General features: G+C 42.9%; 33 protein-coding genes (1 of these 33 running past the window's edge). 22 read left to right on the top strand and 11 right to left on the bottom strand.

Annotation, left to right across the window (positions count from 1 at the left end; translation table 11 throughout):
• On the top strand, nucleotides 1–36 hold the final stretch of the coding sequence (locus tag Q0R52_RS03580; protein WP_252792026.1) for a response regulator transcription factor. 657 nt of this gene lie to the left of the window's left edge; only the last 36 of its 693 coding nucleotides appear in the window; its start codon lies beyond the left edge, outside the window; its stop codon occupies nucleotides 34–36.
• A 69-nt stretch (nucleotides 37–105) separates the two neighbouring features.
• Here Q0R52_RS03580 and Q0R52_RS03585 read toward each other — a convergent pair whose 3' ends face one another.
• Nucleotides 106–579 carry a hypothetical protein gene (locus tag Q0R52_RS03585; RefSeq protein ID WP_295792237.1) on the bottom strand — a complete coding sequence of 158 codons (474 nt, stop codon included), beginning with the start codon at nucleotides 577–579 and terminating at the stop codon, nucleotides 106–108.
• 278 nt (nucleotides 580–857) lie between these two features.
• Here Q0R52_RS03585 and Q0R52_RS03590 point away from each other — a divergent pair, with 278 nt between their 5' ends.
• From Q0R52_RS03590 to Q0R52_RS03625, 8 genes are all read left to right on the top strand, one after another.
• Entirely contained in the window at nucleotides 858–1,778 is a 921-nt protein-coding gene (locus tag Q0R52_RS03590; RefSeq protein ID WP_295792240.1) for a hypothetical protein, read from the top strand.
• A gap of 9 nt (nucleotides 1,779–1,787) precedes the next feature.
• Nucleotides 1,788–2,681, top strand: coding sequence for a FimB/Mfa2 family fimbrial subunit (locus Q0R52_RS03595; protein ID WP_295792242.1), 894 nt, complete (start codon nucleotides 1,788–1,790; stop codon nucleotides 2,679–2,681).
• Nucleotides 2,682–2,941: 260 nt separating this feature from the next.
• Nucleotides 2,942–3,904, top strand: a complete 963-nt coding sequence (locus Q0R52_RS03600) for a FimB/Mfa2 family fimbrial subunit (RefSeq protein ID WP_295792246.1) — start codon at nucleotides 2,942–2,944, stop codon at nucleotides 3,902–3,904.
• 66 nt (nucleotides 3,905–3,970) lie between these two features.
• Nucleotides 3,971–4,969 (top strand): hypothetical protein, encoded by a 999-nt coding sequence (locus Q0R52_RS03605; RefSeq protein WP_295792250.1) that lies wholly within the window; start codon nucleotides 3,971–3,973, stop codon nucleotides 4,967–4,969.
• Nucleotides 4,970–5,040: 71 nt separating this feature from the next.
• Nucleotides 5,041–5,760 (top strand): RluA family pseudouridine synthase, encoded by a 720-nt coding sequence (locus Q0R52_RS03610; RefSeq protein ID WP_295792252.1) that lies wholly within the window; start codon nucleotides 5,041–5,043, stop codon nucleotides 5,758–5,760.
• Nucleotides 5,761–6,117: 357 nt separating this feature from the next.
• The gene (locus Q0R52_RS03615) at nucleotides 6,118–8,775 is read left to right on the top strand and encodes a hypothetical protein (RefSeq protein WP_295792254.1); all 2,658 of its coding nucleotides are present in this window, start codon (nucleotides 6,118–6,120) and stop codon (nucleotides 8,773–8,775) included.
• A 120-nt stretch (nucleotides 8,776–8,895) separates the two neighbouring features.
• A complete protein-coding gene (gene msrA / locus Q0R52_RS03620; protein ID WP_295792256.1) occupies nucleotides 8,896–9,387 on the top strand; it encodes a peptide-methionine (S)-S-oxide reductase MsrA in 492 nt (163 codons plus the stop codon).
• Nucleotides 9,388–9,482: 95 nt separating this feature from the next.
• On the top strand, nucleotides 9,483–11,036 hold the full coding sequence (locus Q0R52_RS03625; protein WP_295792258.1) for a M81 family metallopeptidase: 1,554 nt from the start codon (nucleotides 9,483–9,485) through the stop codon (nucleotides 11,034–11,036).
• A gap of 72 nt (nucleotides 11,037–11,108) precedes the next feature.
• Here the strand turns inward: Q0R52_RS03625 and Q0R52_RS03630 are convergent, their stop codons facing one another.
• A complete protein-coding gene (locus Q0R52_RS03630; protein ID WP_295792261.1) occupies nucleotides 11,109–11,474 on the bottom strand; it encodes a hypothetical protein in 366 nt (121 codons plus the stop codon).
• Nucleotides 11,475–11,763: 289 nt separating this feature from the next.
• Between Q0R52_RS03630 and Q0R52_RS03635 the strand changes: the two genes are divergently transcribed.
• Nucleotides 11,764–12,489 (top strand): hypothetical protein, encoded by a 726-nt coding sequence (locus Q0R52_RS03635; protein WP_295792263.1) that lies wholly within the window; start codon nucleotides 11,764–11,766, stop codon nucleotides 12,487–12,489.
• 21 nt (nucleotides 12,490–12,510) lie between these two features.
• The gene (locus Q0R52_RS03640) at nucleotides 12,511–13,233 is read left to right on the top strand and encodes a hypothetical protein (protein WP_295792265.1); all 723 of its coding nucleotides are present in this window, start codon (nucleotides 12,511–12,513) and stop codon (nucleotides 13,231–13,233) included.
• A 191-nt stretch (nucleotides 13,234–13,424) separates the two neighbouring features.
• Here the strand turns inward: Q0R52_RS03640 and Q0R52_RS03645 are convergent, their stop codons facing one another.
• Nucleotides 13,425–13,925: a lipocalin-like domain-containing protein gene (locus Q0R52_RS03645; RefSeq protein WP_295792268.1), complete on the bottom strand. Its 501-nt coding sequence runs from the start codon at nucleotides 13,923–13,925 to the stop codon at nucleotides 13,425–13,427.
• Between the two features lie 221 nt (nucleotides 13,926–14,146).
• Here Q0R52_RS03645 and Q0R52_RS03650 point away from each other — a divergent pair, with 221 nt between their 5' ends.
• Nucleotides 14,147–15,163 carry a histidine kinase gene (locus Q0R52_RS03650; RefSeq protein ID WP_295792270.1) on the top strand — a complete coding sequence of 339 codons (1,017 nt, stop codon included), beginning with the start codon at nucleotides 14,147–14,149 and terminating at the stop codon, nucleotides 15,161–15,163.
• Complete coding sequence (locus Q0R52_RS03655) at nucleotides 15,163–15,873, top strand: LytTR family DNA-binding domain-containing protein (protein WP_295792272.1); 711 nt, start codon at nucleotides 15,163–15,165, stop codon at nucleotides 15,871–15,873. The genes Q0R52_RS03650 and Q0R52_RS03655 overlap by 1 nt, the downstream gene beginning before the upstream one ends.
• A gap of 612 nt (nucleotides 15,874–16,485) precedes the next feature.
• Here the strand turns inward: Q0R52_RS03655 and Q0R52_RS03660 are convergent.
• Nucleotides 16,486–17,148 (bottom strand): hypothetical protein, encoded by a 663-nt coding sequence (locus tag Q0R52_RS03660; protein ID WP_295792274.1) that lies wholly within the window; start codon nucleotides 17,146–17,148, stop codon nucleotides 16,486–16,488.
• Nucleotides 17,149–17,280: 132 nt separating this feature from the next.
• On the opposite strand from Q0R52_RS03660, the gene Q0R52_RS03665 reads away from it, so the two are divergent.
• Nucleotides 17,281–22,551: a hypothetical protein gene (locus tag Q0R52_RS03665; RefSeq protein WP_295792276.1), complete on the top strand. Its 5,271-nt coding sequence runs from the start codon at nucleotides 17,281–17,283 to the stop codon at nucleotides 22,549–22,551.
• 219 nt (nucleotides 22,552–22,770) lie between these two features.
• Here the strand turns inward: Q0R52_RS03665 and Q0R52_RS03670 are convergent, their stop codons facing one another.
• From Q0R52_RS03670 to Q0R52_RS03680, 3 genes are all read right to left on the bottom strand, one after another.
• Nucleotides 22,771–24,159, bottom strand: a complete 1,389-nt coding sequence (locus tag Q0R52_RS03670) for a L,D-transpeptidase (RefSeq protein WP_295792278.1) — start codon at nucleotides 24,157–24,159, stop codon at nucleotides 22,771–22,773.
• 195 nt (nucleotides 24,160–24,354) lie between these two features.
• A complete protein-coding gene (locus tag Q0R52_RS03675; protein ID WP_295792279.1) occupies nucleotides 24,355–24,753 on the bottom strand; it encodes a cupin domain-containing protein in 399 nt (132 codons plus the stop codon).
• Nucleotides 24,754–24,770: 17 nt separating this feature from the next.
• The gene (locus tag Q0R52_RS03680; protein ID WP_295792281.1) at nucleotides 24,771–25,346 is read right to left on the bottom strand and encodes a chemotaxis protein CheB; all 576 of its coding nucleotides are present in this window, start codon (nucleotides 25,344–25,346) and stop codon (nucleotides 24,771–24,773) included.
• A 333-nt stretch (nucleotides 25,347–25,679) separates the two neighbouring features.
• Here Q0R52_RS03680 and Q0R52_RS03685 point away from each other — a divergent pair, with 333 nt between their 5' ends.
• Together Q0R52_RS03685 and arsA are read left to right on the top strand one after the other, a co-directional pair.
• A complete protein-coding gene (locus tag Q0R52_RS03685) occupies nucleotides 25,680–26,075 on the top strand; it encodes a hypothetical protein (RefSeq protein ID WP_295792283.1) in 396 nt (131 codons plus the stop codon).
• Nucleotides 26,076–26,136: 61 nt separating this feature from the next.
• Nucleotides 26,137–27,942: an arsenical pump-driving ATPase gene (gene arsA, locus Q0R52_RS03690; RefSeq protein ID WP_295792285.1), complete on the top strand. Its 1,806-nt coding sequence runs from the start codon at nucleotides 26,137–26,139 to the stop codon at nucleotides 27,940–27,942.
• A 92-nt stretch (nucleotides 27,943–28,034) separates the two neighbouring features.
• On the opposite strand, the gene Q0R52_RS03695 is transcribed toward arsA, so the two are convergent.
• The 4 genes from Q0R52_RS03695 to Q0R52_RS03710 all read right to left on the bottom strand — a co-directional run bounded on the left by Q0R52_RS03695 (nucleotide 28,035) and on the right by Q0R52_RS03710 (nucleotide 32,870).
• On the bottom strand, nucleotides 28,035–29,051 hold the full coding sequence (locus Q0R52_RS03695) for a family 43 glycosylhydrolase (protein ID WP_295792287.1): 1,017 nt from the start codon (nucleotides 29,049–29,051) through the stop codon (nucleotides 28,035–28,037).
• A 335-nt stretch (nucleotides 29,052–29,386) separates the two neighbouring features.
• Nucleotides 29,387–30,514 (bottom strand): AI-2E family transporter, encoded by a 1,128-nt coding sequence (locus Q0R52_RS03700; RefSeq protein ID WP_295792289.1) that lies wholly within the window; start codon nucleotides 30,512–30,514, stop codon nucleotides 29,387–29,389.
• 128 nt (nucleotides 30,515–30,642) lie between these two features.
• Nucleotides 30,643–31,935, bottom strand: coding sequence for a hypothetical protein (locus Q0R52_RS03705; protein ID WP_295792291.1), 1,293 nt, complete (start codon nucleotides 31,933–31,935; stop codon nucleotides 30,643–30,645).
• A 245-nt stretch (nucleotides 31,936–32,180) separates the two neighbouring features.
• Nucleotides 32,181–32,870, bottom strand: a complete 690-nt coding sequence (locus tag Q0R52_RS03710) for a DUF1080 domain-containing protein (protein ID WP_295792292.1) — start codon at nucleotides 32,868–32,870, stop codon at nucleotides 32,181–32,183.
• A 567-nt stretch (nucleotides 32,871–33,437) separates the two neighbouring features.
• Here Q0R52_RS03710 and Q0R52_RS03715 point away from each other — a divergent pair.
• The 6 genes from Q0R52_RS03715 (at nucleotide 33,438) to Q0R52_RS03740 (ending at nucleotide 51,057) form a co-directional block, all read left to right on the top strand.
• Nucleotides 33,438–33,950: a DUF4402 domain-containing protein gene (locus Q0R52_RS03715; RefSeq protein WP_295792294.1), complete on the top strand. Its 513-nt coding sequence runs from the start codon at nucleotides 33,438–33,440 to the stop codon at nucleotides 33,948–33,950.
• A gap of 112 nt (nucleotides 33,951–34,062) precedes the next feature.
• Nucleotides 34,063–34,911, top strand: coding sequence for a hypothetical protein (locus Q0R52_RS03720; RefSeq protein WP_295792296.1), 849 nt, complete (start codon nucleotides 34,063–34,065; stop codon nucleotides 34,909–34,911).
• Between the two features lie 53 nt (nucleotides 34,912–34,964).
• The gene (locus tag Q0R52_RS03725; RefSeq protein WP_295792298.1) at nucleotides 34,965–46,793 is read left to right on the top strand and encodes a hypothetical protein; all 11,829 of its coding nucleotides are present in this window, start codon (nucleotides 34,965–34,967) and stop codon (nucleotides 46,791–46,793) included.
• Nucleotides 46,790–47,335 (top strand): DUF4402 domain-containing protein, encoded by a 546-nt coding sequence (locus tag Q0R52_RS03730; RefSeq protein ID WP_295792301.1) that lies wholly within the window; start codon nucleotides 46,790–46,792, stop codon nucleotides 47,333–47,335. The genes Q0R52_RS03725 and Q0R52_RS03730 overlap by 4 nt, the downstream gene beginning before the upstream one ends.
• Nucleotides 47,336–47,368: 33 nt before the next feature.
• Nucleotides 47,369–50,464, top strand: a complete 3,096-nt coding sequence (locus Q0R52_RS03735; RefSeq protein WP_295792302.1) for a hypothetical protein — start codon at nucleotides 47,369–47,371, stop codon at nucleotides 50,462–50,464.
• Between the two features lie 80 nt (nucleotides 50,465–50,544).
• Complete coding sequence (locus Q0R52_RS03740; RefSeq protein WP_295792303.1) at nucleotides 50,545–51,057, top strand: DUF4402 domain-containing protein; 513 nt, start codon at nucleotides 50,545–50,547, stop codon at nucleotides 51,055–51,057.
• The last annotated feature ends 370 nt before the right edge of the window (nucleotides 51,058–51,427 follow it).

The following is a 51,427-nucleotide window of genomic DNA, read 5'->3' on the forward strand; positions in this document are numbered from 1 at the left end:
GTAAAAGGTGTTGGCTATAAGTTTGAAGCCAGGTAGCAAAAAAATCATAAAATAAAACGGGCCGTACAAATTGTACGGCCCGTTTTGTTAATTAATACGCGCTGCTTAGTGCGTTAATGCTGCTTTCTTTTTTGTAGCAGTTATTTTGGCTTTTGCAGCAACTTTTTTAGCAGCGGCAGTTTCAGTTTTTGCTTTCGCAGTAACTGCTTTAACTTTAGTGTCGGCCTGGGCCTTTACGTCGGCGACTGCTTTTTTAGCTTTTACAGTTTCGTCCTTTGCTTTGGCGGTTGCGGCTTTAACTTTGGTAGCAGCTTCTGCTTTTACCTTTGCCACAGTTGATTTGGCTTGGATAGTAACGTCGGCAGCTTTGTTGGCGACAGTACGTTTGGTTGCGGTGACTTTACGTGTTGCAGTTGCTTTTTTTGCAGTTACGGCTTTTTTAACGTCGTCAAATTTATCTTCGGCTGCATCTTTTATATCTTCGGCTTTTTCTTTGGTACCATCCCAAAACTCTTCAATTGTTTCTTTTACCCGTTCGAAAAATCCCTTTTCTTCAGGTCCGGTTGAATTTGTACTCATTTTTATTTTTATGGTTAGATGTGTTTAACCAGCATAAACAAATACTATTCCAACAAGGCTTAACTTGAGGCCCAGCTAATTTTTGCGGTATTACAGGTTGAATATTGTCTATTATTTTGGTCATTTATGGTGGCATTTATTCCTTTTTAATTGAAAAAAAATGTGGCAGTCTTTACTTTTGGTAACTTTTTTCCTGTCATATTTTTAAGAAAAATAGTCTGAAAAATTTCACTATTTAATTCAAAATAATAAATCTAACTTTAACGAAACTTAATTTTATGAAAAAAGCCATACTCCTGTTGTTGGTGGCCGTTGCGTTCTGCAGTTCGTGTAAAAAAGACCAGAAAAAAGGGCCTGCTACGCCACCTAAAACTTACAAGGTGAATTTTAATGTATCTGATTTTACGCAGATACTTGTAGGCCAGTCGACAAACACCCCGCATACCGATGGTTTAAAAACCAATACTACGCCGCCATTGTCATCGTATATTGATGTTTTGTATTATTATGTGATTAATTCAAACAACACGCTAGTACGATCGCTCGAGCAGCTATCAGATGCATCCAATTTTGGAACCATAGCTGACGAGTTGCCCGCTGGCAGTTATACAATTATTTTTGCCGCCGGGAAGACCGGACTAAACGCGGGCGCATTTGAGACTTTAGACCAGGCATACCTAAAAGGTTATGGCACCGGTACACCCGCACTTCCATGGAAGGATACTTTTTTCAAGAAATTTACAATAACCGTTACTGCGGCCGGTGTCAATCAAAGTGTAAGCCTCGACAGGATAGTTAGTCAATTGACCCTTAATATAGAGGATGCTATCCCCGCTAATGCACATAGTATTGAAATAACTGCCCGCACATATTTAGAATATTCCTTTCTTACCGCGGGGCCTTATCCAACACCGCCAACGGACAACTTCGTAAGTACTTTTATTATCCCAGCCTCGGCGATAGGGACGACGAATTATAAGGTGAGTTTAATAACATTAAATACCACTGACCCGTCGTCCGTAAAAATAGTTTGCAAAGACGCCAGCGGTAATATTTTAGCATCTACCATTGTAAACAATGTAATTATGCATCCCAATACACAAACCATATTAAGCGGGCAGCTATTTGCAACAAACAGTCAATTTAACCTGACTGCAAACGCAAAATGGGATCCTGCAACAATAAATATTTCCTTTTAAATTAAAGCAATGAGAAAAATATTATCAGTTTTAATTACAGCAAGCGTTGTATTAACAGCATGTAAAAAAGACCACCATATTAATGTTGTAACCGGGAACGATTTACAGAAAGTTACTTTTCAAGTTGGTTTTTCGCAGGTTACAGGAGGCTTTGAAACAAATTCACTAAAGGTAAACGCCGTCGATACGTCAATTACCAATAATATAGAAGTTTTGTACTATATGGTTTTTGACTCGAACGGAAAAAGCCTGCATACCGTTAAACAGGTAAATACAGATGCAGGCTTTGGATCTTATACCGACAATTTACATCCTGGTACCTATACGGTTGCTATCGCTGGCGGGAAAACCGGGTTAAGTACCACCGCGGCCGATTTAACAGCGCAGACGCTATCCTATGTCCCTTTTGCCGGTAAAGATTTATTTTTTAATAAAATAACACTGGTTGTTACAACTACCGCCTCAACGCAGACGGTTAACTTGCAGCGGGTAACTTCCAAATTGCAAACAATTATCAAAGATGCGATACCTTCAAATGTCGTTTCAATGCAGATGGTACTTCAATATCCAAATACAAAATTTGCCGTGGGTACCGCAACCGGGTACGATGTCAATGTACCGGCACCCCGTAAATACACCTTTGCTATACCTGCGGCAACCAGAGGAACGATAAATTATACGATGACAACAGATTTGTTTTTCTCGCAGGGTTCGGTATCGGTATTTCTTAAAGCTTTTGACAGCAATAATGTGATTGTTTCACAGAAAACCGTTGTTGCAACAACCGGGCAGAATAAAATAACTATTTTATCGGGTAACTTATTTGGCGGCTCTGGAGGCTCTGGCGGCGGCTTTGTAATAGGCGTGCCTGGATGGAATGCACCGGTAACTCAGACTTTTTAATTGATTTTGGAAATTCCGACAAAATAAGTGCAGTATAACGTGATATCCCAGTGGAACTATTTCTCAAACCACGGCCGTGTCCATAGGTTGGTAAGCATTGAAATTGAAGGCCTGATTAATAATCGGTACAAAGAACATTGAAAAGCGATATTGTAGGGTTTGCCAAGTTGTTTTGCGACACATACTTAGAATGTTTTAATTAATGTGTTGTTCTATAGTATTTAGTCCAATAATATTTATAACTAACGAAACTTATTTTTATGAAAAAAGCCATACTTCTCTTGTTGATGGCCCCGGTGATCTTTTTTTCGTGCAAAAAAGATCATAATAAAACTCCGGTTCGGGATACAAAAACATACAATGTGAATTTAAACATTGATGGGGCGACATCGGAGGTTACCAATTCATCGGGCGGAAAAATACACGTCAATGGTTTGCAGCCTGATTCGGTTCCGATAAGCAGCTATTTGAAAATGTTGTACTATCATATATTTGACAGCAATGGCACTGAAATTAACCATATTGTACAGGATTCAACAGCTGCGAATTTTGGCGTTATTTCAGATAATCTGCCTGCAGGTACGTATAGAGTAATCATTACTGCCGGTATGCGAAACCTGGTTGCAATTGTTAGAGATGATGGAGTTGTTGGAACAGCGGACGATAACTTAACCGCATTTCAAAAAACCAAAGCCTATTATGATCCAAAATTACCGGTGGGGACACAACCTCAACTTGGAATATGGGATGATACCTTTTCCAGTACTTTTCCGATAACGGTATCTGCAAGTGGTGTTAATCAACAGGTCCTCCTTAACAGAATCGTCGGGCAACTTGAAATAAAGTTACTCGATCAAATACCTGCAAATGCAGCTAAAATCTATATCGAAATAGAGAGCGACGAGTTTTTCTATAATCTTAACACAAATTTGCCAGAAGGGCCAACGAAAGAAACCATGCTGGATGTAATCCCCACAGCAGCAAAAGGGCACGCCAACTACAAAATTGACAGAATAATAGGCAATACGACTACGCCATTTAAAGTTACCATCTTCTGTTTAGACGCGGGCCTAAACCCGCTCGGGCTGGTGACTGTCGATAATGTAATTTGCCAAAAGAATAAAAGGACTGTTTTAAGCGGCAACTTGTTTAGCGGCAATAGTGGGATTACTATCACACTTGAACCCCTTAATCCTACCATAATCACAGTGCCTTTTTTTTAATTATGTAATTAGTTTGCCTCATAAACAATGAACAGGAGTAACAAAACGTGCTTTAAATATAAAAAAATGAACAAAGTTTCAGGTTGCCTATTGTTGTTATGCTTAACAACATTTATTGCATGCAAAAAAGACCATAAAACAAATCTACAACCAGTTTTACATAAAGTTGCTTTAAAGGTTGGGTTTTCGCAGCAGATAATAGACCTAAAGACAAGTGGCAAGAAATTAAACGGCCTGGCTACAAACGCCATCGATACCTCACTAACAAACCATCTTGATATTTTGTACTATTCAGTTTACGATGCAAGCGGGAATAACGTGCATGTGATTTCGCAGCCGAGTAGCGACGTTAGGTTTGGAAGCTACACCGATAATTTAGCAAGCGGTACTTATACCGTGGTTATAGCGGGCGGGGGGCAAGAGCTAGCGATACAGCATGGTAAAGGCACTCCTAATCTATCAACAGATAGATTATGTTATGGGCGAAGTTTCGCCATTCAATTTGATAAGGAAACTTTTTTTAAAAAAATCCAAATTACTGTTGCCAATACCGACACTTCGCAGGCTGTTGTTTTGGACAGGATTACGTCGCCATTGGTTGTTAAATTTAAAAATTCCATTCTGCCAAATGCCAAAGGATTTGTTTTAACAATTGAGGGGCTTCCATTTTATTTTAGCATAGCAACGGGAGCTCCCGTTACCCCTCTGGGGCCGACCCATTATCAACTCGATAATACGATACCGGCCAGCGCAATTGGTACAATTAATTACCAGTTTGGGGCATCTATATTATACAATGCACCTTTCAAGGTGGATTTGATTTGTTTATCAATTGTGCCGCCGGGTTATCCGAATCTGATTCCACCGTCGAGCCTTATTTTTAAAACAACTATTCCTAACGTAACAGGCCAGGCTAACACCGAAACACTGTTACTCGGCGGCTCAACTGGTACAGGCGGCAGTGGTGGTACCGGCGGTACTGGTGGTACAGGTGGCACAAGCGGAATTAAAGCAACCATTGATACGGCATGGAGTTCAACCCAAATTCCGATATCGTTTCCCTAACAGTTGCGTCTTTAGTCCAGCTTGTAAAATGAGGTTATTGATGTAGAAATATAACTGTATTTTTGCAGGCTATGAAAGTTCCAAAATTTGCCGACCTGATTTTATTTGAGGATGATGATATCATTGTGGTTAATAAGCCGCCTTTTATCAGTTCTTTAGATGAACGCGAGGGCGGAGAGGTTAATATGCTGCGCCTGGCCAAGCAATATTCGGAAGATGCGCAGATATGCCACAGGCTTGATAAAGAAACATCAGGCGCCTTGATAATAGCCAAAAACCCGGAGGCATACCGCACGGTATCCATGCAGTTTGAAAAAAGGCAGGTAAAAAAAGTTTACCACGCTATTATTGACGGTACGCATGTATTTGAAAAGCTTTTGATCGATCTACCGATCCTGAACGTAGGCAAAGGCAACGTTACTATCAGCAGGCAGGAAGGCAAACGCGCCGAAACCTGGTTTCAGTCGTTAAAATACTTTAAACATTATACCTTAGTTGAGTGCCGCCCTGTTACCGGCCGTATGCACCAGATACGTATACACCTGGCTACCCAGCGTGCCTCAATAGCCGGCGATGAGATGTACAAGGGGCTGCCCGTTTTTCTCTCCAAAATAAAACGCAAATATCATCTTGGTAAAGACCAGGAAGAGCAACCTATAATGAAACGGTTCGCACTACATGCTTATGAGGTTACCTTCAAACTGCTGGATGGAAAAGATATTACTATACATGCGCCTTATCCCAAAGATTTTGAAACGCTATTGAAGCTGCTCGAGAAATTTGATTTATAAGGGTTAGAGATTAGTGGTTAGAATTTGGAGATTAGCGGCTGGTTAAAAAGAGCTGCGACGCTTTGTAAACCAAAAGCAGACCAGACCAAGGGGGCAACTTTTTTCGCGACGAGACAGTAGTTTAATCAATCCTAAAAGTAGACAAGCTGATAATCAGAATGTTTCACAGCGTTCCGGGTGTTCCGCTTGCAAAAATGGAACGCCTTGCTGCCCGGAATTTGGAAATCAGACGAGTAGGCGGTGATGGTTTTGCATACCAGACTTTACTAATTTACGGTTGTTATTAGTCGATTATTTGTTGAAAGGCGAAACAATCACGATATTCACCTCCTTATAAACCACAAATTATAAATTCAGATGTTGAAACTATCCCTTACCCTGTTAATTTTTATGACTGTCTTCGGGACATTTAAATATTACGGGGCTGCTAACCAGCAGGTTGCTAAAAACCAAACCGCTGATTCTTCTGCAACTAACCATGCTGATTTTAAGAAACAGATAAAATGGCCCGAGGGCTTAACCGTCACACCATTTACGGGGCCTGATCTGACACCTAGTCCTGCCTGCATCGCTACTGCGCCAACAGGTGAAGTATTTGTTGGCGTTGATATGATAGGTTCTCTTGGTAAAGATCCGGGCAAAGGCCGTATCATCAGGCTTGTGGATAGCGACAACGACGGCAAGGTTGATAAGCATACCGACTTTGCTGATGTTGATGACCCGCGCGGCATCCTTGTGATGGGGGATAAGGTGTTTGTTTTGCATACCGTATTTACAGCCGGTAAAGCCAGCGGGATGAACCTGGAAGTTTTTGAAGATAAAAATAACGATGGCGTAGCCGACGGGCCGCCAAAACCACTTATTGAACACATAAGCAACGCCCATATGTTAGCTGAACGCGGCACCGACCATGCCACCAACGGAATACGAATGGGTATTGACGGCTGGATCTATATTGCCGTGGGCGATTTTGGTTTCCATGATGCCATTGACCGCAGCGGAAAAAAACTCACCATGCTTGGCGGCGGTATTGTGCGCGTACGCCCGGACGGGACCGAAATGGAGATTTTTACCCACGGTACCCGTAATATTTATGATGTGGCCATTGATCCTTATATGAATGTTTTTACAAGGGACAATACCAATGATGGCGGCGGCTGGAATATCCGTTTCTCACATCATATCCAGTCGGGCGAGTATGGCTACCCGGTATTGTTTCAGCATTTTACAGATGAGATCATCCCTGCGCTTGTTGACCTGGGCGGCGGGTCAGGTACAGGATCGCTGTTTATGGCCGAACCCGGCTGGCCCGAAAAATATAACAATGTACCCATGACTTCCGACTGGGGCCGCAACGAGCTTTTTATTGACCGCGTAACACCGGATGGCCCAACCTTCCAGGTAAAAGAAGAAGACTTTATCCAACTGCCCCAGATTACCGATTTGGACGTTGATGGTTCCGGCAGGCTTTACCTTTCGGCCTGGGATGGCGCAGGGTACTCCGGCAGCGACTCAAAAGGATACGTAGTGCGTGCTGTTCCTACCGGTTGGACCTATAAGGCATTTCCAGATCTGAAAGCAGCTTCGTTAGCTGACTTGGCCGGCCTGCTTCACTCGGAGAGCGCCGTGACCCGCTTAAACGCTTCGCAGGAACTCATAACCCGCTCCGCTGAAGAAGCAGCTAAAGCCGCGCTGGGAGTAGCGTCGGATGCAAGCTTGCCGCTATATGCAAGGGTGGCGGGTACTTATACTTACGCCCAGATAGCCCGCGAAAAGGGCATCCCGGCTTTAATCGAACTTTCAAAAAATAACGACTTGAGGGAATTCGCCCTAAAAGCCCTAACCGACCGGAGGGCTGATCTGCAAAATGTCCCCGTGGAACCATTTTTAGCCGGGCTTAATGACGCTTCGCCACGCGTGCAGGCAGCTGCAATCGTATCATTAAACAGGCTCGGGCGGATAGAAGTTGCAAAGGCTTTACTAAAAACACCGGTACCGGCAAGCTTTATCGCACCGGCAAAAAACGTTGAAGGGCCGCATGCTACGCCTAACCAGGCCATCGTTCTTCCGCACCTGGCGGTAAGGGCCCTGGTAAGCTTAAACGCAGTGGATGCTTGTGTAAATGCTATCGGCACGCGGAACTCAACACTTGCCTTATGGGCCTTAAGGTATATGTATGATAGCAAAGCTGTTGATGGCTTAATCGCCGCTTATCCGCTGGTAAAAAGCGCGAAAGAGAAAAAACAAATATTGGTAACATTATCCCGCCTTTACAAAAAAGAGGCGCCTTATGATGCTTCGTGGTGGTGGGGCACGCGCCCTGATTCGCACGGACCGGTTTATAAAGGCGTGACGTGGGAAGGATCGCCAAAAATTGAAAAATTCCTGAAAAAGGAATGGGTAAAATCTACCCCCAAAGGCAAGCAGTTTTATGCCGACCTGAATGCCCGCCATCAGATGGGTATTACAGTTTTCGGTGGCGCAGAAAAAGTTGCTGCGACGAAAGAAGCTAAGGTTGACCTGGAGAAGATCCGCAATAAAAAAGGACAGGTAGGAAAATCGTCGATAGAGGATGTAATGCTGGCCATTGAAAAAATTAAAGGCGACCCGGCTAACGGCAAGTTGCTTTTCACCCGACAGGGTTGTATCGCCTGTCACACGCTTACCCGCAGCGAAAAGCCGAAGGGGCCTTTTATGGGGCAGATCGGCTCCATTATGACCCGCCAGCAAATAGCCGAGTCGGTGCTTAAGCCAAGCGCTTCTATATCGCAGGGATTTGCTACGGTAGTAATATCAGCCAAAGGAAATAAGAGCTATACGGGCTTCATCACTGCAGAATCTGCCGATAAAATTGTGATGAGAGACATCGGCGGTAATGTTTACACCGTTAAATCGGCAGATGTGATCAGCCGCAAGGAACTTAAAACATCAATGATGCCGGTAGGAATGGCAAATGCGTTGTCATATGAGGAGTTTGCATCGTTGGTGACGTTTTTGTCGATGCAGAAAAAATAAGAGGGTATAGAAGGCCGTGAATTTTGAGGAGAAGGTAAATTGATATCAGCATTTGGTCAAATTATTTGCCTTATCGGGCATGACTCGGGATAATCAGCTATATTGGATAAAATTTATAAAATGAGTACAGAAAAAGCAATTTTAGCCGGGGGATGTTTTTGGGGAGTAGAAGAATTGTTCAGGCATTTGCCCGGTGTAATTTCAACAAAAGTTGGCTATACCGGCGGCGACGTAAAGAACGCGACATACCGTAACCACGGCACGCACGCTGAAGGTATAGAGATAGTTTTTGATCCTTCGCAGTTATCATACCGTTCGCTGCTTGAATATTTTTTCCAGATACACGACCCAACTACCCGAAACAGGCAAGGCAACGATATTGGTATGTCGTACCGGTCGGCAATATTTTACCTGGATGAGTCGCAGCGTGAGGCAGCCGATGCTTTGATAGCGGAGATGGAGGCCTCGGGCAAATGGCCGGGTAAAATTGTGACGGTAGTTGCCCCGGCCGGCGATTTTTGGGATGCCGAAGAAGAGCATCAAAACTATTTGCAAAAAAATCCTTACGGCTACACCTGCCACTATGAACGGCCTGAATGGACGCTTAGTTAAGTGATAGGTTAATTTCGGTTGAAATAATAAATGGGTGCCAGGTTAAGCTTTGGGTAAGAGATACAGTTTTGAAAGTTGCCGCTAATCCTTCAATTATGAAACAGTTTTCCTTTCTATTGATCTTATGCATGGTAGCGTCGCTGACCATAGCGCAAACTAACGCACCTATTAAACACCTGCCGCGTATCGCAATTGCAGGTATCGGCATTGAATCGAGCACTTTTTCGCCGGCGCTCACCGATGAGGCCGCATTCCATGCGAGATACGGTGATACTGTTTTTTTTATTTATCCTTTCTGGGCGCCTGATTCAGCAATTCGTAAGGCGGCGGTATGGGTTCCGACAATAGACGGCCACGCTTTGCCTGGCGGAGCGGTTACCCGGGCGGCTTATGAGTCGCTGGTTGGGAAAACGTTGGCTGCACTTCAAAAAAACGGGCCGTACGACGGCTTGTTTTACGATATCCACGGGGCAATGAGTGTGGTTGGTTTGGATGATCCGGAAGGAGATTTCTTAGTCCGCATAAGAAAAGTGGTAGGAAAGAAGACTATTATTTCAACAGCAATGGACCTGCACGGGAACGTATCATGGCGGCTGGCTGAAAACAGCGACCTGATTACCTGTTACCGCATGGCGCCGCATGAAGACGCGGTGCAAACCAAGCGCCGGGCTGTTACTAAGTTGATCGACCGGCTTGAAAGCGGTAAAGGGAAACCGGCCTACAAGGCTTATATAGCCGTCCCCATTCTGTTGCCTGGTGAAAAGACCAGCACCAGGATTGAGCCGGGGAAAAGCCTGTACGAAAAAGTATGGCCGGCCGCCAAACAGGAAGGCATTGTTGATGCAGCGATATGGATAGGTTATGCCTGGGCCGACGAGCCTCGGAACCACGCGGTAGTAATGGTTACCGGTGACGACAAAGCCAAAGTGACCGGCACAGCTGAGTACCTGGCTAAAAGTTTTTGGGATGCGCGAAATGAGTTTAAGTTTGTTGCGCCCACAGGCAATTTAAAGGAATGCCTGGACAAGGCGATTGCAAGCACAAAACGCCCTTTCTATATCAGCGATTCCGGCGATAACCCGACAGCCGGAGGCGCAGGAGACGTGACCTGGACATTAACACAAATATTGAAGCGACCGGAATTTAAAACAGACAAAGGGCCATCGCTCATATATGCCTCCATCCCAGGCCCTGAACTCATTAAAAAGGCGATAGCGGCGGGTGTTGGCGGTCATGTGGATGGCTATGCGGGTGCGAAAGTAGATGCAAGGCTTGCCCCGCCCGTGCATATCACCGGCACAGTCGAATCAGTTGTCAAGGGTGATCTGGATGCCGAGGTTGAAGCATCCATAAAAATGGGCAGTGTGCATATCATTGTAACACAAAAAAGAAAACCATATCACCATGAAAACGATTTTACCAAACTGGGCCTTAATCCACGGACGGCTGATATTGTTGTGGTGAAAATCGGTTATCTTGAACCTGAATTGTTTGCCATGCGTGCCGATTGGCTGCTCGCATTAACGCCGGGTGGGGTAGACCAGGATATAGAGCATTTACCCTATAAACGATTAACGCGGCCTATTTTTCCGTTGGATAGAAATATGAAAGAACCTGATTTGAAGGCTAAGTTGGTGCCTGTGCTGTGAGGTTATAGGAGGCTGCACGGTGCAAAAGCGTTCATGTTCCTGTTTTTGGGTTGATTAGTTTTTAGTGTGAACTTATGTAATTTGTGCTATTAGCGCCATATTCTTAGGCAATTTATTCTTGTCGGTATTCTTGTTTAATTTCCACCTTCGGCCGTCGGCATCACGGGTTATAATCAATTCGTAATTTTTGGGTTCTCTTTTTTTATTGACTGGGCTTTTTGCTATAACCCGTTTAACTGCGTTTGTTACTAAATCGTAAATTTCCAAGGTAGTTCGGTTTGATACATGATTATAAGTTCCGGGAGGCATATCATAAATTATATTGTCGCCACCTTTAACAACACGAAACATCCGCTCTTTCTCCATTTCCTCGTGTAAAAGATCATAATCACCGTCATCATGATTATTCAATTCAAGTCTTACTGTAAAAAAGGCCATTACGTGATATTTAGGTTGCCAATTGCTAACAAAATCTTATATAAAGTTAAAAAATTAAGTAACATTAACTTGAAAAAACTTTTGCTCTTGGCCGCTTATTAAATTGGAAATAATAATTGCTTTTTGCCTTTATATTTTTAGCGTTTAATAAGCTTTAATATATTCATTTTCAATTAATAGATACATTATTATTTGGGTGCTACTACGTGATGATATTCAGTAGAAATACGCAGTCATATTTACTAAAGGAATGCCATATTTGATTAGCAAAAATTAAACCTTTTCAAGTATGAAAAATTTAACCACAACATCCAAACCGGCTCGGCGGAATTTTCGCCGGGGCCTGCTATTTGTGTCGCTGTTTATTGCTATAAGTTGCGGCACGCCCACAACGCCCTGCGGCACCTTTCATTTCACAGGTACGGCACTGCCCGAAGGCGGAGGGGCCGCTATTAATATAGATTTTAATTTTGGACCCTCAACGTGCGCGTCTTCGTGCAATTGTAACACCATTGCCTACGTTCAGATTGTCAGGGTAATTGATCGCAGCACCGGCGCGTTTCTTGCTCCAAACTCTGATCAGCAGGCCAGGATTGTAACCGGCACACCTCAGCCTACGCTAAATGGCTGGTCGGTTGACAGGCTTGCCGGGCGCAACTGGGGTTATTATGGCCGTAATAATGACGGAACATTTGCGGGCACCTTAACACCAGGCAGCAATGCTTCCACTGCTACCTTGCGGGATCAGCCGGCAGGCTGGGGTCCCGACGACTGGCTGGATTTTGTGAGCGTTCCGGTTTGTATTGACAACAGTTCGCCCTGCGTGAGCAATTTGCTGGGCTATTGGTACTGGCTTATCATCATCGGTGCCGATGGACATAACGGCGATCCGTTTAACGAACCCGGTGTGGATTGGAACAAAGATGCCTTTGACGCATCGGTGCAAATGTGGAACCAAACTGCACCACCGCTGGGTAAAACAGTGTTTCCTACATTTACACGTATGTCTAATTAAGTACCTTTAAAACAACACATCATGAAATTACATATCCTGCGGGTTTTACCCATCATACTCATCTTCCCCTGTATGTTCTCCTGTTCGCAGAAGGCGAAGAAAAACGAAGAATCGAAACCGGTTGTCAGTCAGCGCGACGGTGTGCTGCTCGATGCTGATAAAAAACGCAATGCATGGGCGCAGCAATTGCAAGCCATGACCGTAAAACAGCTTACCGATCAACTGTCGAAAGAGTCGGTTAAGGGGCTGGAACCTTTTAACTCGATGGCTTATAAAGAACTAATTTCGCGTAAATCTGTAGCTATCGATACCATTCAAAATGCGGTTATAAAAAATGCGAACCGCTCATCACTATTGAATTTACTTGCCGTGCGCAAGCTTAGCCAGCCTGTGTATCAAAAACTGGATGCCCAGGTAAAAGCCTCTGTTTATGTAGACGCCCTGCGCAGCGCCAAAACATTCAATACTTTTGGTTTGCCGCATAGTAAGTGGGAAGAAGCCGCCCAGGCCATAATCGAAGCCGGCCCCGTTACCATACGCGGACTCGAAGCCCTGCTTACCGATAAGCGCCCCGCGCCCATGTGGGGATCGGAAGATTATATGGAATATAAGCTGTATAACTACCGCGTAAAGGATTATGCCTATGCGCTTATCAATGCTTCGCAAAAAGGCCAGTTGCAACTACCAAAAGACACCGCCGAAAGGGACAAATTGATTGATGCACTGGTGAAGGGTAAACGGTAATAAGCCCATCCCAACCAGCAGCGCACCTGCCGGTTAAAAAACAAAATATTTCACCTGCCTATGAACAGACAAGCCGCTCCGAAAGGGGTGGCTTGGCTTGTTAGCGTTCCATTTTTGCACGCGGAACACCCGGAACGCTGTGAAATATGCTGATTATCAATGCTTCCAATTTTGCCTTTGTCCGAACCCGGTTAAGGTATCCGGCTGAAAACAGATACCGGGGTAGTACCATCCGGGCGCGGCGGTACCCGCCAGGTGAGTTTATTTCCTTCAAGCTTGAAGCCGCTTACGCGGGTGGTCTCATCCCAATTAGGATATGAGGCGCGCTCAGTGTGAAAAGTGATGGTGCCTTTTGTTTCGTCGACGGTATAGGTGCCGAAATGACAACTGGCGCTCAGCACGGCATCCCGGTATTCGTCCGGTGTGCCTTTCGCCCGGTCGCCGGAAGCGAATTTTAGGCGTTCCGACCGGAATATCTCTATCATGTAATGCCCGTCGGCTGTAAAAATGGCGATGCCCCTGGGGTTAGCGCCATAGTCAGCAACCTGTTTGCCGTCTGACAGAATTTTGTCGGCCGCCGTGAGACGCCAGGAGCCCACAATCAAATTCGATTGGGAAAACACGGGGATTGATGCGAACATTAGCGCGAAAAGCAAAAAGCTCTTTTTTAAGACTGAAAATTGTTTTTTCATGATTTTGATTTTTGATGGTCAAAGGTGTTTTTTACCAACCGGCTGCAATAATCTTTTCGACAGGGGAGTGGCTATTCCCGATAGCACCGTCCTTTTTTTCGACACCGGTATTTTTCGCGGCTTTTTGGCCGGTTGCCTGAATTTTCAGGGCAATTGCAGAGAATTACGGCCCAACCACCGGAAATACAGCAAGAAGAACTAAAAGGTTGGTATTTTTGAATATGAAGATGTGGAGGCGCGCACCCAGTATTGTTCAACTTCAGCTGCTTACCTGGGTGGCCGTTTTATTGTTGATTTTTTTCTCGCTGCTACCAATGGACGGATTTGCAAAATCAGCAATATACACCGTGGTCAACACGGCCTCGTACGCAATTATCATTTATGGCAATATACGGCTACTATATCCTGCGTTTTATCAGAAAAGGAAATTTATCTGGTATGGCTTGCTGGTGGCGCTTTTTTTAGTGGTAACCGGGTTGCTGCGTGGGTATGCCACCATAACACTTTACCAGTATTTTTTACTAACCGAAAAAACGCCCATAACTTTTCTCAGGCTGCTTGGTTATGTGCCCGGCGGCATGCTGATCTACGTCCTCAGCCTGGTTTTTCGCATTGCCATCGCCTATTTCACTTTAAAACAGCAGACAGAGGAGATCCTTTTGCAAAAAAGCCAGGCCGAACTTAATTTACTCAAATCGCAGGTGCAGCCGCACTTTTTGTTTAACGCGCTCAACAGCATTTATTACCGGGTTTATAAAGTTGATCCGCTGTCGGCGGGGCTGATAGAGCACCTGTCGGATATTATGCGGTATTTTGTTGACGAGAGCCCGAAGGATGCCGTGCCGATAGCAACAGAAGTAGCATTTATTGAAAACTATATGGAGCTGGAAAGGATCCGCATCAGGCATGGCGTCACGGTTAATTTCGAGAAGGCCTATAACCCGGAACTCCGCATTCCGCCGATGTTACTCATGACCTTCGTGGAAAATATTTTCAAGCACGGCATCGATAAATCGCGCAAGCAAAACCAGGTAAGTATTTCGCTGGTGCAGCAAAATGATTATTTGCTTTTTAAAACCAGCAACCAAAAGGTCGATCCCGTGGCAGGCGATCAACCGGGCGGGTTTGGGATCATTAACTTAACCAAGCGACTCCGGATGCTGTACGGCGACAAATTTGAACTGACTATTGATAACGAAGGAGAATTATTCACCGCGTTTTTAAAAATCCCGCTTTAATGAATTTAAGCTGCATAATTATTGATGATGAGCCCGACGCTATCGACCTGCTGGAACTGCTGATAACGCAAAGTACAACCTGGGTGCTGAAAGCGAAATGTTATGACGCGCTGGAAGCGCTGGCGTTTTTAAAAACCAACCAGGTCGATTTTATTTTCCTGGATATCAATATGCCCAGGCTCACCGGGATGGAACTCGCAACGCTATTGCCGCCGCGCACCAAAATTGTTTTTACCACCGCCTATTCCGAATACGCTGTTGAAAGCTATGTTTTCCAGACCATTGATTATTTGCTGAAACCCATCACATTAAAGCGTTTTTTGGCCTCGGTGCAAAAAATTGAGCAGTATTTTTCAAAGCCCGAACCGGAACAGCTGCCAAATACTGAACCCGACCAGGAGTTTTTCTTCGTGAAATCGGGAAAGGTATTCAGGAAGATTGTTTTGAAGGACATCCTGTATTTTGAAGGCGAGAAAGATTATGTGCGACTGGTGACCGCCCACGAACAAATGCTGGTATACCGCCGGTTAAGGGATATTGAGGAGCAACTGAAGTTGCCGTTTATCAGGGTGCATAATTCGTATATTATAAATTACGGGCAACTCAGTAAGATAGAAGATAACCATATTTATATCGCCGATAAACGCATACCTGTTAGTGAAAAGTTCAGGGAGCGGTTTATGGAGGTGGTTAACAGGAATAAGTTTTGAGAATACCGCGCCCACCAAAAGGGGAGGGCACAACCGCGCAGGAACGGGACAGCAGGTTGCACACCGGCAAAGCGTTCCATTTTTGCACGCGGAACACCCCGAACGCTATGGAACATGCTGATTATCAATTGCTTTCATTTTAACTACTAATTAATATATTGATTATCAAGTAATTAAGTAATTATCGGGGAATTACCTCCACACTTTTAGTAGACCCATAGTGATGTAGGCCATTTAAAGGTAATACCCGCCAGCAGGTTACATGCAGCATGCGTTCCATTTTTGCACACGCGGAACACCCCGAACGCTATGGAACATGCTGATTATCAGTATTTTTTATTTTTAGTAAAATGTAAGTAGTTTATAATCAGGCCTTGTGTAATTTGAGTTTTTTGGACGTTTTTTGTAATTTATTTATAATCAGTGTGTTTCGCTTTTTTAGTTGATTGGGATTTTTGTCGCGTCCTGAAATAGTTTACACTTTTTACTGATTAATCCTGACTCAAGTTTACACTTCAGGTGCACTTGTTTACAGGATGATTAATTTTAAATATATTTCAATTTCCCATGTAACTTTACACAAGTCACACTGCTGCGGCTTAAATCCATGGATTAATCATAGTCAGATAAGCTTGGTTTTGAAGCGCCGCTCATGAGCTTTTGCTCTGAGTAAAATGGCGTTCCCAACTTCTTTTTAAAATATTTAATGGGAATCACATATAATTTTGCGAGCGAATCTAATGTTGAAATTAAGTCAATCTTTTTCATTGCTGAGGGGTTGTTTTTAAACATCAAATGATAGAATGAGGCCCAAAAAATTGCGATCTCATCCATAAAAACGGCCTGACTAGGCCCAACTATAGAGTTACATTGACTGCTTGGGAAAAGACTGCAGGCCAGATTGGGATTTACAGCAGCACATGCCGATAAAAACAATCGTCTAAACTTTAATTTACCCTTTAAAATATTTTTTAGTTCTTCATTACTAATATTATCAAGTGTAGTTGCAATCCCATGCTCATTGCCGTGGCAAGAAAGATGTAAAAAACGAAATTCGGATTCGACAAATTTATCAATGAAATAAACCAATTCGTCCTTGGTTCGCACATAAAAGTACTGGTTTTCTATTCCTGACATTTCCAAAATATCGGCTATTATTTTTCCTTCCCTTGGTCCGTTTTCATCATCAATATCAAGACTTTCAATTATATAGACTCCAGGCAAAGTAACCTTTGAAACTTCTAATTTTGTATTCGATGTTGTATTTTCTGCCATATTAGGTTTGAATTTAAATTAAAAAATGCATTAAGTTAGGTAGAGCAAAAGTTAAATGGTTATTTTGGAATAATACAACCTAAAATAATTATCAAAGGTATTACGAATATACCTTATCAATTAAGCTATAAAATGTCTGTAATTAAGAGAGAAGCTGGCGATAAGACTAAAGGATTTACACTCCAAAAACAACGTGCAATCGGTTTGTTTTTTAAGGCAATTAAGGATAACCCGAACGCCCATATTAATGTAGCAATTGAGTTTAAAGGTGATGTGTATCTGCAAAACGAGCAGGAGGGATACGTCGAAGAACAAAAAAATTATGATCCTAATACAAAATTCACGTTCAATTCTCCCCAGATATTAAATACTTTAGTTTACTTTTTAGATATCTGGTTAAACAAAGAGAAAAGTTCTAATATTAAATTCGGTTTTTATTCCACCAACGGTACCACTAAGGAGAGTCAGACAAGTACAACAAAGGCATTATTCATCGCCCTTCCTGATGCCCCAATTTTGGATCTTCTAGTAAAAAAAGATTATACAGATGCGAATCTCTTTGATACGATTCATAAATATTTGTTAAATGAGTACAAAGAACAATACAAAGTAAGTATTGACAATAAATTTAATATTATAGAAGTATCAACTTTTATAGGGCTTATTGACTGGAGTTTTAACCAGGTAAACGAAAAAGATTATGAGCCGGAGATTATTTTACAAATAAATCAATCGGAGTTTAAAAGCTATTTAAAATCCAATTTCCAAACTCAAATAGCATATGCATGTCTCATGCATGCGTTAGAAAAAAGACAGGATGCCGCCGACCCTTTAGAGAAATTGATAAATAAAGATTCCGTAGAAAATATTTTTTTAAAATTAAACCACGGTATACTTTATAATCCAGGTGTTAACAAGTACCTTACTATTGATTATAAAGAATTAAATAAAAACACCAAAGAATATTTAAATCGGTTTCTTGAAACTAAATATTTCGCGAATGTTAAGAATAAATCATTTCCTAAGCTTATTAATAGAAAAGTAGCTAAGCACGATCGTCAGGTAAAGATAGAAACAAAGAATCTCCAGCAAGCGAATCCGGATGTCGCTCAATATTTACCAGTTATTATCAGAGGACTCGGGGATTTCATAAATTCGGAAAGGCCGACGTTTCTTTTTGGGGAAATTGGTAGCGGTAAAAGTACTTTGCTTGCACATTATTTTTGGGCAGATGAAAGTAATATAATATTCATACCGACTACTTATTTAAAGGGAAAAATAACCGACGACATAAAAGGATTTAAGACATTAGTAAACCAATTTGCCAATGATGAACTAAGCCTCAATGTTAAATCTTTTGATATAGACCTCGTTATTTCGGGTAAAACCGAGTTTGTATTAATCGTCGATGGTCTTGATGAACTTGAAGCTGCAGAAACGAAAGCAGTTCTACAACATCTTTTAAAATTATCCGATTCATCAACTATTCGGGTAATTGCTTCTGCACGGCCGATAGAGGTTGAAAGTTTCGTGAATTTTAATCAGTGGAACTGTTTAACAACCCTCGACCTAACACAGACGGAGATTAAAGAAATACTGCAAAATGAAGCAATAGCAGCAGGATTAGATTTAACGGCTTCCGTTTTGGACATGAATGTGAGGTATAACATTTTAAAATCTAAATCGGATTTACTCTCAAACGCAAATACACCGTTACTTATTTGTCTAATTAGAGATCAACTAACGGATGATTTGAGTCTTAAAACTTTAGGGGACATTCTTTTCGACGTAATCAAAAAGCAGTTAACCTGGGGCGAAGATGATCAAAAAATTAGCTATCCAAGCTTTATTGATCAATTTCCCAATGCAATTCAACGTGAGCCATTGCTTGCATCTATCGCGTCGAAAATATACGATTCCTCAACAGGTCAGATAAATGATGATCAATTGTTTTTGGCAATTAATTCTGAAAATTTAATTCCAGCATCAATTTCAAATAGAACGAAGGTTGTTGCGGAAGGTATAAATTTCTTTAAAAATACCTTTTTACAAAAGTCAAGCAATGGGTACGCTTTTCAATCTCATCAATTGTTCCAGGTAGCAGTTGGATTAAGTATCTACACGGCTCACAGTCGATCCGAGCAATTTAATTTTAAAGGAAACTTTCTTGACGAGTGGCGTTCTATATCCTTTGCTGCTTCAATCGCTCGAAGGAAAGGTGATGAAATTTCCCTTACTGCACTATTAAAGCAGTTTATCGAGGAATCCTTAATTTCCCGTGAGAATACACCTGTTGTTGCAGTATTACTTGCTGAAGCAAAAGTTCAGGAATTAAATCAAGTATTTTTAGCAAAGATCGCCAAGTTAGGATTTCGCCCTCTTATGTTCTGGGGTAATTCAGACACTTTGGTAACCAATTCCTATGGTTATATTTTCGCAAGTTTAGGAGAAGACGGATTTAATTGGTTTTTTGATACCTATATAAGTCCGTTATATCCAGCAAGAAGTGGCATTGACGAGATGCCTGTAGCTATTCTGCGCAGCTATTTAACAATAAAGGGTTATAATATTTCCGCCTGTGAAAAGAACAGGCTGAGTTCAATAATTCCATATTATATCAAATCCATGTCTTATGCTTGTGCCACCTGGCTTCCTGTAGTAGCATTAGCTATTCCTGAAGAATTTGAACTCAGAAATAGGTGCATCCTTTTGGCCCAAACAATAGATAATGTCGCTGTATCTGAACGTGGAGTTTTTCTTTTAATAGAAGAATCAAATAAGCATTTGGATGTTGTGGTCGAAGCACTGGAGGTTCTTTGTCTTAATAAGAATTATTCCAAGCCCCATGCTATATCCCTTTTATTAAAAATTAATTCCGGTAATGTAAGTCAGCAAGTGCTTGATGAGGCTATCGGAAATATAGCGAAAGGTCAAGAAGATTTATTTCAAATATTAACAGAGAATTACGACACATATTACTTAAACGCGTATCTCCGATTTGCTGTACTCCATAGAACACCAAACAGTAGTTCAGCTGCATTGTTACTTTTCAAGTATTACGGTGAAAGGAGCCTTGCGTTCCTAGGCGAAGCCATTATTGTTAAAACGCATTGGTTTGACTATAAACATCTTGAAAGAGAAAAAATACTAGACGAATTGATTTTTAATCAGGCAGGAGGTGTTGAGTATTTATTGGAAAATATGCCAGAAGTCGAAGACAGATTTGGCCTACCTGAATTGTATATTAAATATTTTCTGAAAGCTATTTACTCCACCAGTACTCTTTATATCAATGAATTTAAAATGATGATAAGAGGTTTAGGCAGCTATGCTTTAACCAGATATCCTGAAATTCGTGAATTGTTTAATAAAGTACTTAAAAGGAAGGAATATTATGAATCTACTAAAGACTTGTTAAATCATTTAGACCTTATACTTAGATTTAATTCAGCATCAATATTGGCGGTTTCCTTTCCGGAATCTGAGACTAAAGCCATAGAAATTATTATTAGGTCAGCATATCACAGGTCGTCTGATACAAAGGAATTGCTAAGGCTATGCATGAAGTTGAACTACGGTAATTCAACGCTTGATTATCTTTACGGGCTACTTGATGACCTTCCTGAGGTTTCTCAAATATTTTGTTTAAAAATCCTGTATCATAATCAACGGTACAGACTAAATCAAGTTCAGATTGATAAGTTGATAGATGGCCTAATGGGAAAGGGCTCATTCCTTGACTTTAACGAATCGCTGATTGATGACGGAATTGAACGCTTAACACAAAATCCGGCATTTATTAATATAATGCGAGCCCGGTTAAATTCGTCTGATATCAAATTAATTGACGCCGCGTCATCAAATTTAATTTGGTATCATTATGAGAATCTAACAATTCAGGAAAAAGCATATTGCTGGCTTTTCTATATTCAGCATTTTGAAAGCTCGCTACTTGATTTTCATAGAAAGCATAAGCATCTAATCATTGAACAGGTATTTGTAAATGCAGTAAATGAGGCAGCTGATCAAAAACGGGAATTGATAAATGATAAAAAATTTATTTTTGAGCTGTATATAAGCTTATATGGCACAAATCCGAATTTTATAGAGTTTTTTGAAGCAATTTTAAGTAACAGGCCGCATTTTTCTACAGATAGGTTTGAAGACTTATTTGAGTTGTTCATAGAGATCGGAAGAGCAGATATGTCGGCAGGGCAAAAAATTGCTGAAGCGTTAACGGGGCTTATGGAATACCCAGCTTACGCTCAAGACAGAATTTACAACAGCTTATTACCGGAAATGGCTGTTTTATCTCATGAATTTGGTGGGATTGGAACTGAAAAATTAGAGGAAATAATTCAGCAATACAAAATTTCAAAGGATGAAATAGCAGCATCAATACTATACCGAATCGGTGATATTCCTTCAGGATATGTACCGGATAGAATGTATGTAAGTCATATATTAATATTTACGCCCCCCTCAAATTCATCGTCTTTCAGCTTCGTTAAAGATGATTATACCAAATTATTGGTCGATGCTGAAGACATTCCACAAATGTTCCTACAATTTATTGCTTGGACCTTAATCACCAATTCTTATTCAACAGAAGAACTGAAAAACATGGTTGTAATGGGAAATCTTGCGAAGTTTTTCGTAACAGATGTGCTATTTTGTAAGCATGAAAAGGTTGATTCAGCCCTTTTATTCGATGCAAATGATGTTGGTAGTTTTAAGCATAATGTAATTGCAAAGACAAAAATTCTGAAATCTATTATCTATAAGATAAAGACTGTTTTGTTTAATGAAGAGAGCGCAAAATCTGATTATATGCATGCGCTTATTCAGGGACTTTCGGGGAGTGATTATTCAGAAATGATTGATATTTACGCGGAATTAATTTCGCTTGGTTATCAATTTAAATATGAGGATACAAAAAAATTCTTCGAAGCACTGCTGGACATTCCTTATAGAGTTAATGTGAATTTCATGTACCAAATCTTCGAGTTATTTGTAAACGACCATAAACAGGATAAGCAAGTACTCAGTCAAACGTTAATGCCTGTTTTGAAGAGTGCAACTTCATCGTCTGATAAATCGAGTGATGGAAAGATGAGTTTACTAAAATGGACATTGTCCTTACTAATTCTTTATTGTGATCAAGAAACAACGCCTGAAGTAGAAAGAGGCTTTTTACTGGGTTTGACAACAATTTTTATCCAGGATAGCTATGACTACCTTGGTAATCAGGTAACAGTTAAATTTAAGGGCCGGGACGTACTAATTAATAGCGAAATTATTCTTAAACATATACCGCAATCACTAATAAAAGAAATTATTCAAAAAGGAATTCAAAGCAATCTTCCAGAAATTTCAGCGACTTGCCGCCTTTTTTCACTGTAGAATTCTTCGGATTAAATTTTGCCGATTTGGACAACAAGCCTTAGCCGTTAAATTACTCTCCTTCTCGCGCTATACAGCGACAGGCCACAAAGGTGGAGTGCCACTGTGCCAGGTTTAAGTATCCAACCTGCAAAGTTGTACCATGTCCGACTGGTTCGAGATAGAATTCCGCAGTTCCAAGCTTCGACGGCTAAAGCATTGAAGCCGGAATTATGGTATTCACTTGTGCGTATGTAATTTTGAATGGTGTTTCACCTCCTGCGGGTGCTTTTGATTTTTCTCTCCAGGTAATACGCCCGTGTCCAGGTTAATGGGTTCCGGGTAACCTTTTCCCTGCAAGGCGGCTATCGGAACATCCACTTGTTTGTCGCCTTTTACACGCGAAGTAACTTTCCCCTTTTTCGCTCTTGCAATTTTAGCGTCGGGTACCTGGTCCCTGGCAGCCGTCACACTATCCGTTGCTATAGCATTTCCCCTGGCGTCTTTGTTCATTTCCAGCAAGGCGCTGTCAAGGCCGGTCTTTTCCTGTTCGCTCAGCTTATCATAGCCGACGCCGGCATTCGCGAGGATCCGTTTAGCGGATTCAATGGTATTGGTGCCCCGCTCATAAACGTCGCGGTAAATGTGGAGGACACTATCGCCGGCCACAATTGTTTCATAACGCAGGTCGATTGGTACGCGCGTTGATAGCTTTATCGACCTGGTGTCGTTTTTATGTTGTTCAAACCCCTGCAAATCGGTTGCAGACAATGCTGCACCGCCCAACCGGGCAAGCGTGGTCGCAAAGTCGAGTACCTGGGAATTGGTGAGGCCCACGCAGCCATGGGAAGCGAAGTCGCCGATTTTGCTGAGTGGTTTGCCACCATGGATAAGGGAGGGCATGCCGATGGGTATCTTCACTCGACCCAGTGGGTTAAGCTCGTTGCTGGCCAGCACCCTCCGGCCAACATGAAATTTGCCTTTTACCCAGGGCTCGTCCGGCGGTGTCCAGGCCGGGTTAAATATAATGGTATCTGCCCGGCGCATACCGGTAGGCAGCGGGAATTCCGGGTAACCAATACCGACCCGGTAAGTCTTTACCAGTTTTCCGCCCTCGAAAATATCCATCCGGAAAGCAGGGGCGTTCACAACAATACGCGTATCGCCGGGTACAGCGTTTGGTTTGGTAGGCGCCAGGCCTTCAACGCCTTTGCTGTAGCTGTCGTTCACCAGTTGCAGCAATTGTTGCGCCTTGTCCTTACCGATAATCTTTTCAATTTGCACCTCGTAAGCCCGGGTAGCCGTGCGGGCCGATGCGGTGTCGGCAGTGCCGTCTTCGTTCAGATCGCGCAGTGAAGTATGTGCCGCAGCCCTGAGCCGGCCAATCTGCCCGGGCGTTAAGCCTATTTTCGTTTTCAACGAAGATGCAAAGCCGGGCTCATAAAACAGCGCGTCGAGTACCGGGAGGGTAAGCGCAGCCTGCTGTGGTGTGGCCACATCTGTAGTTTTTGTACCAGCTTTTTGCAGTTTTTTTTGAGGTTCCTTTTTTTGCTGGTTGTTACAGCCGGCAAATAAGCCAAGGCAAATAAATGCTGTTATGGTTAGCGCATGCAGCGAATGTTTTTTCATTAATTTGGGGATCATGCCTGTTCAACACCGGACCTGGCGAAATTGTTTAACTACGATTGGCGATTGTGCCCCGTAAGTTTTGGCAGCGCGGGGCGCTATATTCATAAACACACCCCTGCTGTCGCAAGCGATTTTTCCGCTACCGCAAGGCTCAAGCCTTCCTTAACAAACGCCTAATTGATAGGGGATTCCCAATCATTCAGTTGTTTTGCCATCAAATTTTTCGTCAATAGTTTCTGCATCATTTTTGGTTTTGCGTATGATACCATCTTCATGATTAGGGGGTGAATAGATTGTATATAGCTTTAAGTCTTCCTTTTCTGATGTATTTATAACATTATGTTTTGCGCCGGCAGGAACTGTAACCGCATCCCCAGCCTTAACCTCATATTCATTGCCATCAATAATGCATTTACCCGTTCCGCTTTCAAAACGAAAGAATTGATCATTTTTTTCATGAGTTTCCATGCCAATTTCTTCTTTTGGCAAAAGGCTCATTAATACGATCTGGCTATATTTGGCAGTATACAAAACTTTGCGAAAATTGCTGTTTTCCAAAGTTTCCTTTTCTATATTAGTTTTAAATCCGTGCATAATATTAATTTAAGTTATTATTTATCGTTAAACGCTTTTACACTTTTAATTACTTGCTCAGGCATCTTTTTGGGGGCCAGGATAAAATCTGCGTACCCTGAGTCGATCACACCTTCCGGCATACTTTCCTCTTTCGCACTTGAAGGTTCTTGTGCTATTATTACCCCGCCGTTTTTCGAAATGGCTACTATACCTTTCGTTCCATCTTTTCCCAGGCCGGATAAAATAATAGCGATGATATTAAAGCTGTGATTGTGTGCCAACGAATTGAAAAAGATGTCAATAGCCCGGTTCACTTTAATGTCCAGGTCCCTTGGCTTCAATACAAGCCTTTCGCCTTCTATCGTCATTACTTTATTCTCCGGCATCACGTAAACTTTATCCGGCATAATTTCCGTATCTTCTTCCACTTCACATACCTCAATCGCCGCATGTTTCTGTATCATAGACGTTAGAAGGCTTTTTATATGCGGATAGAGGTGGGTCGTTATCACATAGGATACACCATCAGGCAGTGTATTGTCAAAAAAATCAAAAAGCGCGTCAGTGCCACCGGCGGAAGCACCTAATGCAATAAGCGTTTTCTTTTTCATAGGCATTTAAATAAATACAGTTACACAAAGAGGTTACTTGACTCTTCTTAAAAATCGTCACCCTCAATGGTAACCGGATCAAATAATTCATTTATCTGATCCCAAAAAATCCCATTAGTGATTTGCTTATCACAGTTTGTTTAATAAAAACAAAGTTATAACAACGCAGCAACGGAAAAGTGAGGAACATCATTGCTTTTTTTGCTTTTCGTCATTTCTGCCGGTGCGCCCTTATTTAACTTTGACCGATGTTTAAATTTTAATGAAATAAAAACTGAATAATCTGCACCATAGTGAAAACTTCAGCTTAAAGAAGCATCCTTTGAAAAAACCATGAAAACAGCAAGCAATTTAGGTATCTGGATGGATCATCAAACCGCCCATTTAATGGAGTTTACCACAGATCCTATTCAAACAACAACCATCGACTCCAAATTTACGCACGAGGAAAAAGAACAAACACTCGGGCGAAGCGAAAACCTGATGCATAATAAAGAGCAGCATGAACAGGCGGATTATTACCGCGAACTGGGTGAGCACATCAGGCATTACGATCATGTGCTGCTCTTTGGCCCAACCGACGCCAAAGTGGAGTTACTGAACAGTTTAAGAAAGGACCATCGTTTTGCAGATATCGTGATTGAAGTAGAGCAGGCCGATAAAATGACCGCCAATCAACAGCACGCGTATGTTAAAGCCTATTTTTCAAAAAGACTGACACTCATTTAAAAGATCAGTTATTCATGACCGCTGTCGCCAGGTGATTTATGAGAAAATAATGTCGCAATAAATGGAAGTAACAAAAACTAATGAAGTTTACGAATCCAGGTTTCTTTTTTTTACAGGAAAAGGCGGAGTAGGTAAAACCACGCTAGCCTGTGCTACTGCGGTGGACATTGCAGATAAAGGTAAAAAAGTGCTTTTGATCAGCACAGATCCCGCCTCCAATTTGGAAGATGTATTAGGCACCCCTGTAGGCGATAAAATAACCCCTCATAAAAATTTAAACAACCTATTCACCATAAATATCAATCCGGAGATTTCGGCAGAAGAATATCGTACCAGGGTGACAGACCCACTTAAGGAAATTGTATCTGCCGAAGAAATTAAAAAAATCAGGGAAGGACTATCCGGAGCTTGTACCACTGAAATTGCATCGTTTGACGAGTTTTCACGGTTTATTACCGGGGAGGGGCTTTCAGAAATATTTGATACGGTCATATTCGATACAGCGCCGACCGGGCATACCATTCGCCTCCTGGAATTGCCCGCTGCCTGGGAGAATTTTCTTGGGAACAATCCTAACGGCGCTTCCTGCATAGGGCCTTCTTCCGCCTTAAAAAGCAGTAAAGAAAGATATGAAAAGGTGGTGTCGAGCTTAAGGGATGCCTTGCAAACTACTTTTTACCTGGTTACTCGCCCCGAAACCTCATCGTTGAAAGAAGCAGCAAAAACAAGCCAGGAGCTGATCGACTTAGGAATGACCAATCAAAGATTATTAATTAACGGAGTATTTCAAGCAACGGACAAAACAGATACGGTTGCGCTGCAAATTGAAAAGATAGCGGAAAAGGAATTACTTGAAATGCCCGGGACGTTAAAAAGCTTAGCGTCTATAAATTATCCCTTGTTGCCCTACAATGTACTGGGCCTGGAAAAACTACGATCTGTATTTAACGGTGACCTACAAAGGAAAATTGCAACAGTTGAGACCTCAAACTTAAATGATATTAACTATCCGCTGAGTAATTTGAGGGAATTAGTTGATGAACTTGAAAAAAATAATGACGGCGGCTTAATTATGACCATGGGAAAAGGCGGGGTGGGTAAAACAATAGTAGCTGCGTCAATAGCAACAATTTTAGCCCACCGTGGGCACACGGTTCTTTTAACCACAACCGATCCGGCTGCACATATAAAAGACTTCATGAACCAATTAGCTATCATTCCGGAAAATTTAACGGTTGAAAGGATTGATCCGAAAATTGAAACGAAGAATTACGTAGATAAAATTGCCGCCCAGAAAGGAAAGAATTTGGATGAGGAAGGTAAAAAACTATTGCTTGAGGACCTTAAATCGCCCTGCACAGAGGAAGTAGCTGTATTCCACGCATTTTCTAAAGCTATTCAGCGCGCTAAGCGGCAGTTTGTGGTTATGGATACGGCACCAACAGGCCATACATTACTGTTACTTGATACAACCGGTAGTTACCATAAGGAAATTATGAAAAATATAGCTGTAGATTCCGGAAAGATCACGACACCCTATATGTTATTGCAGGATAGCAATTTTGCAAAGATTCTGTTAGTCGCTTTACCGGAAACAACCCCGATGAGAGAAGCTGAAGCACTTCAGAATGATTTGAAAAGAGCGGGGATTGTTCCTTATGCATGGGTCATCAACCAATGTCTATCCGCCATAGAAAATTTAAAAGACCCGCTTTTAAAAAAACGGGCGTCATCTGAAGCGCCTATAATCAAAAATATTGCTGATAATTTGTCAAAAAGAACCTTCGACATTCCATACCTGACCGAAGAAAAACTGCTGCCGGCAATCATTTCACTTTATGATAAAACGGCAATACCTGCGACATGACATTTTAGCGGTGTATGAAGTTACTAACTACCTGCGGGGACATGTCTGTAACAAGCACTGCAATTATCGTCTTTCCTTTATTTTCCACCCTATCACTCCCCGGCATAACGCCACGTCCCGGCTTTCACATCCAAAATCCAGGGCTTCGGTTCCGGCAGCCACAGCTTCCCGTCGCCTATTTTTACCGGCATCCACAAATAGCGCGAATCCCACAATTTAGCCGGATCCCATTTATCGCCCATAAAAATTACGGTGGTATCTTTTTTACCGGTTATTTTAATAAACATGGTTGATTGTGCCCCGTAAGTTTTGGCAGCAGGGGGCGCTATATCAGTAAACTCATTCCAGGGCCCCGCCAGCGACACCGCCGTAGCCACCTTATTCGGGTTAGGCGACCACCCAGTTAACGCGGAACCCACCGCATAGTATAGTCCTTTATAATGCACTATGGCCCCGCCCTCCAAAGGCAGGTGGATAAACGAAACCTCTTTCTCCACATTCAAATAATCGGCAGAAAGTTTGGCGATATAAAACCCGCCGGAGGGGCGGCATTCAAATACCAGGTAGGCGCTGCCATCATCGTCGATAAACTGTCCTATATCACGGCTCTCTTTTTCCAGCGGCCTGAACGAGCGTACATATTTAAACGGCCCTGTTGCTTTATCGCTTACCGCTACACCCACCCGGGCGTAATCATAGGCCCATTTATTATGCGATATGCCTTTAATGCCGCCGTCGAGGTGCATATACATCACAAACTTTTTGGTTTGGGCATTGTAATAAACCTTGGGCCTTTCCAGCACCCAACGGCCGGTGAGCATGGAGTCGGGTTTGGCCAGCGCGATGGCATCGCCGTTAAACTTCCAGTTCATTAAGTCGGTTGATGAATAGCAGCTTACATAGCGGTAGTTGGTATCCAAGCCCTGCCGGCGTTCTTCGCCATACCAATACCAGGTGTTTTTTAGCTTTATAATGCCGCCGCCGTGCGCCTGTATATGCTGGCCATCGTTATCGGGCCAAATTTCGCCGGGCCTTATGGCCTGTTGCTTTTGGGCTATAACGGGTAAAACACACGCAAGGATAAATACCAGGCAAAACAGTCTTTTCATCGTCTTTTAGTTTGAGTGACAGGGATACGTTAACAAACCGTACCCCACAAAGATAGGGGCAGGGGGCATTAGTTTATGTAGTGTCTTTGTGACAATTAATAAAATTCACCCATGTTGATGTTCCGAAGGCTGAAAAAGCGCGGGAATGTGCGGTTCCCTCCCTTTTTCGCCCTTGTTGGTGTTGTCACCAACAAGCAGGATGAATATTGTGATGTACAAAGAGCCCGCGTAATCTGCCGGCTTATTGGATATCACAACCTAATTGGTTTTGTTGGTGACAACACCAACAAAGGCGGAAGTGCAATTGGTTTTAACAGGGCTCTTCCTGTTGCAAATTACTCTTCTGCGGTCTGCACTTTTTTCTTCCGGGTGGTCAGTCTCCTGGCTAACTTGTTTTGTTTTTTTTCTTCGTCTCCTAAAATAATGCCCCAGGGGTGCAGGCTTTCCACCCGATCGAAAATGATCTTGAGCACCGCAATAACCGGGATGGAGAGGAACATGCCGGAAATTCCCCAGAACATTTCGCCGATGACCACCCCAAGGATAGTAACCAGGGCGTTGATCCGGACCTTGGAGCCCACCACCAGCGGCAACACAATATTACTGTCGACCAGGTGTGTAATCACAAAGGCTATCAACACATAAATTACTACAGTGCTGTCCTGCGAAGTACCCAGCGTTACGGTGGCGCTCAATACCATCGAGGAAAAAATACCGAAATAGGGTATAAGGTTAAAAATGCCGGTGATCAGCCCCAATAAAATGGCATACTTTACCCCCAGCACAGAAAGCGTTACGCTCACTGCAATGGCTACTATCGCCATTTCAATCAACAAGCCGGTGATGTATTTACGGATAATCATCTGTACCTGCTCTATAATTTCATGCACTTTTGCTTTATTTTCTTCCAGGAACACCGATACCAGGAATTTCATGATGAGTTTGCGGTAGAGCAGGAAGAAGAAGGTATAGATAAATGTAAATACGAGGAATAAGACCATAGACGAGAGCGACAGCAATGTGGTACCCACTGCGGCTGCGTCGGGTGCGGTTACTTTGCTGGTGGCGGTATTAACCACGTTAAGCTGTTTGCGGCGAGTAATATGAAAATGCTCGGACACCCAGCCCCTGAAATTATACATCGACCGGCTGATCTGCGCCTGGAATGCGGGCCAATCGCTCACCAGGTCTGCTATCTGCGAGCCAATAACATAGATGATAACCCCAACTACGGATAAAAATAATACTACAGCGATCATGGACGCGGCGCTTCGGGGCAAATGCATTTTTAGCTCAAAAAACCTGGCCAGCGGCAATAATAATATGGAGAACAAACAGGAAAATAACAAAGGCGACAGGATTTCCTTCCCCAGGATGACCAGGCAACCGATGGCAAAAAGGCTAAAGAGCACACAAGCCAGTTTGATATAAAATGGTAGTTGGGTAAAAGTTTTCAGGTCCATATAAATAATGTTGATGATGTATTACGCTTTGGTAATGAAATTGTTTGCCCGAATTTGTGAAGTCGGAATTACATTGCCGTCGAAGAAATTTTCGCCAATAAACAAAGCGGGCTTAACCACTAGTAAATCTACCTGTTCTGCTCGCTCAGCCAGTGAAACTGCCTTTCAGCCAGCTGGAAATGCCGTTTTGTTCGTTTAAGCTCCACATACAGGCTATCCTTGCCCCGCAATCCTGCCAACGTAATGGTGTTGCTATCCGGCGTTGTGTATTTAAACTCAATCATATAATTTTTGGCGTCAAATTTCTTTTTAAAGCCAAGCATATGTTTGGCGGTGTCTAATCCGTATAAAAAATATCCCCGGTTATACCGCTGTCTGAAAAGTGTATCGTTTGATTTTACACTGCCTAGCCCGTCCTCAAATATCAGGTCCTGCCAGCGTAGTGTGTCAAGCGGCGAGAACGGTATGTCCTGATTGTTCAGCCGGTACCTGGTAACGGCATACACGCCGTTTTTTACAGGCTGCTTAGCAACAGTATTTGATGTTGATTGGCTATAGCTTTGGTAAAAAGGCATTACCGCCGCCACTATAATAATCAGGCATTTTAAAACCACCCGGGTAACGCGCATCCATTTTTTTGTGTACCTGAAGTGGTATATGGCGCCGACAGGTGCGGGTTTGTTTAGTATAAAAAAGTCAATGAGCCGCCCGCTTTCATTCGCCAGTAAAAACAGGCAGGTAAACACCATCTGCATCGAAAATATTTTCACAGGGATATCGTAGCAAAGGTTCAGCATCATCACATTCAGGAATACGCCGGTGGCCATCAACACACCCAGCGATACTGTGCGGCGGTTGAGCAGCAATAGCGCGGCTATAAACTCCATCAATCCTGAAAAAAATTGGTATGGCTGCGAGTATCCTATAAAAAACCACGAAAAACGCATGGGTAACAGGTCGCCAAGCGGTGTGGCCAACTGGTGGAGGTTCGGGAAAATCATCTGCTGGCCAAACAGCTTAATGATGCCATAAGTAAACGCCACCAGCACCACGTAGTAGCGGGTAAACAGGCAAAGCCAATAGTTTAGATGGGTGTAATTACTCCGCTTTCTGTCAAATACCGACCAGATGATGGCACCCAGAACTGCCAAAGCCAAATAAGTCCATAACCGGGCCCACCCCATGGACGTATCGCCGCTGCCATTTTCGGGCACCAACACCGGCCGCACATGGAAAAACAGCGCATTTGCCTCAGTTGTCAGCCAGTCGGTAAGTTTGCCATAGTACTGGGTTACAGTACTTACGAAAGGGATACCGTCGAACCAGTTGACAGGCGAAATTTCTAAAGCGAGATAGATAAAAAAGAACCGGAAGATTATTTTTCTCCAAAGCGGCCAGTGCGGGTTTTCGGCAGTTTGCATAAATTGTAAAAGGTTTTATCAATGAGTTTAACTACTCCCAAATTATAAATTTATTTTAATAATATCGTATTCGCTGTTAATGAGCTTTTTAGCAAAAAAAAAACCGCAAATCGCAATTTCCAGGCTTTAAAGATAATTTGATAGGGAAATCAACTGAGTCGGAGTTATTTGCAGGGCCTTCGCCGGGCTGTACCCTTTAACCAGGTGTTTTGCGAGGTTCTACACAATGCCATTAATTGCCAATTTTAAAGTTCCTTTACATACATTGCTTTCACATCGACAACCGTGTACCGCTGCTTCCCGTGGCAAAGCTGGAGGCCTATATTACCATCCAAAAAGCCTGCATCATGAATAATGTCTATAGTTTTAACGCCATTTAGCCATGCCTGTATATGGTGGCCTTTTGCGACGATGTAATAGCGGTTCCATTCATTGGCTTTTACCAGTTTGACAGCCAGTGAATCGGGGTATTTTTGAACCATTTCTGCACGGCGCTCTTCCCAAAGCGAGCCCCAGTAACCTTTTCCCATGTCTACCTGGTAGCCGGGTACAATATCGAAACTGGCCGGGTGTACCCGGATACAAACACCGGAGTTTGCTTCTTCGTTACCCGTCATTTTAATCAGCAGGTTGAGTTCAAAATCCTTGTAGATTTTTTTTGTATAGCCATAGTGATGCTGGTCCTGCGCCTTAGTTTCGCCATGCAGCACGCCATTGGTCAACTGCCAGTATTGAGCTTCGGCATTCCAGAGCGTGGTATCCAGTAAATTTACCCACCCTTTGCCCGCAGGTTTATCGTTATAGAACTTACCCGCAGCGGGTATGGTTATTTTTAAAGGGGTATCCTTTTGGGCAGACGCCGTAGAATAAATGGCGGTGATAAAAAGGCTTATTGCACACAACTTTACAACGGCAGTTTTGATTGATTGATACATCGTTAAGGTTGAATTGGTTTACGATTTATTTTATATGTGTAAAATTACCCTTTTCAGTTGTTTTACAAAGCTGCCCTAATCTATACCTTTATCAGCACTAAAAAAAATAATAAAACCCCGAAAGTTAAGCCTTAAAGATAAAAGCCCATCCGCTTTCAGCGAACAGGCTTTTATCTTTAAAAGTGGAGCCGGAGGGATTTGTGCTACCCTTGTACCGAACTGATATTCAATATTTTATAATGGCTTAATTTCTTACTCACCGAAATACTCACCGCTTTTTCAAACAGATTAATTGCAAATCTTATAGTACAAATATAAGTAAAATGACTTACATAAATGAACTATCAGGGAGACATCGATATACTTGCCTTTATGGCTGGGCTTCTTTATATTTACGGTTGGTAGTTTAAGTTACGAATTTCTTTTATAGTAAGTTGGTTCGTTTAGCAAAGCCGCCTAACTGCGCTGGTTTCAGCGGTCGTTGAAGATTATCTTAATAATACACAACCTTCTATGTTTAAACGCGTACAAGGCGGTATAATTAATTTAAACAATTAAAAAAGTATCATGAAAAAATTATTTACAGCAGCAGGGGCAGCATTAGCAATCACTATTTTCGCAGTATCATCGTCTTTTGCGCAAGCCACAGCAACAGCAACGGCATCGGCAACCATAGTAACGCCGATTAGTATTTCTAAAACAGTTGACATCAACTTCGGTAATGTGGCAGTAACAGGAACAGCCGGTACGGTTGTATTAGCACCGGCAGGTACAAGAACAGCTACCGGCGGAATAACATTACCCGCAGTAACCGGAACAGTAGCAGCAGCTTCGTTTACTGTAACAGGGCAAGGCGCTTACACTTATTCAATTACATTGCCATCGTCAGCATTGACAATCTCTAGCGGAGGCAATTCAATGACAGTTGATACTTTTACGAGCACACCGTCATCAACAGGCACTTTATCTGCAGGTACACAAACTGTTAACGTAGGTGCTACTTTAAATGTAGCCGCCAGCCAGGCAGCAGGTACATACATATCTGCTACTCCTTTTAGTGTAACGGTTAACTACAACTAATTATAAATCAATTTATTAAATGACAAAAGCGTATACTTTTATATGCTTTTGTCATTTAAACGGATTTAAAGCTTAATTTTGTAATACATCGCTTAATTAAGTTTCCCCGGATATGAAATTACTTTCCCTGCTTAAGAACTTTCGGTTCTTTTTTGCATTATTAGTTTTAGTTTTTGTTCACTTCAATGCAATGGCCCAGGGGAACCTGCTTATACTACCAAGAAGGATAGTATTTGAAGATTCGAAGAGAACGCAAGAGCTTAATTTAGCTAATACCGGTAAAGATACAGCCAGGTACGTAATATCAGTAATTCAGTACAGGATGAAGGAAGATGGGAATTTTGAAGAGATCAGTAAGCCCGATTCCGGGCAATATTTCGCAGACAAAAATTTTCGGTTTTTTCCCCGCAGTGTTGTGCTTGCTCCTAATGAAGCCCAAGTTGTTAAGGTACAGTTGACCAATACAACTCAGCTAAAACCCGGCGAATACAGGTCTCATTTATATTTCCGTGCCGTTCCTTATGAAAAGCCCTTAGGCGAGAAAGATACTGTAAACAAACCTAAGACAATAACCATCAAATTGATTGCTGTTTTTGGCATTGCCGTTCCGGTTATCATCAAAAATGGTTCGTCAACTACAATTACAAAATTGTCTGATCTATCGTTAAAGGTTGCAGCTGACACCAAACCAATATTAAGTATGAATATCAACCGGACGGGGAATATGTCTGTTTACGGCGATATAACCGTAAACTACATCTCTCCTAAAGGTGTTACGACGCAGGTTGGTCTGGTAAATGGGCTGTCCGTTTATACACCAAATACCCTGCGCAAATTTCAAATGATTTTGGATAGCTCATCTCAAATAAATTACCATAGTGGCAAATTGCAAATTATATATGCCGCCCAGGCAGATGCCAAACCGGCAAAATTTGCGGAAAGCGAATTGTTATTAAATTAATCGTAATGGTTAATTGCTGTCACTTGAGCGCTAATATAGTTACCTAATAAAAAATGAGGAGACCAACCGGATTTATTTGCTCGAATAGTAAGGTTTCCTCGGGAAATTATATTACCCGTAACTATGATGTTCGGTTGAAATCCCCTCGTGGCAAAATAAAATTCAACAAAACTAGTATACGCTATTTTACTTTAAGCATTGTTGTATTTTGGTGTAACTGTTCGGTTGCTTTTGGCCAGCTAAGTGGTGTCAAGAATATCCCGGGCGATTATATTTCTGTTACGACTGCAGTAAATGCGCTGAATATTGCGGGTGTTGGCAGCGGCGGTGTTACCTTTAACGTGGCGGCGGGATATACCGAAACTGTTGCTTCAACTATCTCGCTTACTGCAACAGGTACAGCAGCCAATCCCATTATATTTCAAAAAGACCCGGCCACAACTGGCAGTAACCCATTAATAACTGCATACACAGGGGGTGTGGGAACACCGTCGACTGCGGTACAGGACGGAATCTGGCGATTAATCGGGTCTGATTACGTGACTATTAATGGTATTGATATTACTGATAACCCAGCCAATACCACGGTTGCTGCTACAATGGAATATGGTTATGCCCTTTATAAGGCAAGCACATCAAACGGATGCCAGTTTGTTACTATCGAAAACTGCATTATTACCCTGAACAACTTAAATAACGCAGCTGGATCAGGCCCGATGGTAGATGGCTCAACAGGAATTGTAGTAATGAACGCGTTGTTCAGCACGGCCGCAACAACAATGACCCCAATAACGGGTGGTCAGAATTCAAACAACAAGCTATATGGTAATACTATTCAAAACTGTAATAACGGGATTGCCATAGTCGGCTATGCCGCTGCATCGCCGTTTACGTTAGCTGATGCCAATAACGATATTGGGGGGAGTTCGTCCTCCACGGGAAATACAATTATTAATTTTGGAGGCGCGGCAGCGGCGGCTAATGCAGCAAACGGTATTCGCACATTGGCACAATATGGCTTAAATATTTCATACAATACGCTTAACAGTAATAACGGAAGCGGCACAAATCACCCCAATATTTTACGCGGTATTTATATGAACGCTGCTACAAGCGCCAATGCATCAGTTACCTTTAATACCGTCACGGTAAAAGGTGGTGGAACAACCCAGGCATTGGAAGGCATCGAAAACGTTGCCGGAGCAACAGCAGCCTCCAACACAATTAACATCAGTAACAACATTATAACCAACAGTAACTATCCCACTGCTACAACGGGGGGATTTTACGGTATTCTTAACAACGGGGCAACTCCGGCCATACTTACCATAAGCAACAATACCATTTCCAATAACTCAAGTGCAGCTACCACTACCGGTTTTTTTTATGGGATTCAAAATAGTGGGGCGGCATCTTCAGCTAATATCAATAGCAATATAATATCAGGTAATTCTACGGCCGCTTTAACTACCGGTTTGTTTTTAGGTATTTATAACTCAGTATCCCTGCCAATACTTAACATCAACAGTAATACCCTATCGGGTAACTCAACTTCTGCATTGTCAGGAGTTTATTATGCCATTTATAATAAAGGAACGATAGCAACAACAATAAATATCAACTCCAATAATATCGGGACAAGTATTTCGCCCGCAATAAATTTTACAGCAGCAAATTCCGGCGCACAGGTATTAATCAATAATAATAAAGGGGGGGCGGCGGCCGCCTTGTCAATTAGCAATAATAATTTCTATAATGTTTTATATACCGTGCCAGGTACGGGGACCCAAACACTCATATTAAATTCGGCAGCCACATTCACACAGGCCATTAATGGCAACACGTTCACCAATATGAATGTGAATACTACCAATGTAACCTTTATCTCCAATAGTGTAATTGTGCCGTCGGGAGGCACACAGAATGTAAATGGCAATACTGTATCAGGTACATTTGCTAAAGCCGGGAACAGCGGGACTGTCACGCTGTTTTCAAGCGCAGCTTCTTCAGTTTCGGGCAGTGTAATTAATAATAACAGCAATAATTTTTCAAATATCTCAGTAAGCGGCGCAGCTGTTATAGCGGGGTGGGCCAATACCGACGCCGGCGCATCAAATAAAACAATCCAGAACAACACGTTCAGCAATTGGACGGCGGGTACCGGAGCAGTTACCGCTATGAATATAAACCTTACCGGCGCTACCAACAGCACCACCGGTAATGCTATAAATAATATTACAGGTGCCGGCACAATTGTAGGCATCACAACCAGTGCGGGGAATAATAAAATATATTCAAACACAATCAATACGCTTGCCACAACAGGGGCTGTTGCGGTTACCGGCATCGTGGTAAGCGGTGGTACAAATCAAAATATCTATGCCAATAAAATATACGATTTGCAGGCGAATAACGCTATTGTTGGTGCAACAGTTAATGGTATAATGGTTTCCGGTACAACTATTGTCAATGTAAATATCTATAATAATTTAATTGGCGACCTGCGGACGCCGTCATCGAGTGCAACGGACCCCATCAGGGCGCTGGACCTTATTTCAACAGCGGTTAATTCAACCATAAATGTATACTATAACAGCATTTATATAAACGCCACTTCAACAGGAGCTAATTTCGGAACTACCGGTATTTATCATACTACCAGCGCCACCGCCACAACCTCGGTTCTCAATTTAAGGAACAATATTGTTAACAATGTTTCGACGCCGAACGGAACAGGATTGACAGTGGCTTACCGCAGATCGACAACGGCCTTAGCAAATTATGCTTCAACATCAAACAATAATCTTTTATATGCCGGGCCCGCAGCAACAAACCGGCTCATTTTTTACGACGGGACCAATTCCGACCAGATATTATCCGCTTATAAAACCAGGGTTTCCCCAAGAGACGCTGCGTCAGTAACCGAAGATCTTTTTACATCTTCCAAGTTTTTGAGCACATCAGGCTCTTCAGCAGTGTTTTTGCATTTGGACCCCACAAAAGCCACTCTCGCAGAAAGCGGTGGCGTAAACATCGCAAATTTTACCATTGACTACGATGCACAGGCCAGACAGGGTAATGCCGGCTATACAGGTGCCGGGACTGCTCCGGACATTGGCGCCGACGAATTTCAAGGTTCAACAATTTCAGCTCTTTCGGGTACTTACAATGTTGGTACGGGGCAAACTTACACATCTTTAACTGCGGCAGGCGGATTATTTGCCGCTATAAACAGCCTGGGATTGAGCGGGAATGTCGTTGTCAATGTGACCTCGGACCTTGCGGAAGACGGAAGTAATGTTTTATACCCATGGGTTGAGCAAGGTTTGGGCAACTACACTTTAACGATACAAACAAACACTTCAACAGTTAAAACCATTTCGGGTAATGTGTTAACCGGCCTTATCCGCCTCAACGGCGCAAAACGGGTAACAATTGACGGGAGCAACGGCACCACAAGTAATTTTCTTACTTTCAGGAATACGAATACAGCAGGTACCACTGGCACGGGTTTCACCTTTATAAACGGAGCAAGTAACAATACTATTAAATATTGTAACACTGAAGCCTATGCAAACGCAACCAATGGTGTTATGCTTTTCAGTACCTCTACAGCTGCTGGCGGTAACAGTAGTAACGTGATAAGTAATTGCAGTATTAATGCAACCGTTAGCAGTAATACAGGGAATGTAGGCATCTACTCGGCGGGCACCGTTGGGAATGAAAACGCTACGAACACCATATCAAACAATAATATTTTTAATTACCGTGACAGGGCGCTGGATATAACCGCAACAGGCTCAAAAACCTGGACTATAAACGGTAATAGTTTTTATAACGGCGGCGTAACAGGAGCTATTAATTATGCAGCGGCTTCCACACTTCATGGTATCAGGATATTAGGCGGAACAGGTTACGCAATTCTAAATAACTATGTCGGCGGAAGCGCCCCGCTTGCTTCCGGCGCAAATGCCGTATATGCTTCAACGTTAGGAATTATATCGTACCAGGGGATATTGCTGACCACAAGTGCTGCAACACCCGCTTCTAATATCAAGGGCAATACGGTTGCAGGCATTTCAGTTTCTGCAGTTCCAACGTCAACCACGGCCGCCAACGTTTTTATAGGGATAGAGACCAACGGCTCCGGTATTAACATTGGAGGGAGTTTAACCGGTGATGGAAACACCATTGGGTCAAATACAGCCAACGGTTCTGTTACCGTAACCACAACCACTTCAACAGCAACATTTTTGTCAATAATAAGGGGAGTAAATTGCCTTAGCAGTGGCGGGCTGGTTACCGGTAACCAGGTGGGCAGTATTGACATTAAAAATATCGGGACCGCCCCGGCCCCATCTACATTTATCGGGATATTTATTAATAATGCAAGCCCGCCATCGCAGGTTAGTACTAATGTTATCGGCAGCACTGGTACAGGAGCGGCATCAAACAGTATCAGGGTACTTTCAACTTCAACCAGCACCACGACATCATTAACAGGTATTTCGGTAGGTGCATTGGTAACGTCAACCATACAGGTTAGCGGAAATATTGTTCAAAATTTAAGTTACCAAAACAGCAGCGCATTGGTCGGTAATCTAACGGGTATTTCCAGCGCTGCCATAACCCCTGCTTCGGTAACAATAACGAATAATACCATTACCGGCAACAGCACCAGTGCATCAACAGGCGGGCTCGTTGGTATATTAAGCAGTTCGGCCCCTGCTTCGGTTTCAATAAGTAATAACACCATTTCCAATAACTCAAGTACCTCCGGGACTACGGGGTTCCTGTATGGGGTTCAAAACAGCGGCGCGGCAGCAACGGTTTCTATTACCGGCAATATAGTATCCGGTAATACTACAGCACTATTGACCACAGGGGTGTTTTTGGGTATCTATAATTCATCAGCCACGCCCGTAATCAATGTAACTGGTAATACCATCTCCGGAAACGCTACCACAGCAGTATCGGGACCTTTCTACGCTATTTATAATTCGGGGGCGGTTACTACAACTATTAACATCAATAACAATAATATTGGAACCGGTTCGGGCGCTTCAAGCGCCATCACTTACAATGCAGCCAATTCAGGTACGCAAATAATGATTAATAATATAGCCGGCACATCCGCTGCCGCGCTTTCTATCAGTAACAATAATTTCCAGGGCATTAACTACGCCACGGCAGGCACGGGAGCCGCTACTTTAATATCAAATTCAGCCGCCACACTTTCGCAGGCAATTAATGGTAATACTTTTACCAATTTGAATATAAACACGGCAGGCAGCGTAATATTTATTACAAATAATGTGGCCGTATCGGCAACCGGCGCGCAAAATGTAAACAATAATGCAATTGTAACGGCTTTTACAAAGAAAGCGGGAGGTATCCTTACCCTGTTCACCAGCAGCACAGCAACTTCATTGGCCGGTGCGGTTATAAACAACAGCAATAACAATTTTTCAAATATTACGGTCACGGGTGCCACTACTATTGCAGGATGGGTGAATACCGACCCTGGCGCGGCAGCGAAAAATATTCAAAATAATACCTTCAGTAACTGGACATGCGGGACCGCCGCTGTCACGGCCATGTCGGTCAACATTGTAGGCTCAAGTAATGCCATCAGCGGCAACCTGGTTAATAATATTTCGGGAGGGGGCGCCATTACAGGCATTACGACTGGTGCAGGTAATACGAATATTTTTTCAAATACCATCAATACGCTCTCTTCCACAGCTGTTGCGGCGGTTACGGGGATTGCTGTGACCGGCGGCACATCCCCGAATATTTATAAAAATAAAATTTATGATTTAAGCAACAGCAGCACTACCGGCACAGTTAACGGTATGCTTATATCTGGCGGCACTACTGTAACCGTTTACAACAATTTAATTGGAGACCTGCGCACGCCCGCCGCAAACTCGGCAACTGACTTAATTAGGGGTATAAACATTACTTCGGCAACGGCATCATCAAGCATTAATATCTATTTTAATACAATTTATATCAATGCCAGCTCAACAGGGGCAAGTTTCAGTTCTACGGGTATTTATCATACAATGAATGCAACGGCGACTACTGCTGCGCTTAATTTAAGGAACAACAGTATTACCAATACCTCAACCCCCAAAGGTACGGGAACAACTGTAGCTTACCGCAGGTCGGGAACAACCCTTACCAATTATGCTGCTACTTCAAATAACAACCTTTTTTACGCAGGTACCCCATCTGCAACAAAACTTATTTATACTGACGGGACGAACTCGGACCAAACCATTGCTGCATTTATTACCAGGATGGCCACGCGCGATGCGCAATCGGTTTCAGAAAATATTACGGCTAAATTTTTGAGCACTACGGGTTCGTCCTCTGTGTTTTTACACATGGATAGCGCACAACCTACGCTTGTAGAAAGCGGCGCTGTAAATATTGGAGGTATTACTGATGATTTCGACGGGCAAATACGAGCGGGCAATACCGGGTATACCGGGTCATCGTCTTCGCCGGATATAGGTGCTGATGAAATTTTTGGCGTTGAAACCAATCCGCCAACAATAACTTATACATTGCTAACCAATACCACGTCTACAACAAACAGAAACGTTACGGGTGTTACCATTACCGATGCCAGCGGTGTTAGCGTAGCTACAGGTACAAAGCCGAGGATTTATTATAAAAGAGTTTCGGATGGCAATGTATGGTTAGATAACTCGCCGGGTACAGACGGCTGGAAATATACTGAAGCTACAAATTCATCGTCTTCGTTCACCTTTACCATTGATTATACGTTACTGCACGGCGGAGCTTCTGTTACGGCTGGGGTAATCCAGTATTTTATTGTTGCACAGGATGTGGCAACAACGGCGAATATTGCTATTAATTCGGGGGCTTTTACCGTTCCACCTGCAAGTGTTGCGTTAACATCGGCCGCCTTTCCGATAACGGGAACAATTAACAGTTATAATATCCCGTTTTCGGGCAGCTATAATGTGGGTAACACCGAAGTATTTACGTCTTTAACCAGGGCGAATGGTTTATTCGCGGCAATTAACACTGCCGGCCTGGCTGGCAATGCTACTTTTAACATTACTTCGGATATTGCCGAAGATGGTACAAACGCCCTAAACAAGTGGACAGAATCAGGAGCAGGAAACTATACTTTAACCATCCAGCCAGATGCCGCGACACTCAGAACCGTCTCGGGCAATGTTCTTTCGGGCCTTATCCGTCTTAATGGATCCAACCGCGTAACTATTAATGGGAGTAACGGTGGTAGCGGGGTATACCTTAGCTTTAAAAACACCAATACTGCCGGCACAACTGGAACAGCTTTCACTTTTATAAACGGTGCTTCAAATAATACTATTCGATATTGTGATGCCGAGGCATACGCAAATTCAACCAATGGCGTTATACTTTTCAGTACTTCCGGAGCTGGGGGAAACAGCGGCAACCTGGTTGATAATTGTATAATAAACGCAACGGTGGCATCGAATACCGGCAGCGCGGCGGTTTATTCTGCAGGCACGATTGGTAATGAAAATTCATCAAATACGATTTCAAATAATCAAATTTATAACTACAGGGATAGGGCAATAGATATTGCGGCGGCTTCAACAGGGTGGACCATTTCCGGGAATGATATTTTTAACGGGACCGTTACTGGTTCAATTAATTACGCCGCTGCCTCTGCACTTAATGGTATAAAAATTTCGGGCGGGGCGGGGTACACCGTATTGAATAACAATATAGGTGGCAATTCGGCAGGCGCATCCGGGATTAACGCGGTATATTCATCAAGTTTAGGGAGTATTACCTACCAGGGCATTTCATTAACTACCACCGGCGCTTCACCGGCCTCAGCCATTAAAGGTAACACCATAGCGGCTATGTCACTTTCTACCATCCCAACGGCAGCTAATTCAAATATTTTTTCAGGTATTGAGACCGGGGGGCAGGGAATAAATATAGGCGGCAGCGCTAATGGTGATGGAAACATGATTGGCTCTGCTTCGGTCAATTCATCGATAATTGTTACCACAACAACTACAACTGCCACTAACTCTTCGTTAATTAACGGTGTTAATTGTGCAAGCACGGGTGGAATTGTTATTGGTAACCAGGTAAGCGGAATAGATGTAAGCAATATCGGAGTGTCGGCCGCACCTTCAGCTTTCACTGGTATATTTATAAACAGCGCTTCGGCTCCGTCGCAGGTTAATGATAATGTTATCGGGAGTAGCGGAACAGGTGCCGTTAGCAACAGCATCCGGGTTTTACCGGCATCAACGGCCTTAACAACTTCCTTAACCGGGATTGTAACAGGGCCATCTGTGGCGTCATCGGTTCAGATTAATGGGAATACGATTCAAAACATCAGTAACCTGAGTACTACGTCGTCGGGCAGTTTTACAGGAATTAACAACTTAGCAAATAATTCGGCTGCTGTTATTACCATTACCCGTGATACCGTTAAATTCATCAGTACGGCATCGAACAATAATGTAAATTCAACCATTTATACAGGTATTTCGTCAGTATCTCCGTCTACAATCAGCAGTAATACGATTAGCAACCTTCTATTGGCTGCCACGGGTACTGCGGCACAAGTAAGGGGTGTTAGTGTAGCAGGGGCATTTAGCTACACCATTTCTGCTAACAATATCGCCAACCTGTCAACAGGATCTACTAAAACCGCTGATATAGAAACCGGCGATCCTTCGGGATACAATATTGTAGGGATACTGAACTTAGCTTCTGTGTCGGGGCAAGTCATGTCTGCGGACACTTTATCTAATTTTAGCGCGACGGCAACAAACGTTATCAACACGGCAGTCACAGGGATTGCGGTTACCGGAGGCGGAAGCCTCGGTAACATATTTAACAATCGTATCAGTGCATTTACCAACAAAGCTACGGGAACATCGCCGTTGCCGGGAATAAGTGGAATAATGGGAATTAACGGTTCTTTTAACGTTTACAACAATGCCATTAAACTGGATAATTCATCAAATACAAACGGTTTAAAAATCTACGGTATTAATGATGCGGCGGGCAGTAACTGGAATTATTTTTTTAATTCGGTAAAGATAGCAGGCAGCGCAACGGGCGCCGGGCGCACCGCCGGGTTTATCCGCACAGTAGCCGGTAACCTGACTTTAAGAAATAACGTGTTTGTTAATACTAGGACGGGCACAGGCCCCAATTATGCCATCAGCAATATTACGGTGCCCGTAGTTTCAAACTGGCCGTCAGGTGCCTCCAATTATAACGACCTCTACAGCAGTACTGCAGGAACAACCGGCGAATGGGGAAGTGGGGTAAGCCAAACGTTCTCACAATTTCAGAGTGCTTCAGCAGGCGAGACAAATTCAGCTAATTCAACTGTCACCTTCATTACATCTGTTTACAATTTGCAACCAGATAGCCTTACTAATTGCGCACTCAGTAATGTCGGAACTCCGGTAACAACCCCGGTTGCTATAAGTACCGACATAAATAATAGCCCGCGCAACACTATAACGCCTGATTTGGGCGCGTATGAATTTAATTTCACAGCGTTTGTTATTGTTGCTTCCAATAGTTCGCCGGTTTGCCTGGGCGGTACAGTTGACCTTTCGGTAGACCCGGGACTAACTTCAAACCCTGTTTATAGCTGGCGTTCACCGGCGAACACTATAATTTCGACGAGTCAGAACCCAACTGTAATGCCAATTGCTGGCTGGTATAAAGTAACAGTAACAGATGCCAACGGATGTTTTGGAGTAGACAGTACGCTGGTTACATTAAACACACGCCCTACGGCTACTTTAACCGGCAGCAGCGTAGCTTGCGCCGGCAGTTCGACAACACTTACGCTGCATGTAACAGGTAGCGGTGCAATTAGCGGTTCGCTAAGCAGCGGCGATGTTTTCAGTGGTACGGCACCCACAATTCCGGTTACAGTTACGCCCTTAACCACAACTACTTACACCATCGTCAGCTTGCAGGATTTAAACTGTTCGGCAGTACCATCTGATATCCCTGATTCTGTTAGCGTAGTAGTGGTGCAACCTGGCGGCTGGCTTGGCACCACAAGCAGTAACTGGCGTGACCCTGCTAACTGGTGCGGCGGTGTCCCTATTGCTACTACTAATGTGCTAATACCGGCAGGGTCATCAACTTTTCCGGTAATCAGCACAGGAACAAATCCTGTGAATGATATTACCATTGAAAGCGGCACCTCTTTAACCGTAACCGGGGCTGTATTGCAAATAGGAGGAGCAATTGACAACTCCGGAACATTCACCGCAAGTAACGGAACTATTGAAATGAACGATAGTTCGCCGCAAATTATACCTGCTGCCACATTTTCGGGAAATACAATTAATAATCTTACTATAAATAATAGTGGGGGCGTAACTTTAAACGGCACCCTAAACCTAAGCGGGGTACTTTTGCCTGCGGCGGGGACATTTAATACCGGCGGATTTCTTACGTTAACTTCCACAGCCACGCAAACGGCATTGATAGATGGCAGCGGGGCAGGCGCTGTGCTTGGTAATGTAACCATGCAGCGATACCTTAACGCAGGTTTTGGCTATAAATATTTCAGCTCCCCTTTCCAGGCCGCAACGGTAAGTAATTTTTCAAGCACAGTTGATCTGAATGCCTCTTTTTCCAATTTTTACACTTATATAGAAAATCAGGCAAGCTCTGGGTTTACGTCTTATTCAACTTCAACAAATGTCCTTAGCCCAATGCAGGGTTACGCAGCGGATTTTGGGGCGGCCACAGCGCAAAAAATAGTGAGCATAACCGGGGTTGTAAATAACGGAACGCTTTCATCGTCCTTATTCAACCACAATCAGCCCTATACACAGGGTTTTAACCTTGTTGGAAATCCTTACCCTTCGCCTATTGACTGGAACGCTTCATCAGGATGGACTAAAACAAATATCGACAATGCTATTTATTATTTTGATTCCGGCACGACCGACCAGTATTCCGGCGCTTATAGTACATTTATTAATGGGGTATCAAGCGATGGGGTTGCCAATAATATCATTGCATCAATGCAGGGCTTTTTTTTACACGTAAGCAATGGCACCTACCCGGTTGCCGGAACATTAGCAGTCAATAATAACGTTCGGGTTAACAACCTTAATCCCGTTTTTCATAAATCATTTAGCGCATTTGGCCCCGCACCGCGTATATTGGTACGGCTAAGCGCCAATTTTTCAGACAATTCTGCTTCGTCGGATCCGTTGGTCGTGTACACAGATGAAAAGGCGACGCCTGCTTTCGAAAAAAACCTTGATGCGTTAAAGCTCATGAATATAGATGATAAGCTTCCCAATTTATATTCGCTGCGTTCGGATGTCACAAAACTTGTTATCAATGCCTTGCCAAAGTTAGATACCCTTACCGTTATACCAGTGGGTTTACAAATAAGTAAAGACGGGGTTGTCAGCTTTGTTTTACGCGACGTGGAGCAATGGCCCGATAATTTGCACCTGTATTTATTTGATGCTAAAACAGGGCTTAGCCAGGACTTACAGCAAAATGCAAGGTTCGATGTCAGTTTAAAAAGTGGCACCTATGAAAATCGTTTTTCGTTACGGTGTCTTCCGTCAAAAACATCGGTTAATAAAACAGATATTTACTCGGTTTACGGATCGGGAGGCAAGGTATTTATACACATAAAACTTGTTGAGAATCAAAATGGCTATTTAATGCTTAGCAATATGAGCGGGCAAATTATGTCGCGTAAAACAATTGATGGGAATGGCGACTATGAACTAGATGGACATATGGTGGACGCGATATACGTAGTTTCATTTGTTACCGCAAAGGGCATGCACTCTAAAAAAATATTTTTGGTAAACAGATGAAAGCACACACAATATATATACTTCGCCGGAAAGTAGTGAGGATGACATTTTCGCTGCTGCTATTTATGTTGGCAAACGCTGCATTATATGCTCAACGTAAATCAGTCGTGCCGGAAAAACCTCCGCGGCCAATAACCATATATGTTAATCCGGCACAGGGATTAAGTTTTGGGGCATTTGTACAGGGAGGTTCTGGGGGTACCGTAATCATTTACGCAAACGGGTCAAGGTCGGTTACCGGGAGCGTTATCCAGGCAAACCTTGGGTTTTCTTTTTCACCTGCAATTTTCGAGGTTGATGCAGAACCAGGGACGCTTGTTACAATTGTTAACGGGCCTGATATAAGCCTGACTGGCAGTAACGGCGGCTCAATGAATATGCATATTGGCGCTTCAAGCCTGGGTTCGCCATTTATTGCAACTGCAGTATCGCCCAGTCGCACCCAGTTAAGAATAGGCGGAACGCTTACAGTCGGTAGCCCGCTTGCCAATCCCCCGGGTAATTACAACGGAACTTTTTCTGTGACTTTTATACAGCAATGATGCAACCAAATACAAACGCTATGCTTAACATCAATGCTTAAAAACAAGCATGGGCTTTATCATTTTCTTATCACTATAGGAAGGATATTTTCTATGGTATTGCTTTTAAATTTGTTTTTTTTACCGGTATCAATAGCGCAAACAGAGCCCGACTACGACGAGGTTTCGGTTTCTTTAAATGTGCTTCGCATAGGTAACACCGAAATGCCAGCCCTCGTTCGCGATCAGACCATCTATCTGCCCGTAAGTAACCTTTTTGATTTTTTAAAAATAGCAAATACTCCTTCTTTAGGCCGTGACTCATTGAGCGGCTTTTTCATTAATCAAACTGCTATTTATTTAATTGATAAAACTAATAATCGTATCAGGTATAAGGATAAAACGTTTGACCTGAAGCCCGGAGATATGATTAAAACCCAAACTGATTTATTTTTGGCTTCAGGTTTTTTTGGGAAGATATTCGCTCTTAATTGCACCTTCAGTTTTCGTAACTTATCGGTCGTCATAAATACGGACCTGGAATTACCGGTAATGCGCGAAATGCGGCTTGACCAAATGCGAAACAACATCAGCCAGCTTAAAGGCGAAGCAAAGGTTGATACCGTGGTCGGCCGGACGTACCCACTTTTTCATTTTGGTACCGCCGACTGGTCGGTGGTTAAAACGCGCGAAACATACTTCGGTTCAGATACCCGTGTAAACTTAGGGTTAGGAGGGTTGATTGCCGGCGGGGAAACAGACGTGTCGATAAATTATCATAGCACCGAGCCGCTTCGTGAAAGAGACCAATATTACCTGTGGCGACTGGCAAATAATGACAACCCGATGCTTAAGCAGGTAATGGCGGGTAAAATTTACGGTCAATCAATTGCATCCATTTATTCGCCGATTGTTGGCGTGCAATTAACAAACACGCCAACAACCTATAGGAGGTCGTTTGGCACCTATACCATCAGCAACATTACGCAACCCAATTGGGTGGTAGAATTATATGTAAATAATGTGCTGGTTGCCTTTGTGCATGCTGACGCATCAGGCTATTATACTTTTGAAGTGCCGCTGGTATATGGTAACTCGCAGATTAAACTGCGTTTTTATGGCCCCTCCGGCGAAGAGCGGTCGGTAGAGCAAAACATTAGCGTGCCGTTTAACTTTTTACCGAAAAACGAATTTGAGTATACCGCCAGTGCCGGGATTGTGGAAGATGGTCTCCATAGCCGGTTTTCGCGTTTAAGTGCTAATTACGGACTAAATAATACTTTAACTATTGGGGGAGGAACGGAGTATTTATCATCCGTTACATCAGGCGCAACCATGCCCTTTATAAATTCTTCTGCCAGGTTATTGAATAACCTGCTGCTATCAGGCGAATATACTTACGGCGTACGGGCAAAGGCAGTTGCAACTTATCGGCTCAATTCAGGCTTGCAGATTGAATTGAACGATACCTGGTACAAAAAGGGCCAGACTGCAATTAACAACACTTTTTCAGAAGAAAGAAAGGTGATTTTATCAGCCCCAATCAGGAGTGGTTTTTTCTCTGCATATACCCGGTTTACTCTAGATCAGATTATTCTTCCGGCTACCCACTATACTACGGCTGAATGGCTGATTTCCGGCGCCATTTGGAACCTGAATGCAACTATAAATACTTATGGACTTTTTATTGAAAATAACTCGCCCTATTATTACAGTAACCTCTCGATATCAGCCCGGGTTTTTAAAGGTTTCCTGTTTACCCAGCAGGCCCAATATGAATATAGCAGTAATAGGTTGATCGGCTTTAAGGAGGAATTGGAGCGCCGGTTTTTAAAAAATGGCTATTTGAATGTTTCCTATGAAAATAATATTTCCAGCCAAATCCAAACGGTTGAAGTGGGCATCAGGTATGATTTTTCGTTTGCGCAAACCGGATCTTCTATACGTAAAAGTAATTATTCAACAAGGTACTTCCTGTCCGCCAATGGTAGCTTAATAGCCGACCATCCCTCAAAATATTTCGGTTTAAATAACCACTCAAGCGTAGGAAAAGGAGGGTTAACTGTAATACCATTTCTTGACCTGAACCTTAACGGTAAAAGAGACCCCGGCGAACCAAGGGTTGCCGGACTGAAACTTCGTATTAATGGCGGGCGGGTTGAACAAAATATTAAAGATACCACCATCAGGATTACTGATCTGGAGCCCTATATAAATTACACTGTTGAATTGGACCCGCAAAGCTTCGACAATATTTCATGGCAAATGCGTAAACACAATTTCAGCGTGGCGATAGACCCTAATAAAATTAAGGTGATAGATGTGCCTATTACAGTTTCCGGTGAAGTTTCAGGTCACGTGAGCTTAAAAGATATAACCGGGCTAAAAGGGCAAGGTCGTATCATTGTGGGGCTGTATCGAAACAATAATGCAAAAATGGCTGCCCGGACCATTACCGAAACTGATGGATATTTTACTTATTTAGGATTACCACCCGGCGATTACGTAGCAAAAATAGATACGGACCAGTTGAAAAAATTAAATTTAGGGTCGGCCCCGGCGGCGATAAAGTTCGTTATCAAAAAGAGCACAGAAGGCTCGATAGTTGACGGGCTGGAGTTTACATTGACAAGCGCTACGGCAAATCCGACTCAAAAATCAACAAAACCTGTCGACTCTACAAGGGTTGATGATTTGAAAAAAGCGCCGGTTAAAATAAATGACGTTAAGGCAAATGACAACATCACCGATAAAGCTGGCGTTATTGAAAAAGCAAGACCGAATATGATCATCAATCCAAGCCGAAATGATAATGCCGTTATAAACAGGAAGGACTCAACCGCAGGTAAAGATAGGGAGAACGCTATTGCAATTGACCGCAGTAACAAAGCACAGTTTCCGTTTGAATACGATATTACGTTACAGGTTGCCCACTTTAAGTATATAAACGCTAAAGCGGCTATGGATTATCTTTGCAATAAATTGCATTATAATGCTTTGATTGTACCTGCAGGCCATTATTATTTTAATGTACGAATAACCGGAGTAGCTGACAGGCAGTTGGCGGAGGAAATAATTCGTATAATTAAGCACAAGGGGTTTCCGGATGCATATATTTTTGATTACAGAAGACCTCCCATCACCCAATAATACCTATAAACACTTTTGACATTATGGCAACATTTACATATTTTTGTTCAAATACATTCGTTAAAATCCTGAATTATAGCATGAAAACGGTATTTAAACTTGCGGTGACTTTAATTGCTGTATTTTCATTCCCGGTTTCATCATCGTTTGCCCAGGTTTCGGCCAATGCTTTAATTACCGGAACCATTGTAACGCCGATCAGTATCTCAAAAACTGTTGATGTTAATTTTGGGAACATAGCCATATCAGGTGCTGCAGGTACAGTTATTTTAGCCCCTTCAGGGGTTCGTACCGTTACCGGAGGTGTAACTTTACCATCAGTCTCAGGGACATTAACAGCGGCGTCTTTCACCATAACAGGCCAGGGCTCATACACTTATTCCATCACGCTGCCGTCGAGCCCCCTTACAATTTCAAGCGGTGCAAATAATATGTCAGTTGATAAATTCACAAGTTCAACGGCTGCTACAGGAACCCTGTCATCAGGAACTCAAACGTTTCATGTAGGTGCAACTTTAAATATCGCCGGTAATCAATCCGCTGGAACTTACTTTTCGGCTACTCCTTTCAATGTGACGGTTAACTACAATTAAGTTGTATGGTTCACTCTTATATAAAGATTGAATAAAGATCATGAACTACTACTAAATGATGGTAAGATATTGCCGCAAAGCAATGTCGGAGAAGGATCGACATTCATCTTCAATTTATCGGGTAGCTGATAATTCGTGGATGTTTATCACTAACGCAGCTACTATTTGTTTTTATTTAACACAGTGTCCCATTTTCAACGCTTAGGCACCAAAAAGCGCAAGGAGGGTGAAATGTCAAGGCCCTTTAGCTTTGCTTAGTGATTATTATCGAAACTATCTTGTTGACAAAGAATAAGGTGAACCAAGTCAAGGCCCAGGTTAATGACCTATGCTTCGTATTAGTCCTTTTCCAAGTCCTTTAGATTTTCTT

Source organism: Mucilaginibacter sp., from assembly GCF_025359345.1.
Lineage (GTDB): Bacteria > Bacteroidota > Bacteroidia > Sphingobacteriales > Sphingobacteriaceae > Mucilaginibacter.

What these genes read in the sequence shown, in the direction of transcription:
- Q0R52_RS03725 (WP_295792298.1), top strand. Translation starts at nt 34,965, where the DNA reads ATGAGGAGACCAACCGGATTTATTTGCTCGAATAGTAAGGTTTCCTCG.
- Q0R52_RS03680 (WP_295792281.1), bottom strand. Translation starts at nt 25,346, where the DNA reads ATGAAAAAGAAAACGCTTATTGCATTAGGTGCTTCCGCCGGTGGCACT.
- Q0R52_RS03630 (WP_295792261.1), bottom strand. Translation starts at nt 11,474, where the DNA reads ATGGCCTTTTTTACAGTAAGACTTGAATTGAATAATCATGATGACGGT.
- arsA (WP_295792285.1), top strand. Translation starts at nt 26,137, where the DNA reads ATGGAAGTAACAAAAACTAATGAAGTTTACGAATCCAGGTTTCTTTTT.
- Q0R52_RS03660 (WP_295792274.1), bottom strand. Translation starts at nt 17,148, where the DNA reads ATGGCAGAAAATACAACATCGAATACAAAATTAGAAGTTTCAAAGGTT.
- Q0R52_RS03615 (WP_295792254.1), top strand. Translation starts at nt 6,118, where the DNA reads ATGTTGAAACTATCCCTTACCCTGTTAATTTTTATGACTGTCTTCGGG.
- Q0R52_RS03655 (WP_295792272.1), top strand. Translation starts at nt 15,163, where the DNA reads ATGAATTTAAGCTGCATAATTATTGATGATGAGCCCGACGCTATCGAC.
- Q0R52_RS03730 (WP_295792301.1), top strand. Translation starts at nt 46,790, where the DNA reads ATGAAAGCACACACAATATATATACTTCGCCGGAAAGTAGTGAGGATG.
- Q0R52_RS03600 (WP_295792246.1), top strand. Translation starts at nt 2,942, where the DNA reads ATGAAAAAAGCCATACTTCTCTTGTTGATGGCCCCGGTGATCTTTTTT.
- Q0R52_RS03700 (WP_295792289.1), bottom strand. Translation starts at nt 30,514, where the DNA reads ATGGACCTGAAAACTTTTACCCAACTACCATTTTATATCAAACTGGCT.
- Q0R52_RS03665 (WP_295792276.1), top strand. Translation starts at nt 17,281, where the DNA reads ATGTCTGTAATTAAGAGAGAAGCTGGCGATAAGACTAAAGGATTTACA.
- Q0R52_RS03705 (WP_295792291.1), bottom strand. Translation starts at nt 31,935, where the DNA reads ATGCAAACTGCCGAAAACCCGCACTGGCCGCTTTGGAGAAAAATAATC.
- Q0R52_RS03640 (WP_295792265.1), top strand. Translation starts at nt 12,511, where the DNA reads ATGAAATTACATATCCTGCGGGTTTTACCCATCATACTCATCTTCCCC.
- msrA (WP_295792256.1), top strand. Translation starts at nt 8,896, where the DNA reads ATGAGTACAGAAAAAGCAATTTTAGCCGGGGGATGTTTTTGGGGAGTA.
- Q0R52_RS03715 (WP_295792294.1), top strand. Translation starts at nt 33,438, where the DNA reads ATGAAAAAATTATTTACAGCAGCAGGGGCAGCATTAGCAATCACTATT.
- Q0R52_RS03720 (WP_295792296.1), top strand. Translation starts at nt 34,063, where the DNA reads ATGAAATTACTTTCCCTGCTTAAGAACTTTCGGTTCTTTTTTGCATTA.
- Q0R52_RS03610 (WP_295792252.1), top strand. Translation starts at nt 5,041, where the DNA reads ATGAAAGTTCCAAAATTTGCCGACCTGATTTTATTTGAGGATGATGAT.
- Q0R52_RS03695 (WP_295792287.1), bottom strand. Translation starts at nt 29,051, where the DNA reads ATGAAAAGACTGTTTTGCCTGGTATTTATCCTTGCGTGTGTTTTACCC.
- Q0R52_RS03685 (WP_295792283.1), top strand. Translation starts at nt 25,680, where the DNA reads ATGAAAACAGCAAGCAATTTAGGTATCTGGATGGATCATCAAACCGCC.
- Q0R52_RS03635 (WP_295792263.1), top strand. Translation starts at nt 11,764, where the DNA reads ATGAAAAATTTAACCACAACATCCAAACCGGCTCGGCGGAATTTTCGC.
- Q0R52_RS03670 (WP_295792278.1), bottom strand. Translation starts at nt 24,159, where the DNA reads ATGAAAAAACATTCGCTGCATGCGCTAACCATAACAGCATTTATTTGC.
- Q0R52_RS03590 (WP_295792240.1), top strand. Translation starts at nt 858, where the DNA reads ATGAAAAAAGCCATACTCCTGTTGTTGGTGGCCGTTGCGTTCTGCAGT.
- Q0R52_RS03605 (WP_295792250.1), top strand. Translation starts at nt 3,971, where the DNA reads ATGAACAAAGTTTCAGGTTGCCTATTGTTGTTATGCTTAACAACATTT.
- Q0R52_RS03625 (WP_295792258.1), top strand. Translation starts at nt 9,483, where the DNA reads ATGAAACAGTTTTCCTTTCTATTGATCTTATGCATGGTAGCGTCGCTG.
- Q0R52_RS03645 (WP_295792268.1), bottom strand. Translation starts at nt 13,925, where the DNA reads ATGAAAAAACAATTTTCAGTCTTAAAAAAGAGCTTTTTGCTTTTCGCG.
- Q0R52_RS03740 (WP_295792303.1), top strand. Translation starts at nt 50,545, where the DNA reads ATGAAAACGGTATTTAAACTTGCGGTGACTTTAATTGCTGTATTTTCA.
- Q0R52_RS03650 (WP_295792270.1), top strand. Translation starts at nt 14,147, where the DNA reads ATGAAGATGTGGAGGCGCGCACCCAGTATTGTTCAACTTCAGCTGCTT.
- Q0R52_RS03595 (WP_295792242.1), top strand. Translation starts at nt 1,788, where the DNA reads ATGAGAAAAATATTATCAGTTTTAATTACAGCAAGCGTTGTATTAACA.
- Q0R52_RS03675 (WP_295792279.1), bottom strand. Translation starts at nt 24,753, where the DNA reads ATGCACGGATTTAAAACTAATATAGAAAAGGAAACTTTGGAAAACAGC.
- Q0R52_RS03710 (WP_295792292.1), bottom strand. Translation starts at nt 32,870, where the DNA reads ATGTATCAATCAATCAAAACTGCCGTTGTAAAGTTGTGTGCAATAAGC.
- Q0R52_RS03735 (WP_295792302.1), top strand. Translation starts at nt 47,369, where the DNA reads ATGCTTAAAAACAAGCATGGGCTTTATCATTTTCTTATCACTATAGGA.
- Q0R52_RS03585 (WP_295792237.1), bottom strand. Translation starts at nt 579, where the DNA reads ATGAGTACAAATTCAACCGGACCTGAAGAAAAGGGATTTTTCGAACGG.